Genomic DNA, 41,915 nt, shown 5'->3' with positions numbered 1-41,915 from the left:
GAGAATAAGCAATGACTAACCAATCTGACATCAAGAAACTGGCTGAGCAAATGGCCAGCAGCATGAAAAGCTTCGATGACATCAAAGACTTTCAAAAGCAGCTCATGCAGTCCTTCATCGACACTGCCCTAGAAGCAGAAATGGAAGAGCATCTCGGCTACCCCAAGCATGAAAAGGCAGACAGGCCTAATAAGCGCAATGGGCACACTAAAAAGAGAGTCCGTAGCGACACAGGCGAGCTTGAGATCTCCACCCCCAGAGACCGCGACAGTAGCTTTGAGCCTGTACTTGTCAGTAAGCATCAAACCCGTATTTCAGGTCTTGATGATAAAATCATATTTCACTACAGGCATAGCCTTACGTCTTGCGCTTCGGGCAAGTGTCTCCCAGACACTTGCTGATCCTCGCTCATACGCCAAAGGTCAAACCACCACTGAGATCGTAGAGAGCATTAAAGAGCTCTACGATGTCGACATCTCAAGCTCTCTTGTCTCAAGAGTCACCGATAACATATTAGAGGACATCACCGCTTGGCAGAACCGGCCGCTGAGCAGTGTTTATCCTATCGTCTATTTAGACTGCATTGTCATTAAAGTACGTCAAGACAAGCAGATCATCAACAAGGCAATCTATCTGGCCTTAGGCGTTGCTCTTGATGGTAAAAAAGAGCTGCTTGGCATGTGGCTATCAGAGAACGAGGGCGCTAAATTCTGGCTTGGTGTTCTCACTGAGCTACAAAACCACGGGGTTCAAGATATTCTTATTGCCTGTGTAGACGGCCTAAAAGGCTTCCCTGATGCCATTAATACGGTCTACCCTAACGCTCAGGTTCAGCTGTGTATCGTGCATATGGTGCGCTATTCGATGAAGTTCGTACCTTGGACGGACAAGAAGGCCGTAGCAGCTGATTTAAAGGCCATCTACGGTGCTGATACGCTTGAGATGGCAGAGGCCAACCTTGAGCACTTTGATGAAGTATGGGGCAAAGAGTACCCGCATGTCATCAAGTCTTGGCGTAATAACTGGGAGGGCTTAACGGTGTTCTTTGAGTACCCTAAAGACATCAGAAAAGTCATTTATACCACCAATGCGATAGAGTCGCTAAATAGTGTCATTCGAACAGCGGTGAATAAGCGTAAGGTGTTTCCCTCTGATCAAGCCGCCTTCAAGGTGGTCTATTTGGCAACTCAACAGGCATCGTCAAGGTGGTCGATGCCGATTCGTAACTGGACGGCGGCTCTTAATCGCTTTATAATTATGTTTGATGATCGTATCAGTAAGCATTTAATCTAAATGGCAGTTACACAGAATCTGGGATGGGCTCTTGCTGGTATCATTAATTTCGAGCTAAACCTATGACTTTTGCAAGAGGTCTACTGACTAATCATTTTCTAAGAATAAGGAAGTTACTATGAAGCGTATTATGATGTTATCTGCACTAAGTGGTGTTTTAGCGCTTACAGGCTGCTCGACAATGGATAAAGTATTTGGCACTAATATGTCAGGAATGAATGATAACCAGATGGTTAGTAGCAGCGCCGTACCAGTGACTAGTAGAAACGGTATGCTGGTTGATTCTACTAATTACATGACGCTATATGCCTTTGACAAAGACACTGCCAATAAGTCGAACTGTACAGGTGATTGTTTAGCGGCTTGGCCAGCACTTACCGCCCCTAACAATGCCAAAAGCGTCGGTCAGTTCTCGACTTTTCAGCGTGATGACGGTACTTATCAGTGGGCTGCCAATAACATGCCGTTATACTTCTTTGTAAAAGACACTAAAGCTGGAGATGCAAACGGCGATAATGTAAAAGGCGTTTGGCATATTGTTCCAACTCAATAAAGCCCAATATATTGTAGAGACAAAAAACAGCAGCTATAACTAGTTATAGCTGGTGTTTTTTTATAGTGATACTGTCTGCAATAATACTTTTTAATACTACCTTATTAAGCAGGTCTGTTCGCCTCATCTTCAGAAGCAAGTGCTGCCTTTTTCCTATATAAAGGAAAGAAGTCAGAATTCAAATCTTCCTCGCTCAGACCAACCTTGGCTACCAATTCGGCATATTTCTCTGGGTTGACAATGAGTCTATAGGTTTTAAAATCAAACTCCTCAGAGGGGGAGCTAAAGCCTTTTTTATATTTGTATAGTGAGTCGAGGCTAGCACCAAGGCCACCGCCAAGGTGAAGTAATTTATAGTTATTTTCCCGCCCCCAGTCTCTTGCCACATGAGTAATCAGTTTAGCAGGCTGCAGTTTTCTATAATCGTCGAGCGTTCCTCCTAAATGATACTGCATAATCCCTGACTCCTCACAGGCAGTGTATAAAGAAGAAGCAATAGGCTTATCTTCTTGATAAGCCGTTATCAACAGCAATCTGCCTTGTAGGTTTTTAGACAAATTATAGTAATAATTGTCATCAAAAAAATAATAATCAGTGGCACCAACATTCGCCATCGTCTCTTCATAAATCTTTGAAAAGATTTTAGCGTTTTCTTCGTCCAACGCTTCAACCTTAGTAGTCACATCCATTTTCATTGCTTTTTTGATGCCACGGCGGTGCTGATTTTGAGTTTCTTGCCAGTATTCTTCTTCAGATTTAGTCAAATCAGAGGCTACTGTTAAGCCATGCTTTATTATTTTGCCAATAGCTGGGGGGCGCTCTCGTTCTTTGTTAATGATGGGATGCAGGCGCATAAACAAAGAGACACAGCCTTCTTCATAAAGAAAATCCTGAAGGCCTTTCAACATAATATCCAGCTCATCAGTGGTCACAGTGTCGTCAACCAGCGGACCGCCATACCCATAAGTAGAAGTGGCATCCCAGTACTTAGCGTCAATCTCTCTTATCATTAAAGGCAAATATATTTTTTTATTATTATAACCCCAGTTCGGGATAAGTGATTCATTAAGCTGCTGATAGTATTGATATTTTCTATTACTCTTGAAGACCAGCTAAGTCTTTGAAGACAGGCTTCTCTATAAACTACTGTCAAAAGCATGACTTTATAAGGTCAGATAATAATTATACAAATAGTATCAACAACTTAAGCACTGGCTTATCCCGAACTGGGGTTTTACTACTAAAATCAATCTTCTGTCAAAATATCAATAAAACTCTGCCAAATGGGGCTTTGATGACGCGCTTTATGCCACACCAGCCACCACGTGCGCGCTAAATCAATACCTGCTACTTTCACCTGCACCAGCTCTGCTTTATCCAATTCTGCTTGAATGACATACTGCGATAAGCAGCCAAGCCCAATATCGGCGCTGACCATATGCTTAATGGCTTCTGACTGCTGAATTGCCATGACAATCTCGGCATGCGGTAGATGCTGCAATAACTGCTCATCGATAATCTGCCGCGTCCCCGAACCCGCCTCTCGTACCAGTAATGGCAGCCTTGCCAATCGTTCAGCGCTGAGCTCATAGCATTTTTCTTTATGGTTATAGTCCATGTTTGCCAGCCATTTACTATGAGATTTAGCAAATACCATCAAGGTATCGGTCCGCCAAGCGCGCTGCTCAATGACTTTCATATCTGTCGGGCGCGGCATACCTTCTACAAGCGCAATATCGATATTTAATTGCTCAACCTCGCCGACCACTTCTTGGGTATTGGCAATATACATATCGATATGGGCATCGGGTAGCGCTTCGTACAATTTGGCAAGCAGCGGTGGCAATACATAATTACCGATAGTCGTGCTAGCACCAATATGAATCTGCCCTGCTTGATGCTTATGATAATGCTCAAGCGTTAAAGCTTGTCCCAAAATCGCTTGTGCCTGTATATAGATAGGATGGGCGTTTGGATGCTGATTGAGCCTGCGCCCGACGCGCTCAAATAGCGGCATTTGTAACCGCGCCTCCAGCTCAGTGAGTGCACTGCTGACCGCTGATTGCGATAAATGCAGCTCTTCACTGGCACGGCTGGTACTGCCAGTTTGATAAATACTGACAAACACTGATAATTGCTTGAGGGTAATCTTTGGTAATACCTGCATGGCTTTTTTCATAATTTCTCTGACACCCTATCTTATTGATACAACCTAAAAACCACCTGTTATTTTAAAAACCCTTTATTATCTAAAAAACCATCTTTTTAGCCCAAAGACTTTTATTAACCTAAAAAATCGATAGTTTTTATCTAATTAATCTGTTTTTATTATAGATTGGTCTGCCTTATAATGTCTATTCATAAGCTTATGCTTATTTCGATTATGGACAATAGGACACTTCGTCATGCACGCCTTAACTAAAACAGTGACCAACTACTTCCCAACCAATCGCCATTTCGCAGGTTTGATAGTGGTGTTTGTCGGTAGCTTATTTTGCTTATGGCTAAATACGAGCTTGGATGTCTGGAGTCACGGGCGCATTATAGGCTTGTCTTCGTTAACGCTAGCGATTTTGATCGGTATGATATTGGGCAATACCGTTTATTCTAGTTTCGCTGAGCAGCTACATGTGGGCGTGACATTTGCCAAAGGTCAAATACTGCGTCTCGCCATCATGTTTTATGGCTTTAAGCTGACCCTAACGCAAGTATCAAGTGTCGGACTGTCTGCGGTGATGAGCGATGCGTTGGTATTGACCTCGACTTTTTTAATCACTTATTGGTTAGGTACAAAATGGCTCAAAGTCGATAAACAAACGACGTTATTGATTGGTGCAGGCGCGAGTATTTGCGGGGCAGCAGCTGTTATCGCCGCAGAGCCAGTGATCAAGGCCGAAGCGCACAAAGTCACTATCGCTGTGGCTACGGTCGTGGTCTTTGGCACCATTGCGATGCTGCTTTATCCGTTTTTATACCATCTTGGTTGGTTGCAACCTTGGCTAAATGCTCAGCAGTACGGGATTTATACGGGTGCCACCATTCATGAAGTGGCGCAAGTCGTCGTCGCTGGTAACGCAGTCAGTCCCGAAGTGGGTGACACAGCGGTTGTCACCAAGATGATACGCGTGATGATGCTCGCGCCGTTCTTATTGGTTTTATCTTTTGCGTTGACCAAAGGCAGTAACGATCAAGGTAACAAACCCTCTGTAATGAGCCGCATTCAACAAGTCAAAGTGCCTTGGTTTGCCTTCATATTCATTGCCATCGTCTTACTGCACACTTGGGTGCCGATGACCGCAAGCTTTGAGCGTAGTATGGTGATACTAGACGATGTGCTGCTCACCATGGCAATGTTTGCGCTGGGTCTAACCACGCATTTGGGCGCTATCAAACAAGCTGGCGTTAAACCCCTTATCTTAGGTGCGATTATGTTTGCTTGGTTAATCGTTGGTGGCGGCTTGATCAATATTGGCATCGCTTCACTGTAAAAAAGCTATTTAACCCCAGTTCGGGATAAGCCACATTGTAACTCATTGATACTATTTACAATGTTGCTACCTGTCCCTGCTGAGGCATATTTTTGATGGTGGGTTTATAGGGAAACCAGCAATAAGCAATTAAACCTGACAGCAAGTTTGTGATAAACCCCGTGACACTACGATGGCGTGAGTGTTCGATTTGGCACAAGTTTTTAAGCTCTCCAAACACCGTTTCAACCAAAGAGCGATGATTGAGTAGTGCCTCATCCATAGGCTCAAGTAATTGGGGTTTCATATTACGCCGAAGTTTGGTTATCAACGTGGTATCACTGTGTTTTGTGAGCCACTCGTTTAGGGCTTTACTGATATAGCCTCTATCCCCAAACACCTTGCCAAACACAGGCGTTGCCATATCCTTAACAGGCGCTCTATCATCGGTATTACCCTCAGTGACTTTGACGGATACCAGCTCACCTTTATGATTGATAATGGCGTGTAGCTTAAAGCCATAGAACCAGCCCATGCTGCTTTTGCCTCGGGTTGCAAGTCCTTCAAAGACTTTATGACGGTAGATACGTTTGTTATGACAAACTGCTATCTTGGTTGAATCAATATAGCTGATACCCGTACAGTCGCCCATCATGCTTTGCAAGTAGGCACATAGTGGCATGATACTGCGCGGCACAAGCTTTATAAATCGCGAGTAGCTCGGCAGATTTGGAAACTCCCGTTTCATCATGCCAAGCATGTGATGGTAGTAAAACGCCTTAAACTGTCGATAACGTAATTGATGAAACAGTACCAAGATGGTCATAATCTCTGCTACACTTATCTGGCATGCTCTTAGCCGTTGACGGCCCGTTGCGATTAAATGAGCGTCAAACTCAGGTTTGAATTGCTGATAAAAGTCGTCAATATGGCAGTATAGTTCGGTTAGGTTGTCCATGTAAGAAGTCCTTTTTGCTTAAGTGGTCTTGGTAAACTTACTTTAGCAACTTTGGACTTCTTTTTTTATCTTTTTTTTGAGCGCTTATCCCGAACTGGGGTTATTAATAAGTTAGCGATGGACAGTAAAAATCATCCTTTTCAGCTATAACTGGGCATTGGCGCTATCAACCTCAGCATATACCGCTGTGCTACCATCTTTATTTATTTGCATGATTTGATAAGGGTCGAACTGATTGTTATATTCCATACCAGGACTCCCCATAGGCATACCCGGTACAGCAAGGCCAATGGCGTCGCTTGGCGGGTTTGCTAAAAACTCTGCAACATGCTTAGCGGGTACATGGCCTTCAAACACATAACCATCACTCGTGACCGTGGTGTGACAAGAGCGCATATTATTAGGGACGCCGTAGCGCTGTTTAAATACCGCTAAGTCGGCAACATCTTGCCCCTCAGCGGTCATACCATGATCTTCGGCATGGCTAATCCACTCTTTACAGCAGCCACAATTGGCATCTTTATAAACCGTCGCAGAGACGTTTCTCAGCGCATCACTGTTACTGCTAGCGCTCGGAGTCACCGTTTTAGGCGTTTGGACTTTTGAATTCTGGCTGTCTGTTGCCGTCTCTACAGTCGCTGTGGTTGCAGCAGTGGTATTGGTTTCGCTACAAGCAAATAACGACGATGTCACTGTCAGTAGGATAAGCGCACCAAACAATTTATGCTGCTTAAAAGTTAAGTTATGGTTATCAGGTTTCATACATACCCTCTCGTCATTTATTGTTTATTGTTGCATTTGATATTTAACCCCAATTCGGGATAAGCGCTCAAAAAAAGATAAAAAAAGAAGCCCAAAATTGCTAAAGTGAGTTTACCAAGACAAACTTCACAACAAGGACTTCTTACATGGACAACCTAACCGAACTATACTGCCATATTGACGACTTTTATCAGCAATTCAAACCTGAGTTTGACGCTCATTTAATCGCAACGGGCCGTCAACGGCTAAGAGCATGCCAGATAAGTGTAGCAGAGATTATGACCATCTTGATACTGTTTCATCAACTGCGTTATCGACAGTTTAAGGCGTTTTACTACCATCACATGCTTGGCATGATGAAACGGGAGTTTCCAAATCTGCCGAGCTACTCGCGATTTATAGAGCTTATGCCGCGCAGTATCATGCCACTGTGTGCCTACTTGCAAAGCATGATGGGCGACTGTACAGGTATCAGCTATATTGATTCAACCAAGATAGCAGTTTGTCATAACAAGCGTATCTACCGTCACAAAGTCTTTGAGAGTATGGCGCAAAGAGGTAAAGGTAGTATGGGCTGGTTTTACGGCTTTAAGCTGCATGCCATTATCAATCATAAGGGCGAGCTTGTATCTGTTAAAGTCACTGCGGGTAATACGGATGACAGAGTGCCTGTTAAGGATATGGCAACACCTGTGTTTGGCAAGGTGTTTGGGGATAGAGGCTATATCAGTAAAGCCCTAAACGAGTGGCTCACAAAACACAGTGATACCACGTTGATAACCAAACTTCGGCGTCATATGAAACCCCAATTACTTGAGCCTATGGATGAGGCACTACTCAATCATCGCTCTTTGGTTGAGACGGTGTTTGGGGAGCTGAAAAACTTGTGTCAGATTGAGCATTCACGCCATCGTAGTGTCACGGGGTTTATCACAAACTTGCTGTCAGGTTTGATTGCTTATTGCTGGTTTCCCTATAAACCCACCATCAAAAACATGCCTCAGCAGAGGCAGGTAGCGACATTGTAAATAGTATCAATGAGTTACAATGTGGCTTATCCCGAACTGGGGTTACCCCATTATTGATAGTAGATTCACTGATTTTTAAATTCTAGGCGTCGCTGTCGAACACCGAAGCAAACTTAAATAACTTATGACGCATTATCTAAAATCACTAACTCTTCATCCGTAATCAATACCATATAAACAAAAAATCGCAGCAACGGAGAAAATTGCCATTTATCATTTACAGAGGATCTGTTATCAATCAAAGCGATTCCAATGTTGAACGTACCCATACTATCTTTACTGATGCTACGCAATCCCTTCATATCAGCTAAATTAAGATGGACTTGTGATGCCGCAGGATGAGCAACTAGCCAATTTTTCGCTGGCAGTAATTGTTTGGCAATTTTGATAAAACGTCGTAACGCTTTCTTTTCTTTGATTGAAAAAGGAACAAACGCCTTACTGTAAGATAGATGCTCTTGGCATAGAGCTATAAACCACTGCCAATCATCTAATGAGTTATCTCGTAGTTTTTGAGCACTGCTTTGCAGTGAAGACAGTAATCTATAATCACTTTTGTACTGAATACTTTTTGGAAGGCCATTTGTTCCAATGAATCTAGGGTTATCATGGCTCGAGGTCACATTGGCTACTTTTCGCGCTCGATTTATAATGATATCTGCGTCGTGTAAATCAATATTAACCATTATTGCAGCCTGCTTTAAAGCTATGCCTAAAGCATTTTGCTGTAATAAGAACCAAATGCTATTCATGCCATAGCGCATAAATAACGTTTCTGTCCTACTTTGTGAATCGACTAAAAGGGTCGTGTTTTTAATACATAAGCGAGGCGCTTCATATTTGCGCTGACTAAGACTTCGAAACAACAACTTTCGGACGCTAGTTAGGCTGACGTCGTTATGGTCGATAATGGCATCATTCTCTTTAAGCCTTTTTCTATTGATGCCAGTGACGTTGTTAATGGCAACAACTGGTAGCTTAATATTAGCGCCGCTCAGCGCATAAGTTGCCATTAAAACAGCGATATGGTTGTAATACTCAAAACTGCGCTGCGGTGATAAATGACCCATGATTCCAGATAGAGCGTACCAGCGATCTTGCGCATTAAGATGCTCACCAAGAACGCCATATTTGATCCGTTTAATGTCTTCTTCGTTATAATCAGTCAAAGCTTTAACAAGCTCAGTATCACCACATAGTACAAGTGATAAATTAGTAACCGCCGTATGTCGAAACGCATGAAAGGTTTGCTCCGGCTTATTACCTGGCTTTTTTGGGATGTCCTGTAAGATACGTCTTAGCAGTTGTAGCGGTACGTGATCATCAATTGGCGTCTTTTCAGAAGATAGTGTGAATATAAAGCTTCTAGGATTAAGACCGACAGTACTTTGTGTGTATCTTATAAATAATGCCAACTCGTCTGGCTGCAACAAAGCATAAATAGGGATTCTACGATTGCTGCCAGCTGTTTTTAAATCACGATAAGGATTACTACGAACAACAAGTGACGGAGACGGTGAATTTAGGCCTTCTATATCAATGTACCGTAATCCTAACAGCTCCTTTTTACGCATTCCTGTTCGATAGACCAGCATAATCATCAAAGCAAACATCTCTCGCTCTAGAATATCCACGCTATGCAAAATCTGTGTAATAATCGCGTGATACATATGAAGGGAAATCAACTCAGCACGAACGCGTCGACCCTCTTTTTCATAGGCAATCGTTACTTGTGGTAGATCGTAATTTTCATGAGCAAAGTTATGAAGGCGTTGTAACAGCTTTGCATAATAAGAAATATTTATGTGACGGCGAACTGTGGTTTTGTACTCCAAAATATCCTCATAGAGCACCTCAAAGTCCTCTTCATCCCAACCATCAATAGGCTGATTCATTGAAAAATACAGCCATTCATAGCCAATGCTTCTAATGTATTGCAACACGGAAGTACTTTTAATAGAATTGTCCAACTCATCTTTTAAAAGAGCCAGTATCCAATCTAAAAACACCCTCTCATTAACTGCAGTGTATTGCTCATACCTTTTTTCTATCCTTTGGATCAAAGTAAGCGGTTTATAGCCTAATCTCTTACTTTTTAGACTTCCTACAATTTTAAAATCACTAGCGATATCCGTAATCAGCTCTGAGCGCCGTACTTTTCTACCATGTAGGCTTGGAGTCGTGCTTTTATCTAATATATTTTCTGATCCTTTTATTGACAACTTTAGAATATCGTCTAAGTCGTAATTTTTTACCGATTTCTTATATTGTCCTTCTAAAAATTCTTTAAACTTCTCTTTGGTCAGCCCTGCTGTATTTTGCTTGCTACTCAGTACCGCTACGGAAGCTTGATCAATATCAGCACCATCAAGCATCTCCCAATGGTAACTTGCGTAAGACAGCATCTGCGGAAAAGTTAAAATCGTCAAACCCCCATTGTTAAGCACTGGTTTTAAAGCGTTTATCAAGTAACTCTCAGCACTTTTTTTTAAACTTTTTTCAGCCTCATCATTGATAGCCAGTTTATTTTTTGCTTGGCGATATCGTAGCAACCAGCATTGGCTGACCATATCTAGAACAATTTGCTGAGTGTTGTAAAGCTGATTTTGTGTGTTACTACGCTCATTGCCATAATACGCTTGTAGAAACCGGACTGATATTAGTAATCGCTTATTGATAAATGGCTGGTATTTTTCATTTATTAGAGCCTCAAGCCAACTTTCAAGTATGGCTTTACTATTAATGCCACCATACATGATGCCAGAGTAAACCAGCCATCCTAATATTTCTTCTAAGCTATACTCACTCGTTTGTGTCCAGTGGTGACTTACCGCTCGTACCATCTCATTAATTTGCTTACCTTTAGTGATCCAATCATTATTAATGAGGAGCGGATTAAATTTTGTGGGCAATACAGTCTTGATATTAGGATAGCGATAATCATTAAGCATAAAATGCTTGTTTTGATAGTCAATAAAACGATTTACCACTTTATAGGCTTGTTTAACTCTTTTCTCTGTTTGGCATGTCTGCGTGATGGTTTGATGAGCATAGCTTTGAAACTCTAAAAACCCTTCTGCATCTATGGGCCTGATTTGTTGATTTAAAACAATATTGAACTGTTGCAACAGCAAATCCCAACGCCACCAGCGCTTATCAAAATATATAATGCGACATCTATGCTTCTCTACTAAAAAAGTATGGCTATGATAAGCACAAGCTTTACGAGAGTATTTTTTAGTATCTTTTAGTATCTTGATATTATCAGGATACGCTTGACGTAGTTGCTCCCATTTGGTTTGAAACTTAGCAAGCAATCCAATTTCAAGCTGCTTGGCCTTCCCTACCTCTTCTAGTATTTGAGGGTCAGGGATATAAGCCTTTTTTCTTCCATCAAATTTTGCCAGTGTATCTATAATTTTAGGCGGCTTGATTTCATTTACGAGCACGACATGCTCCATTCATCATGATTGTTTTTGATATTAATTTCTTTTAAACCCAATGTCTCTGCCAGCTGTTCAAACTGATCACCCACTTGTTTAATCTGATGCTTACTAAGTGATGAGAAACGTCCTAATGCATGTTGGCGCGCTTTTTCATGACCAACAACTGCATTGATGAGCACCATATCAACGCCTAGTCTTTCAAGTTGAGTCCGTACAAAATGACGGGTCCAATAAGGGTCAGTGTCAATAATATCTTTGGTCATATGATAAGCGTCGCCTCGTTTGATGACATCAAGTGTACTGAAGTTCTCTGATAGCAGTCGCAATAATGCGATCTCATTACCTAGACGTATCTCATCAATACATTCGCTAATTTCCTGTTTCAATAAATTATTAAGCTGATAACCAATTAAATAGCTCCGGTAATCGCTTAGTAAGCGTATGAGTGTCGAACATAAAGGTATGAGTCTATGACTCTTTGATTTTCGATTGGGTTTGTCATCAATCATTAGCCAGCCAGCCTCAAGATCGATATCGCTCATCAGTCCGATACCGTTATTTGGTCGTACACCCGTTAATAAACAAAGTACAAACCATACGAAAATGCTGATACGATTAAAATGTGTATTGGCATCAGTACTGCTGTCCGCCCATGCTTGCAGCTCAGTGATAATCTCACGAACATAATTTGGCGTAAATGCAAATCCAGAACCTAACGTGTACTTGTGCCAAGGGGTGATATATGACATATCAAAGTGATTGTCTTGATTAAATATACTCAGCGCTAATTTATAGTGAGACAAAATCTCTTCGCTAAGATGACTGCTGTAATACATGGCTGGAGCTTGAGAGGCAGGCGTTCTGCAAATCAGGTCAGCGATGTGAGCATTGCTGTTTGGCGTGTAGCGAGAAAGCACCACATGCAGTGCAGTCTCAATACGATTCGTTGATAAGTACGGCAAACTTATTTTAGCGCGTAGATAGGTAAGATATTCTTGAATACCATTATCTGATGGTAGCTCACCTGTTAATATTTCATCGATAAGCCATTGCGGGACAGGAATTTTAATGATGTCAAGCTGATTTTCATACTTACTACCATTAAACGCTTCTTGCCGTTTGGTAATACCAAGCGAATGATGAATGTAGCTTCGATTCAAACCAATTTTAAAAATACTCGGATGACCAATGTATCCTGCAATAGTTAAAGATTTAATGGGCAACGCTGTAATCATAGACAGCAACAAAATGTAAGCACAGTCCCGATTGGAAGTGTTGGTTGAAAACTGAGTATCTTGGCAAAGCGCTGAAAATATCCGCTGATAGCTGGACTTTGGTAGTACCCGAACGTTTGAATTGAGCGCGAGTTCTTGTTGAGAAATGTGGTTTTGTTGCAGCGATAAGTCTATCGTTTGGAGCGGAAAAGACAGCCCTTTTGGCAAGTCAGTAGTGACTTCATAACTTATAAAGGGCGGGTCATAATGATCAATACTTTCTTCATATGTGGTGGTTAAGCCCTCATAACTCTCAGTCATCGCCGTATAAAACTGCGATTGCGACTCTAATACGAAATCTTCAAAATGTTCATCATTCGACCCTAGGTCATTTTGAACATTATTGACTGCTAACAATACAGGTTGATTGGCTAGGCTAATAGGCTTTATCTGGTTATTGGGTTCTATTTTTAGACGTTTTTTCACATAGTGAGCATCTTGATAAGACGCTATGATCTTATTAATTTGTCTGACATCAGGAAGCTTTAAAAACTCTTTTTGTGTACGATCACCATACTTAATCGCTAAACGCTTTGACACATCTTGTAGTGATATCAAGATATTATCTACTTTTTGCTCTGGTATCTCAGGAAGCTCACGCCAAATCCAGGTTCGTGTTGCTGCCTTTGAGAATTGAGCCAGTTTAAATTGCATCAAAATATTGTGCATATGCGTCTTTTTGCCATGATATATAAGCAAAACCGCAGTGTGTAACGCAATTGCAAGCCAATACAGCTTCTGCCGAAGACGAACGGTTTGACGACGCTTATACATGATATTTTGCATCAAAATTAAGACTTGCATTATAAGCGGCTTTTCACTGAGCTCAGATCTGCCAATGTGCATATCACGCTCGGCAACCGGTCTCTCATGCAATATTTTTATCACTTTATTAATCAGTTGCTCTTGGTGATCAGCATTGCAATAACCTTCCTGAACCACTGCTACGATATCACCAATAGCTGCTACTGCCCTTTCTCTATTCTTAAAATCGTCATGATCGCCTTGGTGGTTGATGGTCTGTTTGATAACGTCGAGACTCGGTACATCGCGAAGATGGTAGTGAGACTTAATAGTTGACATTATTTTTGTCCTTTTTATAACGTTTATAATAAGTCTGCTCATGAATGTTAATAAGATTACAAAAAGTACCGATAGAGAATTTTTTTGAGCTAAAAAGCTGCTGGTTTATATCAGCAGTGAGAGATCTATTTAAATGAATATAAATTAACCTGATATCTAAATATTTTTGATATCTACATATAAGGTCAATCAATTCATAAAATGCATATTTAACCTCGAATTGCGCTTCATTAATTTTTACTATGGATACTTTCTCTGCGCACAACTCTTGGTTAAGATCTACAGTTTTTAACAGATAAAAAACTTCAAAGTTATTCACTAATTGTATTACTTCGCTGGTTTTTATAAATAGTATAGGCTTGGCTAGCGTCAGATTTTGATAAGCTATAAATGTGTTCGAAGATTTAATTTGCGGACGAATGAACTGATTATAGATTTCAAACAATTTGACGATGTCATTAACAATCACGACTGAAGTCTTTTGTAACTTAGCAATAGTGACATTATCCATTTTATATTCCTCTAAAATTTGACCTCTACCCTTGTTAAATACCTTACAACTTTAAAGGATATTAAAAAAGCTGCTCTGAGAGATAAGCGTCAATTGGTGTCGCATATAATTAATTCTGATTTTGATGCTAAAGTGGATGAGAATGACTTGTATTCTAGTTAATCCCCTTACTCACGAGGAACAGGGCTGGTAGCGTAAAGTGATGTTAGCATGCAACGTTTTTATAGCGTGTCGGCTCAAATACTTAAACATCGTAATGATTACTACAAAATATTAGAGCGTACTCAAAAAGGGAATGCAGATGTTACTGAATGGTTGATTTGGTTTTTACAAGCTTTAGAGTAAACACTATTATGCGCACAGAAAACCACGGATAAAATCATCAGTAAAGCCAGCTTTTGGCAGACCCACCGTCAGCAACTATTGAATCCAAGGCAAGTAAATATGGTCAATGTACTGTTGATTAGTGTTTAAGGCAAACTCATGATCAAAAAAAAAGGGGGGGGGGATAATGACGAAGTGTTCGGCGAATACTGAATTGAAAGCTATTAAGGATTTGGTAGAAAAAAGCATATTAGAGAAGTCTACTGCTTAAGGGCGCAGTACGAGTTATGAGCTAGTCTTATAAAGCTTACTCTCTATCGTAAAAAAACAGTATGACCAAAGAAAAATCAATATACTCGAGAATTCTAAGTTAGTCAGATATCCCTGACCACAGGGGGCCCTCAGTGCCTGCTACTAAAAAGGTTGGCTGCTTATTTTTAAGTTTTGTTAAAAGCTCTATTTCTGTTAGACGTTCATAGATCTTGATTAGATTACCATCAGGATTTTAATGCACAAATCACTTATCACACTGATGTCATCGAATAAGGTCAATAAACTGGCTCATGCCATCTAAGATCCTTAGCGCATATTCGCGTAAATTAATAAATAGATTTCTATTGAACTTTTTTTAATGTTTTTTAGTATCACCAACAATCTTGTCCATCAAGGCAAACAACAGGCCTGAAAGTACAAACGTCATATGAATAATCACTTTCCACATCAACCTATCAGCATCACTCTCACTCATCTCTTTGGGTATATCCATAAATGATTTAAGAAGATCGATAGCAGAAATGGCAACAATAGCACCGATGACTTTAAGTTTTAGGCCAGAGAAATTAATTTTTCCCATCCATTCAGGACGATCCTCATGATCCCCTGTATCAATTTTTGAGACAAAGATTTCATAACCACTGAATATAATGATGAGTAACAAACTTGCGACCAATGACATGTCGATAAGAGCTAACGCACCAACGATCACATCGGCTTCAGACGCACTGAGCACATGGGTGATCATATGCCACATTTCTTGGAAAAATTTGATAAATAATAAAATAATACCGAGTACTAATCCCAAATAAAATGGGGCTAGTAGCCAACGGCTATTAAATATGATTTTCTCTAATCTTTGCTCAGTTTTCTTTAGCATAGGGATCTCTTAAGGTTTTCGATGGTATTAATTACAAGGCTTAATATGATGACAATCACATTATTGGTAATCGCAAATGCATTAATCATGCTTTCAAGGCTGAATGGGAGGTTAAGGACTTCAAAATATAGAAAATAATAATACCTTTCCTCATAATTGCGCTGGTTGCTTATGCTACTATAAAACTGAGCCTTCTATTGCTCAATTTTTTATGCCCATTTTTCTTAACGATTACTCTAACTTTTATAAGGAAAGACACTGATGTGGTTGGCAATACTTGCAGTAGTCGTAGGACTAGCAATTTTGGTATGGAGTGCTGATGTTTTTATTGATGGTGCCGTCGCTTTAGCTAATAAGTTGAATGTACCCAGTTTTTTGATTGGTGTCATCATTCTAGGTTTAGGTACTTCAGCACCAGAGATGATAGTGTCCATGTTAGCTGCTTTAGAAGGTAGCCCTGAGCTAGCATTGGGTAATGCTTATGGTTCTAACATTGTTAATATCGCCTTAGTATTAGGCGCAACGGTATTGATAAGTCCAATTATTATCCGAAAAAGTATTATCAATCGTGATATGCCCTTACTACTGTTGGTGACGGCAGTAGCTGCTTGGCAATTAAGCGATGGCGTCTTAAGTAATACCGACGGTATAGTATTAATAGTACTTCTAGTCGTTGTCTTAGGCATACAAATCATCTTGAGCCTGCGTGAAGGCAACCACGAACATGAAGGCGATACTGTAGAAGAAACTGCAAAAGCTGAACACAGTATGGCGCAAGGTTTAGGTAGGTTGTTTCTTGGTTTGCTCGTATTAATACTAAGCTCGCGCGCTATCGTTTGGGGCGCTATCGAACTTGCTACTTTATGGGGCTTGAGTGAGCTTATCATTGGTCTCACTATCGTCGCTATCGGTACGTCACTGCCTGAATTAGTTGCGAGCTTGTCGGCCGCACGTAAAGGCGAGCATGATATGGCTTTGGGTAATATTATAGGCTCTAACGTTTTTAATACTTTAGGAGTCGTAGGTGTAGCAGCACTCATTGCGCCTATTACTCCGAGTAGCATTATTCTGTCGCGTGATATATTAGCGATGGGTCTCTTAACCTTACTACTGTTTGCGATGTGCCTATTTGCATTTAAAACCAAGCGTGCATTCGGTCGTACTTCTGGCACCACCTTAGTACTATTTTTCGTCGGCTATACTGTCTGGTTAATTCAGACGGTCAGTATGTAGCAAGTTACTAATAATCACATACGTTTGATTCGACAGTTTACAGTTTCTAATAATTCGTCATAGACTTTCATGTAATTACCTAGGCATCTTCAAATTGAACCGCCCCGACTTTATCGGAGGCTGATTTACTTTAGTCAGGCAGCAATGCCTGACAGGATTAAATTATCATAATACCGCTTTTCGGTGGTGGTTCAAAAAGTAGGCTAAATTAAACATACCCATGATTGATGTAAAAGAAAGCTAAATCAAAGGCTTTAAAGTGATTTTCCAGTTTTTTAGAAAAGTTACAACTTCGCCTAAATGCTCGCCTTACTCGATGTCTGATAGTGCAATTATTACCTTCAATGCCGACCGTGAAAAACTTGCCAATGACTTGGGTAAAGCCCTTAAAACCAGTAACAAAGCTATCCCAGGTATCACTAGCGATTCTAGCACAACTTACGCCTAGGGCTTTCAGCTTAGCTTTAAGCTTTTTGACAGTGTTAAGGTCTCGTTTTCCCCACACATAGGCAACAATTTCACCTGTGTCACGGTGATAGGCATAAATTAGCCATTGTTTGTTGGTTTTTTTACCTACGAATGTCCAAAGCTCATCAATTTCAAGACAGTCGTATTGCCTTTGCTTGGGGGTTATTGGGTAGTGACACTTTTTTAGGGTGGCTAGTACTTTGCCTTTGCTGATTCTCTCAACGCAAGCGATGTCTTTTATGCCACTGCCTCGAACCATAAGATATCGTATTTTGCTATCTTTTTGGGAGTGACATCCTTGGTACGTTAAGGCATGGTCTCCAATAAACTGCCGTTTGCAGTCTTTGCATTTATAGTTTTGTTTACCATAGCTTTTGAAGCCATTTTTCTTTATATTGTCACTTAGACAGGCTGGGCATTTGATGTATAGTGTGATGTGCATTTCACTATTTTATCAATTTCTCAGCCTGTTTTTTTCCCAGCCTACTTTTTGAACCACCACCCGGATTCAGATACCTTTATGAATAAAACAACTTTTAAAATATCGAAAATGGACTGCCCTTCGGAAGAGAACCTAATCCGAATGAAGCTAGATGGCAATTCGGATATTGAATATCTTGAATTCGACATTCCTAATCGTCAATTAACCGTATTTCATCATGGTAATGTTGAAAATATACAGCATGCTATTCATGACCTAAATTTAGGCGACACCCTACTTTCAACCGAAACTATTGACCCCTCTAATTCAAATGATAATATCGAAGTCAAAACTAACGCTAATCATGAAAAAGACGCGGAGCAACGTAAGCTACTGTGGATAGTGCTGGTTATTAACTTTGCCTTCTTTATTATCGAAATGAGCACTGGGCTGATTTCTCGTTCAATGGGATTGGTTGCCGACAGCTTAGACATGTTAGCAGATAGCTTCGTGTACGGAATCAGCTTGTTTGCTGTTGGTGGAACGGTTGTAAAGAAAAAACGTATTGCTAGAATTGCTGGATATTTTCAAATCACGCTAGCGATTCTCGGCTTTTTAGAAGTAATAAGACGTTTCTTTGGCAATGAGCAGTTACCTGACTTTTCTACCATGATTGTTATATCGATTCTTGCTCTGATTGCAAACTCAATCTGCCTTTATATATTGCAAAAATCGAAGAGTAAAGAAGAGGCTCATATGAAAGCCAGTATGATTTTCACTTCAAACGATGTGATTATCAATTTAGGGGTGATTGTTGCAGGTGTTCTGGTGAATTGGTTAAACTCGAGTACCCCTGATTTAATTATTGGGAGCATCGTATTTGCTTTAGTTATTCAAGGCGCCTTTAGAATACTAAAGTTAAGTAAATAGCTGAGCCTAGTAGCTCAAGCAAATAGCCCAAGTAAGTAGCTTAATCAAACCGCTAAGTGTAAAGTAGCTAGGTTTGAAGGAAACAAACATCATAAGGATATGAGACCTCGAGCAGGTGGTGGTTCAAAAAGTAGGCTGGGAAAAAAACAGGCTGAGAAATTGATAAAATAGTGAAATGCACATCACACTATAGGCTAATGATAGGGCAAAAGCGCGGCGACCAGTCCCATAATTCAAAAGCCTGTTATAGATAGTTCCATATTAACAGTCTATTTTGAGTAGTCTGTTAATAGGTTTAAAGGGTGAAATAGCTGGTTCCTTTGGGGTATACATAACAGTGTATTTTTTGAGGATGTTTTTTTACGGTGTGATGATAAACTTTAGCGCTAGATTATGAATGACTAAAGGGGTAAGTTTTTTGTCTGAATTAAAAACAGTTGGGCTTTTTGCCATTACGGCATTAGCAGAGATTGTAGGTTGCTATTTGCCATACTTATGGCTGAGAGAAGGTAAGTCAATATGGCTACTTGTCCCTAGTGCGCTTAGTTTGGTCGCTTTTGTATGGTTGCTGACTTTACATCCAACCGCCGTTGGCAGAGTTTATGCCGCCTACGGTGGAGTGTATGTAACAATGGCAATTCTATGGTTATGGGCTGTTGATGGTATTCGACCAACGACATGGGACATATTAGGTACAGCAGTGGCACTTCTAGGTATGGCTATTATTATGTTTGCACCGCGCAATACATAGGATACGGTTGTTTTAACCATCACGTGCTAAAAACTCCAATAGAGTGGGAACATTCTCTCTAGCACTGCGTCCAGCACCAATCAGAGTGGCAGAACCTGGGCTTGCCCAGTCACCATAACCAAATAACCATAACCGAGGCTCCTTGACCGCTTGCCCATCTTTAACTTGCACTTTTCCATCAGCTTCTAAGACATTTAAAGGTGCTAGATGGTCAAGATTTGGTTCAAACCCAGTACACCAAATAACGGCATCTATCGTTTCTTCACTACCATCAGCCCAAATGACGCCTTGTTCAGTAAATTGGTTAAACATAGGTACTGAATGTAAAACCCCTTTGTCACGTGCCGCCTTGACGGGAGGCACCATGACGATATCACCGATACCGCCCTCAGGATCACCATTATTGCTGCCAGTAATACGTGCTGTTGCTCTTTCAAACAGGACACGTCCATCGACATCATCGGCTAAAAACAATGGGGGCTCACGTGTTACCCAGCTGGCGTTAGCCACTTCAGCCAGCTCCGCATAGATTTGTGCACCTGAATTACCACCACCTACTACCAATACGCGCTTATTTCTGTAGGCGTCTGGGCCTTCATAATGCGCGGAGTGGCATTGCTCCCCAAGATACGCTTGCTGACCTTTGATAGAAGGAATTATAGGATTGCTCCAGGTTCCCGTTGCGCTCACGACGGTTTTTGCCAACCATGTAAAACTTCCATCAGTCACCCGTAAGCAATTGTTTTCATCATCACGCTGTACGCTTTGGACTTGATAAGGTCGGTAGATTGGTAACTTATAATGTTCTTCGTAGTCAGCAAGGTAATGGATGACCTCGTCTCTATGGGGATACTCTCCATCTTTTGCTTTTGGCATCAAGCGACCTGGCAAGGAGCTCATAAGAGCAGGAGAAAATAGGCGTAACGATGGCCAAGTATGCTGCCACGCGCCGCCACTTTGGTCTTGATTGTCAAGAATGATGAAGTCAAGTTTCGCACGTCTCAGATAGTAGCCAACGGCTAAACCGGCTTGACCACCGCCGATAATGATGGTGTCGAATACTTTAATTGACATAATGCTCCTTAGTGTCTGCTACCAGAAAAATCAATTGCTCATACTGAGGCTTGCTTTTTACTCTTCAGATCTTAATTGAATACATGTTTTGACGAAATTTTTATCGACATCTTGATTCAGCTTATCATGCAAATAATCTTGCATCGCTCCAAAATATCATTTCACTAACTAAAGCCAATAATAACTATTAAAAGACTGTACATATGAAATATTGTATATATAATATTTCATATGTACAGTCTTTTAATAGGGTTAGGTTATGGAACATTCAAATAAGAAAAAGGTATTGTTTCTCTGTACCAGCAATTCAGCCAGATCACAAATGGCTGAGATATTATTAAAGTATAAAGCCGGTGATATCTATGATGTCTATAGCGCAGGTATAGAAAAAGGCGAAGTAGATGAACGAACCATTCAAGCCTTAGAAAGGTTCGACTTCGACGCCAGTGGCTTAAGATCCAAGCACGTTGACGAGTTTGAAAGCCAGTTTTTTGACTACGTCATTACTTTATGCGAAAAGGCCAGTACCGAATGCCGAAGCTACCCCAATACGGCCAAGCAACTGGCGTGGGATATCCCTGACCCAAAAACACGTGCTGGCAGTCATCCCTTTACCACTACCTTGAGTGAATTAAACAGTCGCTTAACGATGTTTCTGTCTGTAGAAAAACATAACCTCACAAAGACTGCCGTCAATACAGAAGACACGGCATCATCTGACTTTGATCCCATTACCTTTTACAAAAGCTTGACGGATGACGTTCGACTCAAAGCGTTGATGCTGATCGAATATCATGGTGAGTTGTGTGTGTGCGAATTGATGGAGGCCTTGGAAGAAGACAGTCAGCCCAAAATCTCACGCAATCTTGCTGTGTTAAAAAAGGCAAACGTCATTACTGATCGAAAACACGGTCAGTGGGTATTTTATCGTATCAATCCTGAGTTACCTGTATGGGCAAAGATTGTGGTTGCAAAAACCACAGAAAACAACACTCACTTAATTGAGCGTGAGATAGAGCGGTTAAATGTCATGCAAAACAGACCTGACAGAGCCGGTTTTTGTAAATAATTAATAAATAACTATCAAACATTAAGAGAATCGTAATGGGCATTTTTGAGCGCTATCTATCGGTCTGGGTGGGTTTAAGTATTATTCTTGGCGTGGTGATGGGTTTATGGCAACCTGATTTATTTCAGTTAGTTGCAAACCTTGAGATCGCTCATGTCAATCTTGTTATCGCGGTATTCATTTGGGTCATGATTTATCCCATGATGGTACAGATAGACTTTTCTGCCATTAAAGATGTGGGTAAAAATCCAAAAGGATTGTTTTTAACAATCGTTATTAACTGGTTTATTAAGCCTTTTACTATGGCCGGTCTAGGCTGGTTATTTTTTAATATTTTCTTTGCCAATTTGGTGGATCCAGCATCGGCTCAAGAGTATATTGCGGGAATGATTTTATTAGGCGTGGCGCCTTGTACGGCCATGGTCTTTGTCTGGTCACAGCTGACCAAAGGTGATCCCAATTACACCTTGATACAAGTGTCCGTTAATGACGTCATCATGATATTTGCCTTTGCGCCTATTACCGCTTTTTTGTTAGGCGTTAGCGATATTCAGGTGCCATGGGAGACGTTAATCATCTCTGTGGTGCTTTATGTTCTGCTTCCTTTGATTGCTGGTGTACTGACCCGCAATATGCTCAATAAGCGCCGTGATAAAGCGGCACTGGATAATCTATTGTCAGTGCTTAAACCTTGGTCAATGGTAGGTTTACTCGCCACTGTGGTTCTGCTCTTCGGCTTTCAAGCTGAAACCATCGTCAGTAAACCTCAAATTATTGGGCTGATTGCCATTCCTCTCATCATTCAAACTTATGGCATTTTTGTGATTGCCTACATCGCTGCCATGTGGTTAAAACTTCCGCATAACATCGCAGGTCCTGCTTGTTTGATAGGCACGTCTAACTTTTTTGAGCTGGCTGTTGCGGTGGCTATCTCGCTTTTTGGATTACATTCAGGCGCTGCACTGGCGACTGTCGTCGGCGTGTTGGTTGAAGTGCCTGTGATGTTATCGCTAGTTTATATTATCAACCGCACACAACATTGGTTTAAAAAAACCTAAGCATTTTTAATATTTTTTTCTGATAACACTTGGACAAGATAAAGGACAATTTTATGACAATCAAAGTAGGTATCAATGGTTTTGGACGTATGGGACGCTTGACCATGCGCGCGGCATTTGACTGGGATGACATTGAGATCGTCCACATCAATGATCCGGCGGGCGACGCTAAGACCCTTGCGCATTTGATGACGTTTGATTCTGTGCATGGTCGCTGGCATCACGACGCTACCCACGAAGGCACGTCCATGATTATCAATGGCAAAGCCATTCCTTGTACGCAAAACAAAGCGACCAAAGACACCGACTGGTCACTGTGCGATGTGGTCATCGAAGCCTCAGGCAAGATAAAAACCAAGGCTTTACTACAAGCCTATCTAGATCAAGGGGTCAAACGTGTCGTTGTCACAGCCCCCGTCAAAGAAGAAGGTGTGTTAAATATCGTCATGGGTGTAAACGAGCATTTATATGATAAAGACATCTATCCCATTGTGACTGCTGCCTCTTGTACCACCAACTGCCTAGCGCCTGTGGTTAAAGTGATGCACGAGAAAATAGGCATCAAGCATGGCTCGATGACCACCATTCATGACATTACCAATACCCAAACGATACTAGATGCACCGCATAAAGACTTACGCCGGGCACGTGCTTGCGGTATGAGCCTTATCCCAACCACGACAGGCTCTGCGACTGCCATTACGCATATCTTCCCTGAATTAAAAGGTAAGCTAAACGGTCATGCCATTCGTGTGCCTTTGGCTAATGCTTCGCTGACCGACTGTGTGTTTGAAATGGCGCGTGGCACCACGGTTGAGGAAGTCAATGAACTACTTAAACAAGCATCTGAAACTGAGCTAAAAGACATATTGGGCTTTGAGACACGTCCACTGGTATCGATTGATTATAAAACCGATCCACGTTCAAGTATCGTTGATGCGCTATCGACGATGGTCGTCAACGATACCCAAGTAAAGCTCTACGTTTGGTACGACAATGAGTGGGGTTACGCCAATAGAACGGCTGAATTGGTCCAAATGGTTGGTCTAGCAGATAAGGGTTAATCATGGGACTGCTATCCGTTACGGATTTATCGTCGCAAGTGAAGCAATACTTAGTCATCACTGGCAACTATTGGGCATTTACCTTAACGGATGGCGCATTGCGAATGCTCGTTGTGCTGCATTTTTATCAGTTAGGCTATAGTCCACTAAGCATTGCGATGCTATTTTTGTTTTATGAGATTTTTGGGGTTATCACCAATCTGGTTGGTGGTTGGCTTGGCACCAGTCTTGGGCTCAACAAAACCATGAATATTGGATTGGCCATACAAATTGTCGCCCTTGCCATGCTCGCTGTACCTGCTGATATGCTCACCGTGGTTTATGTGATGATCGCCCAAGCCTTATCAGGTATCGCCAAAGACTTGAATAAAATGAGTGCCAAAAGCGCAATCAAACTGCTGGTGCCCAAAAATGCTGAGAGTAAGCTGTATCAATGGGTAGCGATCCTCACAGGATCTAAAAACGCACTAAAAGGTGTTGGCTTTTTTATCGGTGGTTTGCTACTGACCTTGATTGGATTCAAAGGCGCTATGATACTGATGGCATCACTTTTGGCCATCGTCTGGGTGTTTAGTTTAATAGTCTTAAAAGAAGACATCGGCAAAGCCACCAACAAACCCAAATTTAAAGACATTTTTTCTAAAAGTCCTGCTATCAATATCCTCTCTGCGGCTCGGCTGTTTTTGTTTGGGGCAAGAGACGTATGGTTTGTGGTGGCCCTCCCGGTGTTTTTGGCAGCGACTTTTGACTGGAGTCACTGGTGGGTCGGCAGTTTTATGGCCAGCTGGGTCATCGGTTATGGCATCGTCCAGTCGGTTGCACCTTACTTTACAGGTAAGAAAAAAGGCGTGTTACCAACGGGTCGCGCAGCCTTTTTGTGGGCAAGCTATCTGACGTTTATTCCTGCTGCCATCGCGCTGGCCTTATACTTTGATTTTTATATTCAAGCATCGGTTATTCTTGGCTTGCTGATATTTGGCGTGGTTTTCGCCGTCAATTCCTCGTTACACAGCTATCTGATCGTCAGCTATGCTGATAGTGATGGCGTGTCATTGGATGTGGGGTTTTACTATATGGCAAACGCGATGGGCAGATTGATTGGTACGGTGCTGTCAGGTTGGGTCTACCAAGAATTTGGTTTAGAGGCGTGTCTTTGGATATCGAGTGCGTTTGTGGCAATCGCCGCGTTACTATCACTAAAACTGCCTAATACGTACAAAGCGGCGGTATACTAATTATATTTTTATCAATGAATCTGTTGTCTATTTAAAATCAAAACACACTTATGATGATATAGAGCTGGGATAAAACTCTTGCCACTTGCTGCGCTGGTATATGCAGCAGTGGTAAAGTTTTTATCCTAGCCCTACTGTATTCGTTTTCTAATGAATTGGCTACACTAAGAAGTTAGCGAACCAAAATTACTGGTGATAGCGTCTTAGCAATGATTTTTGTCGTAGTACTGCCAACAAATAACTGTTGGAATTTAGAATGTCCGTAAGCGCCAATGACAATAATATCGACCGCATTTTGCTTTTGAAAAGCCAATAATCCATCAACAGCATCGGAGGCAGACACATGATGTGCGTCTACTGTAAAGCCTGCTGCTGTTAGCTGCTCAGTTGCTAGTGATAGGCTTTTTTTGGAGGTCGCATCCTCATTACCTGGCATATTCATAAACTGTCTCAGTTATGCAGTGTTTATTATATGTGGCAACACACTTTGAGCATTGCCACACAGGGAAGCTTCTAAAAATTGACTTCTAAAGAACTAGAATTTATAGGTTTGACCATCATTAGGAACAAGCGCACGCTGTTTGTCTAAGTGTTTTTCTTCGATAAAACGGCGCAGCTCTGCCTTCGACAGTGCGCCATGATTGACCGTATCCATGTGCACATTAATTATCTGAGCATTAGGTGAGAATTGATACGCACGGTATACATCGTCTTTACCCATAATAATAGAGTCATCGACAAAGGTAGACAGCTTTGCATAGCCTGTATTAAGGATGACCGCATCAGGCTTGTAGCGAGTCAGCGCATTCTCTACGTCTTTATTCCAAATGGTATCCCCTACTACATAGACGGTCTTGTAGTTTGGCTTTTGGAACACAATACCCATCGTTTTACCAAGTGCCTGAGCAAGCGCTGGAACTTTGTACATCTCATCAGTGCCATGCTGTCCGATGGTTTTATTGATTCTAGTGCCTTTAAACACCACCCCTTGCTCTGTCAACACTCTGACATCGGTAAAGCCATCTTTACGCACGATTGCCGCATCGGCTTCATTTTGGGTAAAAATTGGCATATTACGAGGGACCAGGTTGCGTGCAGCATCGTCCCAATGATCCGCATGTAAATGGGTCAAAATAATAGCATCCGCCTTAAGCACCTCTGCAACAGATACCGGCAAATCTACCATTGGATAGCGTATTTGGCTATTTAACGTATCTGCAAACCCTGGATAAGCGTTTTTAGCCGCGAGCATAGGATCCACTAAAAACGTGGTACCGTCATAATCAAGCTTAATCGTGGCATTACGGATTTGCTGAAATTGAACGGTATTGGTCGCCGTCTGTTTTACCGCGTTAGAATTGGACGCTGGACTGGCAAAGGTGGTACATGCGGTTAACAACATGACACCACTTAATAGTGTGGTGCCGGTCAGAGATTTCGATATTTTCATAATTTGATGCCTTATTGATGAGTCTATATTATGAGTTAATAATGGTTTGCTTAAAAACTTATGACTAACGCGCAATCCAAGTTTGGGTGTCAATCACTTCGCCATATAGAAACTCAATCGCTGCCATAATGGTGGCATGAGCATGAGCTGCGGGTACGGTCGTGCCATTAAATTCAAGATCAAGCGTGGCACAGGCATCATGGATGGTGGTCGTTGTATAGCCAAAGTCAACCGCAGCACGAACGGTTGCATCAATACACATGTGGCTCATGGCGCCAATCACGGTAACGTCTTTGATGTCTTCTTTATCAAGCAGATCTTTAAGAGAGGTCTCACGAAACGAATTGGGGTAATGCTTAGTGATGACGACTTCGCCCTCTATAGGCTTTACTTTCTCATTGATTTCTACACCATCAGTACCAGGCGTAAAGATTGGTGCGTCAGCAGAAGGCATTTCATGACGAACATGAATGACGGTATGGCCTTTTTCTCTAGCAGACTCAATCACCAAAGCTGCATTATCAGCGGCTTCATTAATACCAACGAGTGATAATTTACCTTGCGGAAAATACTCATTTTGAATATCTACAACGATAAGTGCTTTTGTGCTCATGATGATTCCTTTTTTTATCAAAGTGACTGTATAGGCGTCTATTTTACAAGCTCTGTGCTACACTAACGAGTGGCTACATCGACACATAAGAGGTTAATAACGACATATGAAACAAAAACATGCTATTGAAATAGGCTTGATTGTCTATGAGAAAGCACAAATGGCGGCCATCCTTGGGCTGACTGATTTACTGATGGTGGCCAGTAAAATCGCTGCCAAACATCAAGATACAACCGATCTGCCTTTACAGGTCAGTCACTGGGAGATTAAGGGTTCTAAGCAGCAGCCTACCTGCACTTTTTCGAGCAATCCCGATAGCGCAGGAAAATTAGCGGCCGTTATCATTCCACCCACGTTAGAGACGCCAATTGCAAAGCAAGCGGCAGAACCTTGGCTAGAATGGCTAAGAGATCAGCATTCGACAGGGGTGATATTGTCATCCGTCTGCGCTGGTGCTTTTTTATTGGGCGAAACAGGACTACTCTCCAAGCGCAAGGCAACCACGCATTGGGGTTATGTAGAAGAGTTTGAACAGCGCTTCCCTGATGTCGATCTGGATGTCGATCGCATTATTATCGAAGACGGTGATATTGTGACCGCTGGTGGCGCGATGGCTTGGACGGACTTGGGGCTTAGGATGGTTGACCGCTTTCTTGGCTCACAGGTGATGAATGAGGCCGCTCGTGCATTGTTAATTGACCCCTCAAGGCGTGAACAATGCTATTACAGTGCGTTTTCTCCCAACCTCACTCATGGTGATGCCGCCATACTAAAGGTGCAGCATTGGCTACAAAAAACAGAAGCACGGGTTATTGATTTATCCACCCTAGCCAGTTGTACGCAGTTAGAGGAGCGCACTTTTCTGCGCCGTTTCCATAAGGCGACGGGCATGACATCAACAGAATACTGTCAGCGATTACGCATTGGTAGTGCAAAAGACTTTCTACAGTTCTCTTTAATGCCTGTTGAGCAAATAGCGTGGAAGGTGGGTTATAGTGATGTTAGTGCGTTTCGTAAAATATTTAAGCGCATTGTTGGTTTGACACCAAGTGAGTATCGGCGCAGATTTACTCTGGATGAAGAGTGATAGGTTTAGGCGATTTCTGGATTAAAGGTAGGTGCATTGACTGCTTGTAGGCAGGAGATAGGTTTAATAAAACGGTCCCAATGTAGTTGCGACCGCCTTATCCTTTAATGATAATTAATCGGAAGATCTTGTTTTAAAACGCAGTAAACGCAATGCATTCAGCGTCACCAGTACTGTAGCACCAGTATCCGCTAGCACAGCAATCCAAAGCCCTGTCACGCCGAGCACAGTGGTTATCAGAAATATGCCCTTTAACCCAAGTGCAAATATGACATTTTGATGGATATTTCTCATGGTGGCGCGGGATAAGGCAATAAGGTTAGCAACGTCTATCACGCGGCTTTTTAATAGGGCAATATCAGCCGTTTCGATAGCCACATCCGTGCCACTGCCCATCGCAATGCCAATGTCTGCCGCTGCCAAAGCGGGTGCATCATTGATACCATCACCAATCATCGCTATTTTACTATTGCTTTGCATCTCACTGAGTAGACGTAGCTTGTCTTCAGGTAACAGCTCAGCTTTCCACTCTATATCTAACTGACTGGCAAGCGCTTTTGCCGTACGACTGTTGTCACCTGTGAGCATGACGGAGCGCACGTTCATCTTGTTAAGCTGGGCAATGGCCTGCTTTGCATCCTCTCGTAACTCATCACGTAGAGCGACCAATCCGAGCGCCTCCCTCGTTTGCTCATCAAACAAAATAGAAACCGTTTTACCATCATTTTGTAGCATCTCAATTTGAATCTGCTGCTCAGCTGGCAACATCACTTTCTCAGCGACGTAGACTGGTGAGCCGATGGCCAAAGAGCGTCCAGCAACCGTTGCATGAACCGCTTTACCTGCGGTCGCAAAGGCGTTGGAGGATCCAGGTATGACTACCTTAGCGGCTTTGGCATGATCCACAATAGCAATAGCAAGCGGATGACTGGAGGTAGCATCGACACTTGCAAACAGTGACAGTAGTTTATCGCGACCCTCAGCATCGCCATGTACTGTTTTAAAATCAATGATATCGGTTACTCGAGGTTTGCCCTCGGTCAAAGTACCCGTTTTATCAAAAGCGACAGTGTTGACCTGACCCACCAACTCCATGACATTACCTCCTTTGATAAGCAGTCCATGGCGCGTGCCGACAGCCAAACCTGAGGCAATAGCGGCAGGTGTTGACAGCACAAGAGCACAAGGACAGGCGATCAGTAATAGCGCTAAACCACGGTATAGCCATACTCCCCATTCTGCTCCCATCAATAGAGGTGGGATAATAATCACTAAAGCCGCAATCGCCATAACGATAGGCGTATAGTAGCGGCTAAAGGCTTCAATAAAGCGTGCAGTCGGTGCTTTGGACGCTTGTGCCCGCTCCACAAGCTCAATAATACGAGCAATTGTATTATCTGCCGCTGTTTTTTCTACGCGTATTTGTAGTACCCCATCAACGTTGATAGATCCAGCAAAGACCTCATCGCCTATGGTTTTGGCAACAGGAACAGACTCTCCCGTCACAGGTGACTCATCAAGGCTAGACGTACCTTGAACAATCACGCCATCAGCAGAGACTCTATCACCAGGACGCACAAGCACCTTATCATTCACTTGTAGTGAAGTCGCTGCCACCTGACGTTGTTGTCCTTGCGCGTCCAGTAAAATAGCTGTCTTTGGCACAAGCGACGATAATGCTCTGATTCCTGCGCGCGCACGATTAGCTGCGACACTCTCTAATAGCTCCCCAACCGAGAATAAAAAGACCACGGCAGCCGCTTCTTCAGCTTCACCTATGATAAGCGCGCCAATAGCCGCAACAGACATGAGCATTTCAATTGAAAAAGGCGATCCTGCTAACGCCAGTGCAGAAGCTTTGCGAGCAAATGGTAGGACACCGATAGCCACAGCGGCAATAAAAGCCCATGCGCCATATTCAGGGAAAATTAAAGACAATACATATGCGGCACCCATCAAAAGCCCCGTACCAATGACCTGTTTGCCTTTTATGGTTTGCCACCAGCGCTGATTGTCCACCGCTGATTGATTACCATCATTGCCCCTCTCATTTTGTTGACCCGTTAACGCTGACACACCAAACCCTAGGCTTTTAATGGTTTTCTCGATATCTTTAACGCCAGTATTCGTATCAGGCGCCAAGGTTAGCTCTAGCTTTTGAGTCGCAAAGTTTAACTGAACCTCAGAGACACCAGGTATTCGCATTAACGCCCGCTCGATTTTACCAACACAACTGGCACAGTCCATACCTTCAATATGATATTGCATAATCACTTCTCCTCTTGTTAAAGGCAGTATGAACCCTATAGTAACTTTAGGGTCAAGACTTTTAACGATAAAGAGGTTTGATTTTTTATCAGCAAACCTTATAGTTACTTTATTGTTTAGATAATAGAAAATACTATTTAAGGAGATACACATGCTAATCAAAATTGGTGAGCTTGCCACGCGCACCGGTGCGACGGTCGAAACCATTCGCTATTATGAGAAAGAGAGGTTATTACCAAAACCTGCGCGTAGCCAAGGCAACTATCGTTTGTATAATGAAGCGCATTTTGAGCGTCTACAATTTATCCTGCACTGCCGTACGCTCGATATGACTTTGGATGAAGTACGAACCCTGCTTCAATATAGAGATAAACCTGATGAAAACTGCGGTGAGGTCAATGTGCTATTGGATGAGCATATCGATGCGGTAGAGACACGTATGGAAGAGCTGATACAATTAAAGCAACATCTACTAGCGTTGCGGCAAAAATGCGCAAGTGAAGCGCTAGCTGAATCCTGCGGAATATTGCATGCGCTTGCCGATAACTCGTGTCATAGATAAAGTATTCATTTTGATAACACTGTCCACTTTTTATCATTAAAAGTAGACCTATAACCAAAGGCGCGGGGCAAACGCATCACTAAGATGCAGTTGCCCATGTCAGATTTTTTTCAACTGGTCAATATTTTCAGATGTGATTCAGCCCATCGTCCTTTCTGTCAAACAGATAGGCTGCGCGTTTATAAGGCTGATTCATTGCGCTTGTGCAGGGAAACCGCCTTTTGCTAAAGCAGCTGTCATCTGCTCAATACTGGCGATGGTTTCGATACTGACCACTTTGGCTGCTAAATCAATCTTAACCTTGGCCTTTGAGTCGATATTCTGAATAGCTGCTGTCACACCACGGGCACAACCGCCACAGTTCATATTTGCAATCAATAGTTTCATACCCTTTCTCCAAATAAGTTTTATTTCATCACCGCATAGGTGACTTAGAAAATCAATGTCGTTTATATAATCAAAGTCTTGTTCTTCATCACCGCATAGTTATTACTAGTACTGATAAGTGTATAAAACATATAAGAGACTCTCCTAAAGAGTCTTTTTTTAGATAACATTAAACACATTAGTTCTAGTAAAAAGTGTATAATATATAGATTAGCTTAAAGCATATAGAGTTAAATACATGAAGACTGTCAGAGTTAGGGCAAAAGTAATTCAAGATGATTCGGGAGTCTATTCAGAGATTCCTGTTCTAATTAGTGAGAGTAATGAAATCTTAAAACCATTAATGGACTATGCATTAAAGTTAAAAAGAGATGGTAAGAGTCATTCCACAATCAATAATTATATAAAAGCTACTCAGCTTCTAATTGAATATATGACTGCTAATACAAGTGGCTTTGAGTCGCCTGGAAACTTATTTGAAATATTTAGTAGTCGCTTGTACACAGGAACTATTAATGAAGAAGGTTTAGATCCATCAGGCTTATATTGGTTACCTTGTAGTAAGCAGGTTGCAAGGTTACACATAAATGCTTTAAGCAGATTAACCGATTGGATGGTAGAAGAATATAATCTAAATTCAATCAACCCAATGGTTGAAGCAGATAGTGTTACGCAAAGGCTCAATTACGCAGCTTGGTTTCGTAAAAATCAGTATGATTTTCTAGGTCATATTAAAGATAAGCAGATTAATTCCACCTCTAGAAATGCTCGTAGGGTACAAGGTAAACGTTCATTAGGTAAGCAAAAACAAGAAGCGATAGAATTTCCAGAGCACTATTTCGAAAGTTTTTATATTGATGGCTTAGGAGGTGCAAAAGACCTTAGGGTTGCTATTCGTGATCAGCTGATTCTATTACTTCTACACGGTGGTGGTTTAAGAGAGTCCGAAGCTTTACACCTTTGGATTGAAGATGTTCTTATAGATCCCTTTGACTCTGATAATGTGAAAGTTCGTATTTATCATCCTGAAGATGGAAAAGCTCCTAATGGGTGGCGTGGACGCTCTGGAAAGACCACTAGAGCTGCTTACCTAAAAGAAAAATATGCTCTAAGTCCCCGTAATGAATTAATAGGTAAAAAACGTGTTGGATGGAAAGCAAGAGTTACAGATAGTAAAGACGAATACATTGAAGTACATTGGTTCCCTACAATTTTTGGTAAGGTATTTGCAAAGCTTTGGCAAGATTATATTCGACTTCTAATAAGTGTTGATCGTCATCATCCTTACGCTTTCGTAAGCTTTCACCACAGTCATCTTGGTAACCCTTATACTTTAAATGCTTTTCATGACAGTTATCATCGAGGTCTTAAGCGAATTGGTCTTAATCCCAGTAAACCTGACGGTTTATCACCACATTCTCACCGTCATAGCTACGGAAGACGTTTGCGTCGCGCAGGTGTACAAGAGATAGTCATTAAGAAGTGCTTACATCATGCATCTATAGAATCGCAAGCTGTTTACACTACCCCAACGTCCATCGAAATTACGGCAGATTTAAATGATGCTACAGAAAGACTTATGCTTTCTAAAGAGGACTCTAAACAAAATAATAACTTGAGCTGGAATGCATTAATGCGCCATGGTTTTGATGATATTGATCCTAGTGGACTATTTACAGGAAAGAATCCAAGGTTAGGGATAAATAATGAAAGCAACTGAACAAGCTAAATACGATGGCAGAACTAGTGACCTCACTCTCGGATGGCTGACGAAAAGGCATGGTAAGGCTTGGGAATCGTGGCGTGAATTTGCAGAAGAATGGATGAATGCTCAGGACACATCGCAACACACTAAATTAGACGCTTTGTGTATATTTTTTGACGTCTATTTAACTTCTAATGCACTTTGGGCGTCAGACATAGTTACATTCTTTGAAGCCAAGCAGAATGGTTGGCAAATCTCAACTGATGATTTTAAGACTTCAATATTTGAAAATACCAAACGCTCAGATAATTCATCCACTGTAGTATTAATGAATCATATTTTTGATTTTATTGAATGGTTGTTGACAGAGCATTTTAGTGAAGAAGATGATAATGGGTCTGTCATTAAGCTATATACGAACCCCTTCGAGAAGCAACAGAGAAAAAAACAATATACTGAATCTGTTTATAACCCTTTACCCTATCGTTATATATGCGACCTTCGCAATATTTTATGCCCTGAACCTAGGGGTGATTTTAAAGACTGGATATGGGCACATGAAAAATTGACGCATGAAGGACGAGTGTCTAATAGTAATTGGTTTGAAGTTGAACAGAAACTTATTGATAATAATGATAACGACTGACCCCTGCCGTCAAATCCGTAGAACCAAACTTGGGAGATTTTAATTACGCAGCCTGACGATAGAAGTCAAACCACACCTGTCTTGGCGATTTATAGCCCAAGCCCTTTTGAATCCTTGTTTGGTTGTAGTACAGCTCGATATATCCAATGATATCACTGATGGCTGCAAACCTTGTTTTATAGTCTTGGTGATATACCAGCTCATTCTTTAATGTGCCCCAGAAGCTTTCTATTGGCGCGTTGTCGAAGCAATTACCTTTAGCACTCATTGACCCTTTAAACTGCTGTTGCTTGATAATCTTGTGATACGCGTGGCTACAGTACTGACTACCTCTATCAGAATGAACAATCAGTCCTTGGCTTGGTCTTTTGTTCTTAATGGCCATGTTGAGCGCACGGCATACTAAATCTGCTGTCATGCGTTTATTGATAGCATAACCGACTAACTCTTTGGTGTATAAATCTTTCACTCCAGCTAAGTACAGCCAGCCCTCATTTGTCCAGATATAAGTAATGTCACTGACCCAAGATTCATTAGGACGCTTGGCATCAAACTGCTGATTGAGCACATTGTCATAGACAAGTTTGTTGTGATCAGAGTCGGTTGTCACTTTGAAGCGCTTATGACGCAGGCATTTGATGCCGTGCTCTTCTTTGATGCGTCTCACCATATAAGTGCTGATATCATGCCCTTGCTCACTCAGATGCGCATGTAGACGCTCGACGCCGTAACGCTCACGAGTTTCACTGTGAGCGGCTCTAACCAGTAGCTCAGACTGGTTTCTATGTATCTGCTGGTCGCTGAGACCACGGCTTAGCCAGTCATAGTAGCTTGATGGCTTTACATGTAACACACGGCACATCCGAGTGATACTAAAAAGCTGCTGATTATCTTCAATAAAGGCGTACTTCACTAGCTGTGCTTTGCAAAGTACGCTGTGGCCTTTTTTAGTATCTCGCGCTCCTCCTCCGCTACTTTGAGCTGGCGTTTTAGGCGCTTGTTCTCTTCTATAATGACCATAAGCTGTGGATCGTAATGTTCAGTCCCTGCAAGCTTGCCTTGATTGGCTTTATTGTGCCAGTTGGATAAAGTTTGCATGGCTATGCCGAGCTGCTTTGCTGTGGCTGAGATATTGCCATTATTGTCTGCTATCTTCTTAACGGCTTCGGCTTTGAATTCTGTACTGTAGGTTCTTATTTTATTGGTCATGATAAACTCCGGTTATTGTGCTTAGTTTACCAAGTTTATCTCTACGGTTTCTTCAGCATAGCTCAGACTGTATATGGCGTAGTAGAAATATTAGAAAAGACAAGCAAAATATTATTATCTATGAAATTTGGTCACCTGTTGTCGCAATGTGCTTATTCATCAAATTACATCTGCCTCTTCGAACTTATCAAGTTAGGATGTTGGACTCAGGTGAAGCAGATACTATGCGTTATGAAAATGGCAAATGGATAAGAAATACTAAGCATTCATTTGCATATAGAAATTATAAAAAAGGAGTTTTTCGTCAGTTTAAAAATAATGTAATGGAAATGGAGTCTACAGGATTATACATCAGCACTAACAAGACCGCAGACCAAAACAAAGATGAAGTAGAGCGAGGCTATGAAATTCCATGGCAGAACGAAGATGTATTATATTGGTTGGAAAAATTGAGAAATTGGCAAGAAAAATATAATCCTATCAGTAAGCCTACAGATTGTAATGAATTAACACTTAAACATACACAACGTAAAGTATCTGAATCATATCTTGATGCAATGAATGATAGTTGTTTTTTGATGCGTGATGCGACTGCAACTGACTTGGAGGATAGGAGCAAACCAATCAATGATGCCTCAATTCCAACTCTTTGGTACAAGCTTCTATCTAAACTTGAAGATAATCTTCGTCTATCAGGAGACACATTATCCGATGGTACATTTTTTAAACTAGTTCACGATTATGGTAAGGGTTATAAGACTACTAAAACTAAAACTGAGTTCCCTCTGCATAGCCTTAGAGTCTCCCTCATAACATGTTATATCATGGATGCAAAATTACCTTTGCCAGTGGTTTCTAAGCTGTTAGCAGGTCACTCACGCCTACTTATGACTATTTACTACGCCAAACTTACCCCAGCAGTCATGAAAGAAAAAATGATTGAGGCGGAAGATCGTCTTGAAGATGTGTCAAAAAAAAGTGTTCAAACTTTTCTTAAGAATGCTGAAATGAGTCAGATCGAATGTAAAATGGCTTACCACGATAATAATTCGATTCAAGCTGCTTTGGTTAATCGTAATCCTATAGGATGGGAAAAACGACATCATGGTCTATGTCTAGTTGGTGGCAATACAGTTAAATCTGATGAAGTTGGAACTGTAGCAGGGTGCTGGAACGGTGGAGAGCTTATTAAGGACTCAAGTGTTGTTTCGCGAAAAATTTACGGAGTTGTGCCTCATGGTCCTGAAAATTGCGTTCGCTGTCGCTGGTTTATCACTGACGCTCAATACTTACCAGCACTCACTGCACACTTGAACTTTATGAGTTACAAAGCCTCTGAAGCTGCAAATTTAGCTATAGAACTAGAGGGAGAGATAGAAAATATTGAGGAAATAAAGTACGAAGCAGAAGCTAAAGGTAAGCCTTTTACTCATCATAACAAATTACAAGAATTGCAGCGACGACGTGAGAAGCAATCGTTAGAAGCAGATGAGTATACTAAGGACTTAATTGCAACTCTCAATCTCATTTATCGTTTGGTTGAAATTGAGCAAGAACGGGATAAAGATGATCATAAAAATAAAATAGTAGCAGTTGGTTCCAAGAACGATATCAGAATTGGATTTATAGAAACAAAATCTGAGTTGCTACAACTATCCTTAATTTGCGATGATGCAGAAATTTATCCAGATATGCTTGATGATGTTAAGAAGACTTCAATCATTCAAGATATGACTCAAATTATCAGTCGAATGATGATACGTCAGGGTTATATGCCACCGTTTCTAAGTTTAAATAAGAATCAGCAACTTATTGCTGCGAACGCTATGGTTAGACAAATGGCATTACAAGTTAATTCAAAAGACAAGTTAGATGGCCTTAGTAAAGTGGCAAACTATATTGAGTTAGAAGAGTTTATGCAAGATAGTAAACTCTTAGATGACAGTATGAGTGTATTACAGGAAACCGTTAAGCAGCCTATTAATTATATCAATATTAAATCCCTAACCTAAGTAAATGAGAGGAGAAATATCTTATGGATATCAATATCGACATAATTTTAGATGATTTAAAGGAAGGTAAAAGTCAACGTACGAAAGATTCGTTAGACAATCTGAATACTTTACTAGAAACTGAATTTAATAAAGATGAGCACGATTATTCTATTGCTCATATTGGAAGACTGTCGAAAGCTAGTGGTGGTATCAGCACTGTTAGCATTCGTAATAAGTCAGGTAGTCACTACAGGCTTCTGATTGACGCTTGGGCAACTAAAGCCAATACTACCATGAAAAAACCACCCTCTCCTCAATCTAGGAAATATGATGTCGCATCAGATATGGAGTTATTAAAATATCTGTCTGACCCTGCAATGCGAGCTGTTTTTGGTCAAATTATTGCAGAAAAAAATAAATTAAAGTCAGAAAATCGCATCCTTAAACAGAACATTGAGGTGAACATAGATATGCGTCCTAATAAGATAGCTCCTATAAATCAAAATTCACAAGTTGTGCAAGTATTACCTTCATTAAGTGGGATGCTGTTAGATAGTGATATTGAAGCCCTACAGGATGCTATTAAGGAAGAGAAAATTAATAAGCTAGGCTGGACTGTATCAAAGTATGGTGCAATTAAAGATGAAGTTGGTCGAACATTATTTAAAACTGGTTTTGTTTTAGCTATACAAAAAGTATTAGCTCAAGTCTAATAGTAAATAAATTTTATATCTTCCAAATAAATCATCTTATTCAGTGACAGTTTTTACAGATAAAGCGCAAAACGATATAGTTTTATTTAAATTGATGGAAGCTAAAAGGCTTATTATTGAGGTAACTCTAGAAAATGAAATATTGAAGTCTAGATTTCCTTCGATTGAAAGATTACAATAACGGCTTCTCCCATTTTGTATATCTATTTTCTTACAATACTTTAGTTTGTAGTAGCATAATAAATATGTTCCAAACCTCTTATAAGCCTACGCCAACCCTTACTTCAGCTCTATTTTCCTAATAGTCGAGTTATATCTATAGTTTACAATCTGCCCATTCACTATCAAGTCAATCGCTGTATTTATCTGCTCCAAAGGCACACTGAACCATTCTCGAGGTTTGCACATATTACCTTGTAAGTCTGCAATCTCCACATCAATGCAAACATCTCTAAATACGGTATGTACTAAGTTTTCAAACTTTTGCGTATTCATGTTATAGCACTCATAGCTGGCAACAACTTCGACTGGAGCCATTAAATAAGTAGGCTCATTGGCAGCATTTGCAATACGCTTTTTAACTGGTGTGCGTGAATAGCCTATTTTAAATAGATTTGGTATGGCTTGGATGCGAGAGTCTTGGCTTTGACTGCTTAAAATATAAATGAACCCAGCTGACTCATCTTCTTCGTTGATGCTTTTGATATCAGAGAAATACTCCCCTTTAGGCGAGACAATTTTCCCTTCTTTAGACAGGACTTTGGCAAGCGACCTATAAAGCATATTTGATTCTGTTCCATTCTCAAAAATACACCTTGTACGCCCATCTTTTCTTACGACAACCCCATCTATAACTTGATCTTTTGAAGTTAAGCTAACCTTGTCTACATACAATAAAATACCATCTAAGATGTAAAAACTACCTTCATTAATATTGTAGCCAGTTCCTTCAAACTCGATGATCTTACGTTGACCACTATTTAACTCTTTTTGAACAACAGGAAACAAGTCTTTATATTTATCAAAATCCTTACATGGTTTACGGCGAGCAACAAAGTCAGTCTCAGCTCGTTTATCTACTTTAATATGTTTGATGTTGAAGATGCTCTGATCAGAGTCCCCGAGTAAGCCAAAATCATCATCTTCAAAGATATCTTCAAACGAATTGATCTCTCTTTCAACCAGTTCAGGTTCTGATGCAGCGACTTCATGCGTAAGTGGTAACAGGTTGAATTCGTCAAAATCTACTAAAGCATGGCACTGCTCATTGTTATTCTTAATAGACTCTAAACGCTTAAACAGCATAAGCTCACTAATATTCGCCATATTATTCTCAGGTAAGCGTTTATTAGCGTTGTAGAAGTCGCTTATCTCTTGGAATTTAGCGACTAAATGCTCATCTGCTGTAGGTGCCCGCGACTTTGCTTTAATCGTTGTAATACCTAACTCGTCATTACTATCAATGAAGTTTAGCCAATCATCTAATTCCATCGACTTTAAAACTTGCCACTCTTCATTCTTCATTATGCAGTTGCTCTCTTGCGTTTTTGTTGCTTAATATAAATGACACATTCAGCAAGCCTCTTTTCATTAAAGTCTGAGCTATTTAAGTCAGGCTCACGACCCTTTTCATGCACAAACTGCTTAACTTTAGGCCATAGCAGCTTAGCCTCTTCAAAGTCCATTTGAATACGAGTGGTTTCAATGGATTCTTGGATAAGCTTGAGTACGTCTGTCGTTATGGATTTTGAAAGTATTTCAAATGCTTTTTGGAAAGGATTGATCTGATCAATCAAGTCAATATGGAGCTCATCAATATTGATAAACTTGTCGGCCATGCGGATAAATTTCTTACCGCCTTGCTCGGTTACTTCTGCTGAGCTTATTGCACAATCGACTACTACTTGCTGTCTGACTTCTTCAAGTTCAGCTTCAGTCAAATCAGGATATTTGCGCTGAATTATTTTCGGTATAAGGATTTTATTGACTACCTCAGGATCGACTTTACCTGCCGAAGCTGCAATGACCTTATCATCTTGCAAGATAGCAGCTTTTAAATCAGCCAAATCAGACTCTATAATAGCTTTGGTGCGTTTGGTGCTTGGTTCTTTAAAACCACCTATTTTCATTGTGCCCGGTGGCGTAGGTTCGAAGTCACCATCTTTTTTTGTTTTAAATTTAAAGTTAGGGGCAAGGACTTGTTCCATTAATAAAGAACCAGTAATAGCCTTCAGCATATTGTTTACAGCAATGGTGACATTCTCGTTTGCAGCGTCAGGTTGCGCGATAAGATTGGTGAATTGAGCGTGGCTTTTATTTTCGCTATCTCGAATACAACGACCAATGATTTGAATAATTTCAGTCAGTGAGCTTCTATACCCAACAGTGAGTGCGTGCTCGCACCACTCCCAGTCAAAACCCTCTTTTGCCATACCCAAAGCAATAATGATATCCATATCGTCTACGTGATTCATATTACGTAAATAGTTTTGGATAATATCTCGCTCGTTTTCCTCAACTAAATCTGCCACCTTAATGACTGTACCATCGGGCCGTGTAACGAGAATAACGCCTGTTTCAGGATCTCTTTTACCAGCTTCACCCAGCACTTCAAGAATAGCATCTACTTCATCATATTTTTCTTTAGTTGATTCACCCGAGTTTACGTTTGGTATATGAATAATGGTTTTTTTACCATAGTTTTCTTCTGAGTTAAGCACCTCATGAATGACATCAGTATATCGACCTTGGTAGAAGTGGTAGCCAATACCGAGCGACTTTAAATAGTTATAACCATTGAGCTGCTCATAATAGTTAAAAGAAACTTTATCAAACTGGGCTTCATCTTCAGGTGTCAGCACAGGAATACTATCGCCACGGAAGTATGAGCCTGTCATAGCAACAATATGGGCATTGGTATTTGCCATGATGCTACGCAACACACCACCTAAAATGTTAGCTTCATCAGCTGATAAATGATGAAATTCATCAATTGCGATTAAGCAATCATTAAATACATCATCTTCCATTGCTTGAAAGGCTGAACGCAGTGCGGCATGAGTACAAATCAATATCCTGTCGTTGCTTGCCATAAAACGCTTAAACGCTTTAGCTTTACTACTTTCGCCACCAGGAACACAAAGATCATTGTTGTCGTCAACTTCCCAATCATAGAAGAAACCATATTTAGTTAATTCTGTTGATCTAAAGGATCCGCCAATAGAACGCTCTGGCACTGCTACAATCGCTTTTTTGATGCCTTGATTATGTAGCTTATCCAGTGCCAAGAACATGAGGGCGCGTGATTTACCTGATGCAGGAGGCGCTTTTAGCAATAGGTACTGACTATTACGAGCGGCATAGGCTCGCGCTTGCATTGCTCGCATACCCATAGAGTTTTCGTTTGAGCTAGCACCAGTTTGAGCATATTCAAAGTGCATTAGATTAGGCATTACAGCGTTCCTGTTCGGTAAAATAAATAGCAAAAAGATTTTCTAACAACTGATCTTCTGTAAAACCAGAATAACCATAAATTCGCTCAACCAATTTATCATTCTCAATGTGAGCAATTAGTAAGTCTTCAGGCATCTTTCCTTTAGAGTAAAGTTGAAAAAGATTTTTATCAGAGTGCTTTTCTCGTGCTTCAAGTATATTTAATGCCGATAAACGAAGCTCATTTTTATCAGATTCTGAAAAAACTGGTGTAGGAAAAGAGTTATAGCAAACGCCTAATGAGTATCGGTAACCATCTCCTAAACGACCTGTAACAGTTCTTACCCATAATTGGTGCAAACTACTGTTAAGTATAGAAAACACATAGATATCAGGGTCTAAAATCATGAATGCGAGGTCTGTTACGATAGTTTCTGCATCAAGAAACCCCATAGGAATGTAGTCACGAGAGCACGCAGAGACTGCCGGAATAATCATCAAGTTTCTTTTTGCTTTATTTATTCCTTTAAACCTATAGGGAACATTAGCATAAGCTTGAGCTGTTTCGAGCCTTTCCTAAAAACTGTGTAACTGCTTATAATCCACTAACTGGAGAATAAGCAATGACTACTCAATCTGACATTAAAAAACTAGCCGAGCAAATGGCTGGCAGCATGAACAGCTTTGATGACAT

The 41,915-nt window shown here is 41.0% G+C and carries 35 protein-coding genes and 3 pseudogenes; 18 read left to right on the top strand and 20 right to left on the bottom strand.

All coding sequences use genetic code 11. The features are described from left to right. The first annotated feature begins 11 nt into the window (after positions 1 to 11). Positions 12 to 1,293: pseudogene (locus tag JMW90_RS12005) on the top strand (IS256 family transposase). 118 nt (positions 1,294 to 1,411) lie between these two features. Then, positions 1,412 to 1,846 (top strand): COG4315 family predicted lipoprotein, encoded by a 435-nt coding sequence (locus JMW90_RS12000; RefSeq protein WP_201564462.1) that lies wholly within the window; start codon positions 1,412 to 1,414, stop codon positions 1,844 to 1,846. A 104-nt stretch (positions 1,847 to 1,950) separates the two neighbouring features. Here the strand turns inward: JMW90_RS12000 and JMW90_RS11995 are convergent, their stop codons facing one another. Then, positions 1,951 to 2,778 carry a GNAT family N-acetyltransferase gene (locus tag JMW90_RS11995; RefSeq protein ID WP_157822716.1) on the bottom strand — a complete coding sequence of 276 codons (828 nt, stop codon included), beginning with the start codon at positions 2,776 to 2,778 and terminating at the stop codon, positions 1,951 to 1,953. Positions 2,779 to 3,092: 314 nt separating this feature from the next. Further along, positions 3,093 to 4,025 carry a LysR substrate-binding domain-containing protein gene (locus JMW90_RS11990; protein ID WP_068037308.1) on the bottom strand — a complete coding sequence of 311 codons (933 nt, stop codon included), beginning with the start codon at positions 4,023 to 4,025 and terminating at the stop codon, positions 3,093 to 3,095. A 226-nt stretch (positions 4,026 to 4,251) separates the two neighbouring features. On the opposite strand from JMW90_RS11990, the gene JMW90_RS11985 reads away from it, so the two are divergent. After that, complete coding sequence (locus JMW90_RS11985; RefSeq protein ID WP_068037311.1) at positions 4,252 to 5,334, top strand: YeiH family protein; 1,083 nt, start codon at positions 4,252 to 4,254, stop codon at positions 5,332 to 5,334. Between the two features lie 55 nt (positions 5,335 to 5,389). On the opposite strand, the gene JMW90_RS11980 is transcribed toward JMW90_RS11985, so the two are convergent. Then, the gene (locus tag JMW90_RS11980) at positions 5,390 to 6,271 is read right to left on the bottom strand and encodes an IS982 family transposase (protein WP_068037314.1); all 882 of its coding nucleotides are present in this window, start codon (positions 6,269 to 6,271) and stop codon (positions 5,390 to 5,392) included. Between the two features lie 144 nt (positions 6,272 to 6,415). After that, on the bottom strand, positions 6,416 to 7,033 hold the full coding sequence (locus JMW90_RS11975) for a DUF411 domain-containing protein (protein ID WP_068037317.1): 618 nt from the start codon (positions 7,031 to 7,033) through the stop codon (positions 6,416 to 6,418). 146 nt (positions 7,034 to 7,179) lie between these two features. On the opposite strand from JMW90_RS11975, the gene JMW90_RS11970 reads away from it, so the two are divergent. Further along, positions 7,180 to 8,061 (top strand): IS982 family transposase, encoded by an 882-nt coding sequence (locus JMW90_RS11970; RefSeq protein ID WP_201564461.1) that lies wholly within the window; start codon positions 7,180 to 7,182, stop codon positions 8,059 to 8,061. Between the two features lie 122 nt (positions 8,062 to 8,183). Here the strand turns inward: JMW90_RS11970 and JMW90_RS11965 are convergent, their stop codons facing one another. From JMW90_RS11965 to JMW90_RS13795, 5 genes are all read right to left on the bottom strand, one after another. Then, positions 8,184 to 11,510, bottom strand: coding sequence for a site-specific integrase (locus JMW90_RS11965; RefSeq protein ID WP_201564460.1), 3,327 nt, complete (start codon positions 11,508 to 11,510; stop codon positions 8,184 to 8,186). Further along, on the bottom strand, positions 11,501 to 13,864 hold the full coding sequence (locus JMW90_RS11960) for a site-specific integrase (protein ID WP_201564459.1): 2,364 nt from the start codon (positions 13,862 to 13,864) through the stop codon (positions 11,501 to 11,503). The genes JMW90_RS11965 and JMW90_RS11960 overlap by 10 nt, the downstream gene beginning before the upstream one ends. Next, on the bottom strand, positions 13,851 to 14,375 hold the full coding sequence (locus tag JMW90_RS11955) for a hypothetical protein (RefSeq protein ID WP_201564457.1): 525 nt from the start codon (positions 14,373 to 14,375) through the stop codon (positions 13,851 to 13,853). Before JMW90_RS11955 ends, JMW90_RS11960 begins: the two co-directional genes overlap by 14 nt. Positions 14,376 to 15,327: 952 nt before the next feature. Next, positions 15,328 to 15,852, bottom strand: coding sequence for a TIGR00645 family protein (locus JMW90_RS11950; RefSeq protein ID WP_068037376.1), 525 nt, complete (start codon positions 15,850 to 15,852; stop codon positions 15,328 to 15,330). Continuing rightward, on the bottom strand, positions 15,846 to 15,941 hold the full coding sequence (locus JMW90_RS13795; RefSeq protein ID WP_227514060.1) for a hypothetical protein: 96 nt from the start codon (positions 15,939 to 15,941) through the stop codon (positions 15,846 to 15,848). The genes JMW90_RS11950 and JMW90_RS13795 overlap by 7 nt, the downstream gene beginning before the upstream one ends. A 172-nt stretch (positions 15,942 to 16,113) precedes the next feature. Here JMW90_RS13795 and JMW90_RS11940 point away from each other — a divergent pair, with 172 nt between their 5' ends. Beyond that, the gene (locus JMW90_RS11940) at positions 16,114 to 17,085 is read left to right on the top strand and encodes a calcium/sodium antiporter (RefSeq protein WP_068406836.1); all 972 of its coding nucleotides are present in this window, start codon (positions 16,114 to 16,116) and stop codon (positions 17,083 to 17,085) included. A gap of 208 nt (positions 17,086 to 17,293) precedes the next feature. On the opposite strand, the gene JMW90_RS11935 is transcribed toward JMW90_RS11940, so the two are convergent. Then, positions 17,294 to 17,995 carry an IS1-like element ISPssp2 family transposase gene (locus JMW90_RS11935; RefSeq protein ID WP_011959554.1) on the bottom strand — a complete coding sequence of 234 codons (702 nt, stop codon included), beginning with the start codon at positions 17,993 to 17,995 and terminating at the stop codon, positions 17,294 to 17,296. Between the two features lie 78 nt (positions 17,996 to 18,073). Here JMW90_RS11935 and JMW90_RS11930 point away from each other — a divergent pair, with 78 nt between their 5' ends. Next, positions 18,074 to 18,904, top strand: coding sequence for a cation efflux transmembrane domain-containing protein (locus tag JMW90_RS11930; protein ID WP_011959978.1), 831 nt, complete (start codon positions 18,074 to 18,076; stop codon positions 18,902 to 18,904). 418 nt (positions 18,905 to 19,322) lie between these two features. Further along, positions 19,323 to 19,655: a YnfA family protein gene (locus JMW90_RS11925; RefSeq protein WP_201564455.1), complete on the top strand. Its 333-nt coding sequence runs from the start codon at positions 19,323 to 19,325 to the stop codon at positions 19,653 to 19,655. Between the two features lie 12 nt (positions 19,656 to 19,667). Here the strand turns inward: JMW90_RS11925 and JMW90_RS11920 are convergent, their stop codons facing one another. Next, entirely contained in the window at positions 19,668 to 20,729 is a 1,062-nt protein-coding gene (locus JMW90_RS11920; protein ID WP_201564453.1) for an ArsO family NAD(P)H-dependent flavin-containing monooxygenase, read from the bottom strand. A gap of 259 nt (positions 20,730 to 20,988) precedes the next feature. Between JMW90_RS11920 and JMW90_RS11915 the strand changes: the two genes are divergently transcribed. Genes JMW90_RS11915 through arsJ form a run of 4 tightly spaced genes read left to right on the top strand, consistent with a single transcriptional unit; the run spans position 20,989 to position 25,155 of the window. After that, complete coding sequence (locus JMW90_RS11915) at positions 20,989 to 21,798, top strand: metalloregulator ArsR/SmtB family transcription factor (protein WP_201564451.1); 810 nt, start codon at positions 20,989 to 20,991, stop codon at positions 21,796 to 21,798. A gap of 35 nt (positions 21,799 to 21,833) precedes the next feature. Continuing rightward, a complete protein-coding gene (gene arsB, locus JMW90_RS11910) occupies positions 21,834 to 22,856 on the top strand; it encodes an ACR3 family arsenite efflux transporter (protein ID WP_144297051.1) in 1,023 nt (340 codons plus the stop codon). 53 nt (positions 22,857 to 22,909) lie between these two features. Next, positions 22,910 to 23,920 (top strand): ArsJ-associated glyceraldehyde-3-phosphate dehydrogenase, encoded by a 1,011-nt coding sequence (locus JMW90_RS11905; RefSeq protein ID WP_201530176.1) that lies wholly within the window; start codon positions 22,910 to 22,912, stop codon positions 23,918 to 23,920. 2 nt (positions 23,921 to 23,922) lie between these two features. Next, positions 23,923 to 25,155: an organoarsenical effux MFS transporter ArsJ gene (gene arsJ, locus JMW90_RS11900; protein WP_144297049.1), complete on the top strand. Its 1,233-nt coding sequence runs from the start codon at positions 23,923 to 23,925 to the stop codon at positions 25,153 to 25,155. A gap of 172 nt (positions 25,156 to 25,327) precedes the next feature. On the opposite strand, the gene JMW90_RS11895 is transcribed toward arsJ, so the two are convergent. From JMW90_RS11895 to JMW90_RS11885, 3 genes are all read right to left on the bottom strand, one after another. Further along, positions 25,328 to 25,597, bottom strand: a complete 270-nt coding sequence (locus tag JMW90_RS11895) for a universal stress protein (protein WP_144297048.1) — start codon at positions 25,595 to 25,597, stop codon at positions 25,328 to 25,330. Between the two features lie 93 nt (positions 25,598 to 25,690). Then, complete coding sequence (locus tag JMW90_RS11890; protein ID WP_192993341.1) at positions 25,691 to 26,605, bottom strand: MBL fold metallo-hydrolase; 915 nt, start codon at positions 26,603 to 26,605, stop codon at positions 25,691 to 25,693. Between the two features lie 64 nt (positions 26,606 to 26,669). Then, entirely contained in the window at positions 26,670 to 27,218 is a 549-nt protein-coding gene (locus JMW90_RS11885) for a cysteine hydrolase family protein (RefSeq protein ID WP_201564449.1), read from the bottom strand. 106 nt (positions 27,219 to 27,324) lie between these two features. Between JMW90_RS11885 and JMW90_RS11880 the strand changes: the two genes are divergently transcribed. Further along, positions 27,325 to 28,305 carry a GlxA family transcriptional regulator gene (locus JMW90_RS11880; RefSeq protein WP_201564447.1) on the top strand — a complete coding sequence of 327 codons (981 nt, stop codon included), beginning with the start codon at positions 27,325 to 27,327 and terminating at the stop codon, positions 28,303 to 28,305. A 114-nt stretch (positions 28,306 to 28,419) separates the two neighbouring features. Here the strand turns inward: JMW90_RS11880 and JMW90_RS11875 are convergent, their stop codons facing one another. Then, on the bottom strand, positions 28,420 to 30,573 hold the full coding sequence (locus tag JMW90_RS11875) for a heavy metal translocating P-type ATPase (protein WP_068406856.1): 2,154 nt from the start codon (positions 30,571 to 30,573) through the stop codon (positions 28,420 to 28,422). A gap of 151 nt (positions 30,574 to 30,724) precedes the next feature. Between JMW90_RS11875 and cadR the strand changes: the two genes are divergently transcribed. Further along, a complete protein-coding gene (gene cadR / locus JMW90_RS11870; RefSeq protein ID WP_068406859.1) occupies positions 30,725 to 31,135 on the top strand; it encodes a Cd(II)/Pb(II)-responsive transcriptional regulator in 411 nt (136 codons plus the stop codon). Between the two features lie 192 nt (positions 31,136 to 31,327). Here cadR and JMW90_RS11865 read toward each other — a convergent pair whose 3' ends face one another. Continuing rightward, positions 31,328 to 31,522 (bottom strand): heavy-metal-associated domain-containing protein, encoded by a 195-nt coding sequence (locus tag JMW90_RS11865; protein WP_025646094.1) that lies wholly within the window; start codon positions 31,520 to 31,522, stop codon positions 31,328 to 31,330. 238 nt (positions 31,523 to 31,760) lie between these two features. Here JMW90_RS11865 and gmtY point away from each other — a divergent pair, with 238 nt between their 5' ends. Both gmtY and JMW90_RS11855 read left to right on the top strand, forming a co-directional pair. Then, positions 31,761 to 33,242, top strand: coding sequence for a gamma-mobile-trio recombinase GmtY (gmtY, locus tag JMW90_RS11860; protein ID WP_201564445.1), 1,482 nt, complete (start codon positions 31,761 to 31,763; stop codon positions 33,240 to 33,242). After that, entirely contained in the window at positions 33,229 to 33,873 is a 645-nt protein-coding gene (locus tag JMW90_RS11855) for a VPA1269 family protein (RefSeq protein ID WP_201564443.1), read from the top strand. Before gmtY ends, JMW90_RS11855 begins: the two co-directional genes overlap by 14 nt. Positions 33,874 to 33,916: 43 nt before the next feature. Here JMW90_RS11855 and JMW90_RS11850 read toward each other — a convergent pair. Then, a protein-coding gene (locus JMW90_RS11850) for an IS3 family transposase (protein WP_201564441.1) occupies positions 33,917 to 35,082 on the bottom strand; the annotation gives its coding sequence in 2 pieces (ribosomal slippage) (positions 33,917 to 34,824 and positions 34,824 to 35,082; 1,167 coding nt in all). Between the two features lie 17 nt (positions 35,083 to 35,099). Here JMW90_RS11850 and gmtZ point away from each other — a divergent pair. Continuing rightward, positions 35,100 to 37,094, top strand: coding sequence for a gamma-mobile-trio integrase GmtZ (gene gmtZ, locus JMW90_RS11845; protein WP_265089243.1), 1,995 nt, complete (start codon positions 35,100 to 35,102; stop codon positions 37,092 to 37,094). Positions 37,095 to 37,117: 23 nt separating this feature from the next. Further along, positions 37,118 to 37,789, top strand: a complete 672-nt coding sequence (gmtX, locus tag JMW90_RS11840) for a gamma-mobile-trio protein GmtX (RefSeq protein ID WP_201564439.1) — start codon at positions 37,118 to 37,120, stop codon at positions 37,787 to 37,789. 279 nt (positions 37,790 to 38,068) lie between these two features. Here gmtX and JMW90_RS11835 read toward each other — a convergent pair whose 3' ends face one another. From JMW90_RS11835 to JMW90_RS11825, 3 genes and pseudogenes are all read right to left on the bottom strand, one after another. Continuing rightward, on the bottom strand, positions 38,069 to 39,313 hold the full coding sequence (locus JMW90_RS11835) for a GIY-YIG nuclease family protein (protein WP_227691956.1): 1,245 nt from the start codon (positions 39,311 to 39,313) through the stop codon (positions 38,069 to 38,071). Further along, a complete protein-coding gene (locus tag JMW90_RS11830) occupies positions 39,313 to 41,241 on the bottom strand; it encodes a DEAD/DEAH box helicase (RefSeq protein ID WP_201564437.1) in 1,929 nt (642 codons plus the stop codon). The genes JMW90_RS11835 and JMW90_RS11830 overlap by 1 nt, the downstream gene beginning before the upstream one ends. Beyond that, a pseudogene (locus tag JMW90_RS11825) lies at positions 41,234 to 41,776 on the bottom strand (type IIL restriction-modification enzyme MmeI); the annotation flags it as partial. The pseudogene JMW90_RS11825 and the gene JMW90_RS11830, both read right to left, overlap by 8 nt. Before the next feature lie 68 nt (positions 41,777 to 41,844). Here JMW90_RS11825 and JMW90_RS14115 point away from each other — a divergent pair. Continuing rightward, positions 41,845 to 41,915 (top strand): annotated as a pseudogene (locus JMW90_RS14115) (transposase); the annotation flags it as partial.

This window comes from Psychrobacter glacincola, from assembly GCF_904846215.1.
Lineage (GTDB): Bacteria > Pseudomonadota > Gammaproteobacteria > Pseudomonadales > Moraxellaceae > Psychrobacter > Psychrobacter glacincola.
The sequence above is the reverse complement of the archived record's forward strand: the minus strand, read 5'-3'. Positions and strand labels throughout refer to the sequence as shown.

Coding starts and splice junctions, on each gene's coding strand:
- JMW90_RS11975 (WP_068037317.1), bottom strand. CDS start 7,033: ATGAAACCTGATAACCATAACTTAACTTTTAAGCAGCATAAATTGTTT.
- JMW90_RS11950 (WP_068037376.1), bottom strand. CDS start 15,852: ATGCTAAAGAAAACTGAGCAAAGATTAGAGAAAATCATATTTAATAGC.
- JMW90_RS11880 (WP_201564447.1), top strand. CDS start 27,325: ATGAAACAAAAACATGCTATTGAAATAGGCTTGATTGTCTATGAGAAA.
- arsJ (WP_144297049.1), top strand. CDS start 23,923: ATGGGACTGCTATCCGTTACGGATTTATCGTCGCAAGTGAAGCAATAC.
- JMW90_RS12000 (WP_201564462.1), top strand. CDS start 1,412: ATGAAGCGTATTATGATGTTATCTGCACTAAGTGGTGTTTTAGCGCTT.
- arsB (WP_144297051.1), top strand. CDS start 21,834: ATGGGCATTTTTGAGCGCTATCTATCGGTCTGGGTGGGTTTAAGTATT.
- JMW90_RS11930 (WP_011959978.1), top strand. CDS start 18,074: ATGAATAAAACAACTTTTAAAATATCGAAAATGGACTGCCCTTCGGAA.
- JMW90_RS11985 (WP_068037311.1), top strand. CDS start 4,252: ATGCACGCCTTAACTAAAACAGTGACCAACTACTTCCCAACCAATCGC.
- JMW90_RS11960 (WP_201564459.1), bottom strand. CDS start 13,864: ATGTCAACTATTAAGTCTCACTACCATCTTCGCGATGTACCGAGTCTC.
- JMW90_RS11915 (WP_201564451.1), top strand. CDS start 20,989: ATGGAACATTCAAATAAGAAAAAGGTATTGTTTCTCTGTACCAGCAAT.
- JMW90_RS11935 (WP_011959554.1), bottom strand. CDS start 17,995: ATGCACATCACACTATACATCAAATGCCCAGCCTGTCTAAGTGACAAT.
- JMW90_RS11970 (WP_201564461.1), top strand. CDS start 7,180: ATGGACAACCTAACCGAACTATACTGCCATATTGACGACTTTTATCAG.
- JMW90_RS11895 (WP_144297048.1), bottom strand. CDS start 25,597: ATGAATATGCCAGGTAATGAGGATGCGACCTCCAAAAAAAGCCTATCA.
- JMW90_RS11905 (WP_201530176.1), top strand. CDS start 22,910: ATGACAATCAAAGTAGGTATCAATGGTTTTGGACGTATGGGACGCTTG.
- JMW90_RS11940 (WP_068406836.1), top strand. CDS start 16,114: ATGTGGTTGGCAATACTTGCAGTAGTCGTAGGACTAGCAATTTTGGTA.
- JMW90_RS11875 (WP_068406856.1), bottom strand. CDS start 30,573: ATGCAATATCATATTGAAGGTATGGACTGTGCCAGTTGTGTTGGTAAA.
- gmtX (WP_201564439.1), top strand. CDS start 37,118: ATGGATATCAATATCGACATAATTTTAGATGATTTAAAGGAAGGTAAA.
- cadR (WP_068406859.1), top strand. CDS start 30,725: ATGCTAATCAAAATTGGTGAGCTTGCCACGCGCACCGGTGCGACGGTC.
- JMW90_RS11885 (WP_201564449.1), bottom strand. CDS start 27,218: ATGAGCACAAAAGCACTTATCGTTGTAGATATTCAAAATGAGTATTTT.
- JMW90_RS11835 (WP_227691956.1), bottom strand. CDS start 39,313: ATGAAGAATGAAGAGTGGCAAGTTTTAAAGTCGATGGAATTAGATGAT.
- JMW90_RS11990 (WP_068037308.1), bottom strand. CDS start 4,025: ATGAAAAAAGCCATGCAGGTATTACCAAAGATTACCCTCAAGCAATTA.
- JMW90_RS11830 (WP_201564437.1), bottom strand. CDS start 41,241: ATGCCTAATCTAATGCACTTTGAATATGCTCAAACTGGTGCTAGCTCA.
- JMW90_RS11855 (WP_201564443.1), top strand. CDS start 33,229: ATGAAAGCAACTGAACAAGCTAAATACGATGGCAGAACTAGTGACCTC.
- JMW90_RS11865 (WP_025646094.1), bottom strand. CDS start 31,522: ATGAAACTATTGATTGCAAATATGAACTGTGGCGGTTGTGCCCGTGGT.
- gmtY (WP_201564445.1), top strand. CDS start 31,761: ATGAAGACTGTCAGAGTTAGGGCAAAAGTAATTCAAGATGATTCGGGA.
- JMW90_RS11955 (WP_201564457.1), bottom strand. CDS start 14,375: ATGGATAATGTCACTATTGCTAAGTTACAAAAGACTTCAGTCGTGATT.
- JMW90_RS13795 (WP_227514060.1), bottom strand. CDS start 15,941: ATGATTAATGCATTTGCGATTACCAATAATGTGATTGTCATCATATTA.
- JMW90_RS11890 (WP_192993341.1), bottom strand. CDS start 26,605: ATGAAAATATCGAAATCTCTGACCGGCACCACACTATTAAGTGGTGTC.
- JMW90_RS11920 (WP_201564453.1), bottom strand. CDS start 20,729: ATGTCAATTAAAGTATTCGACACCATCATTATCGGCGGTGGTCAAGCC.
- JMW90_RS11980 (WP_068037314.1), bottom strand. CDS start 6,271: ATGGACAACCTAACCGAACTATACTGCCATATTGACGACTTTTATCAG.